Genomic DNA, 57,671 nt, shown 5'->3' with positions numbered 1-57,671 from the left:
TGTCCGTGGGCAGTACGCGCTCCGCGTCAAGACCGGCCGAGGTAAACACGGCCTGGGCCATGTCGAACTTGGACGCGACGCCGGAGTTGGTGCCGTGGTAAATGCCAGCCGGGGCATCCGCGTGCAGCAGTAACACAATCTGCGCGGCGAGATCGACGGTCCAGGTGGGCTGGCCGAGCTGGTCGTTGACGACGCTCACCGTGTCGTGGTTGGCGGCCAGGCGCAGCATGGTACGGGCGAAGTTGGGGCCATGTCGACCGTAGAGCCAGGCAGTGCGCACGATGAAGCTGCGGGCGCCGTTCTCGGCGAGCACGAATTCCTCGCCGGCAGCCTTCGTGCGGCCGTAGGCCGAGATCGGGTGGCGCGGGGTGTCCTCCGGGTACGGCGTGGTGGCCGTACCGTCGAAGACGTAGTCGGTGGAGACTTGAACGAGGCGGGCCGAGGCAGCGGACGCCGCTACCGCCAGATTTCGAGCGCCCACGCCGTTCACGAGGTAGGCCGTGTCTTCGTTCGATTCGGCGTCGTCAACCTTGGTATAGGCGGCGCAATTGATGACCACGTCGTGCCCGGCGACGGCATCGGTGACGGCCGACAGATCGGTCACGTCGAGGTCGATTCGGCCAAGTGCGGTCACGTTCTGGCCCACCAAAGCCGCCTGCAGATCGCGGCCGAGCATGCCGTTGGCTCCGGTAATCAGGAAACGGGTCATGCTATCCCAGCGCCGCTATCGCTTTGAGCGGCTCCCACCATTGGCGGTTGTCGCGGTACCACTGCACCACGTCGGCCAGGCCCTGCTCAAACGGAACCTCGGGAGAATAGCCCAGCTCGGCTTGAATCTTCGAGATGTCCACCGAGTAGCGCAGGTCGTGGCCGAGACGGTCGGCGACCCGGTCGACGTACGACCAGTCCTTGCCAGTGGAGTCCAGCAGCAGCTGGGTGAGCTCCGTGTTGGTCAGCTCGGTGCCGCCGCCGATGTTGTAGATCTCACCGGCGCGACCGCCGACGAGCACCATGGCGATCGCACGGGTGTGGTCGTCAACGTGCAGCCAATCGCGAATGTTGTTGCCCTCGCCATACAGGGGAACGTGCCGGTCATCGATCAGGTTGCTGACGAACAGCGGAATAACTTTTTCGGGAAAATGGTACGGCCCGTAGTTGTTCGAGCAGCGCGTGATCGACACATTCAGGCCGTGCGTGCGGTGGTAGCTGCGGGCGAGCAGGTCACTGCCGGCCTTTGATGCGGAGTAGGGGGAATTGGGCTCGAGCGCCCGCTCTTCGTTCCAGGACCCCTCGGCGATGGAGCCGTACACCTCGTCGGTGGAGACGTGCACAAAACGGGCCAGGTCATGGCGCAGCGCCGCGTCGAGCAGCTGCTGGGTGCCGAGCACGTTGGTCTCGACGAAAATCGAGGCGTCCCGCACCGATCGGTCGACATGGGACTCAGCGGCGAAGTGCACGACAGCGTCGAGGCCGGGGAACAACGTATCGAGTAGGGCGGCGTCACGGATATCGCCGTGTACGAAGGAGTAGCGCGGCGAATGCGCGATGGGTGCGAGGTTCTCCCGGTTGCCGGAATAGGTCAGTGCGTCAAGAACGACAACCTCAGCGCCTTCGAGGCCTGGGTAGGCGTCTTCAATGGTGCGGCGAACAAAGTTGGAGCCGATAAAGCCAGCTCCACCGGTGACGAGGATCTTCATAAGGAGGTACCGTTTCGTTGGCTGAGGGGACCCGCCGATTCTACTGGAACGTCGGTGGAAGTTCCGGCGGCAGGTTCAGTGCGTGCCGCGACGCTGCTGGAACCGAGAACGCACCCACAGGCCGACCGCAATCGCTTGTCGCAAGGGCCACAGCAGAACACCGTGGTACTTGCGGGAGAGGAACCTGTTGGCGCTCTCGTGATGCGCAGCGAGCATACGTGCCGACTCGGCCTGCGTGGAGTGGGCGCCGGTATGGGTAACGGCGGCGAGGGGCTCGTACACGCATCGATGTCCCGCCTGCTGCATTCGATAGCCCAGGTCGACATCCTCGAAATACATGAAATAGCTGTCGTCGAAACCGTTCAGCTCCACGAAGGTCGACCCGCGAATCAGCAGGCACGCCCCGGACAGCCACCCGCTGTCTCGCCGGTGTGGTTCTCCGCCGTTGCCTTGGAGATAACGGCGGGTCCAGGGATTGGAGGTCCACACGTTGGCGAACAGGGCATGCCCCACTCCGGTGCGGATTGAGGGCAGCGCGCGTGCCGATGCGTACGTGGTCCCGTCCGCGTTCAGGATTCGTGGTCCGACAGCGCCGATGGACGGATCAGACTCCCCGATGGCGCGAAGAATGTCGATGGACTCGGGCGCCAGCACGAGGTCAGGATTGCAGATGAGAACCCAGGCTGGCGTTTCATGCAGGCTGGCGACACCGGTATTGATGCCGTGGCCGTAGCCACGGTTCGTATCGCTCAGGTACTCGGCGCCGAATTCGGCGGCGATTGCACGCGCTTCGCTTCCGAGCGGCTTGTTGTCGACCACGACGACCCGAAGCGGCTGGCGGCTGGCGCCTGCCACACTGGCCAGGAACGGTCGCAGGACCTCGTCGGACCCGTGACTCACAGTGACCACGGCGATCATGGGCGTGTGGTTTCGCGGGCGGGCGCGGTGACGCGATCGCCGTTGCGTTCATGTGTCATGCGTGCTGATACCGTTCCGATCGAGAAGAAGACCTATCAATTCTACCGGGACGGCCCCTGTGTAGACTTCTGGGCGTGCAGATTCGCGAACTGAAGATCCCAGATGCCTACGAGTTGACCCCAAAGCAACACGCCGATGACCGGGGGGTTTTCCTGGAATGGTACCGCTTTGACCGGCTTGAAGAAACGATCGGCCACGCGCTTGATCTTCGCCAGGCGAACCTGTCGGTCTCGCGAAAAGGCGTGGTGCGGGGCATTCATTTCGCCAGCATTCCTCGGGGCCAGGCCAAGTATGTGACTGCCGTTCGCGGCGCCGTACTCGATTACGTCATCGATATCCGGGTCGGATCGCCCACCTTCGGCCAATGGGATTCCGTGCTGCTCGATGACGTCGACCGTCGCAGCGTGTATCTGGCCGAAGGCCTCGGGCACGCCTTCGTGTCGTTGACGGACGACGCGATCGTCACTTATCTGGTCTCCGATACGTTCAACCCGACCCGCGAACACGGCATCAACCCGTTGGACGCCGACATCGACCTCGTCTTCCCGCCCGAAGCCGGAGTGCCGCTGCTGTCTCCGAAGGACACCGACGGCCCCTCGCTGGAACACGCGGCAGCCTCGGGCCTGCTGCCGACCTGGGACGAATCGCGAGCCTTCTACGACTCGCTCACGACATCATCGATGGGGAAGGCCTGACATGCGGGGGATTATTCTGGCCGGAGGGTCGGGAACCCGACTTTGGCCGATCACCAAAGGCATCTCCAAGCAGCTCATGCCGATCTATGACAAGCCAATGGTCTATTACCCGCTATCAACGCTCATGATGGCCGGTATCCGCGAGATACTCATCATCACGACGCCAGAGTATGCCAGCCAATTCCGGGCACTGTTCGGGGACGGATCCGATCTGGGCCTGTCCATCGAGTACGCCGTGCAGGCGTCGCCTGACGGACTCGCCCAGGCATTCACGATCGGTGAGGACTTCATCGGCGACGACAGCGTCGCGCTCGTTCTGGGTGACAATATCTTCCACGGTGCCGGCCTCGGAACGGCCCTGCGGGGTAATTCGCAGATCGAGGGTGCCGTCATTTTCGCGTATCACGTCGCGGATCCGGCGGCCTACGGAGTCGTGGAGTTCGACGGTGATTTCCGGGCCGTATCGATCGAAGAGAAACCGGCGGTTCCGAAGAGCAACTATGCCGTGCCGGGACTCTACTTCTATGACAACGATGTCGTTGAGATCGCGAAAACGATCAAGCCAAGCGCCCGCGGTGAGCTCGAAATCTCAACCATCAACCAGGAATATCTCGATCGCGGCAAGCTCCGCGTGCAGGTCCTCGACCGTGGAACGGCATGGCTTGACACTGGCACCTTTGAATCCATGATGCAGGCAAGCGAATACGTGCGCGTCATCGAAGACCGTCAGGGTTTCAAGATCGGCTGCATCGAGGAAATCGCCTGGCGTGCGGGCTGGATTGATGACGACCGTTTGGCCGAGCTTGCTGAGCCGCTCCAGAAGAGTGGCTACGGGCGGTACCTCGCGGGCTTGCTGTCGGGCACGCCCGCCTGAGCTGATGGGGCAGCCGTTCCCCGCTGGATGCCGGCGAGAATGTCCGTCATGGTCGCCATGATGCCGGCGGGCAGGGTTTCCTGCTCCCGGTCGTCGAGGTCGGGCCAGACCACGGTTTTCAGGCGCAGGTCGAGCGCCTGGAACGCGGCCGACGACGACGTTCCGAGCATGACCCGCGCATTCCCCTTCGCCAGGATGCGGAAATAGCCGAGCAGGGAACTAATCGTGACCGCGTGCCCGGAGATCAGGTTCTTCGTGGCCGCCACGGTTCCCGTCGACCGGGCCACGTCGAGGGCACGCCCGGTGGAATCCACGATGAGAGCGGCACAGTCGGTAACGAAGATGTAGTCGCGCAGGGTATCCAGGGGAACATAGATCGAGGTGGGCGCCCCGGTGAACTGCGCTCGAGCGACATGAGAGATCAGGCCCTGCATCTTGTCGAGGCTCTGGCCGGGCCCGTACAGGTTGGAGATGCGCCCGGAGAGTGCAGAGATTCCCGTGCGCCGCGAGAAATCGGCGAGGACGGCCTCCGCGTCGAGTTTGAACCGGCCGTAGGGCGAGATCGGTACCGGCACCGTGTGTTCGGTGAACGGCGGATCGACCGATCCGCCGTACACGCCACCGGCCGACGACGCGAAGAACACGCAGCCTTGTGCCGAGAGCGGATGCCCGTGCGCCTCCCGCGCGATCACGTCGAGTGCCAGGCGGAACTGGTGCAGTTGGCCCTGCATGTCCGTGGCCGGGCTTGAGGTCACGACGGTCCCAGCCGTCCAGAAAACGGCCCAGTCGCCGCCCAGCCCGTCCCTGTTGCCGGAAGCAGCGCACGCGAGAAGCTCCCGCATCGACCGGGCTACCGAGGCCTCAAGGGCCGCGTCGTCCTGCCAGCACACCGGAGCAGCGTCGATGAGCGACCAGCCGGCGCTCTCCCGCAGCCGGGTCGAGGTGGCCCGCCCGAGCATTCCCCTCGCGCCGATGACCCACGCGGTCTTTGTCACGGCACGCGCGGGTGACGACGTCCGAGCGGCCCATGAGCCGGATCGGTGGTGATGAGATAGGGCGGCTTGCCCATGGCCATATTCACGTTGATACCGATGTACTCGGCGATAACGCCAAGCGAGAACAGCACGGCACCGAAGCCCAGCAGCACGATCACGATCGTCGACGCCCACCCCTGGGGGACCTCGTTGCCCGCCAGGCGCGAAACGAGAATGAAGAGCGCCACCGCCGCGCCCGCCGCGCCGACGACGACGCCCAAAATACTCACGAAGCGCAGGGCGCGCGTGCCGCTCGACAAGATCATTCGCCAAAAGTGGGAGAACAGGCGTCGGGTGGAGTATCCGGAGCGTCGGTCGCCCTCGTCACGCAGTCGAACCGGCGACGTGACGACGGTGCCGGCCACCCATCCCATGGCCACGTCGAGGTATACACCGGAACCGGAATAAGCGGCGACGCTTCGACCGATGCTGCCGAGGATCAGGCGGAAGCTCTGGTAATCCGGTGCATTCGATCCGGAGAAGAGCTTGGTGAGTAGCCATTTCGCTGTGCTGCTCGCCGAATTGCGCAGGTAACCGTGCGGCGCCGGATTTGTGGGCTTGGCGTAGACCACCGAGGCCTGCTCGCGCATGGCTGTGTCGAGGAGTCCACCGATGTCGCCGGGATCGTGCTGGCCGTCCTCGTCGAGAGTGACGATCCACTCGTTTCCGGACGACGCCATTCCGGCGAGGGTTGCCGCATGCTGGCCGTAGTTACGGCTCAACCAGACGGCGCGCACGAAACCGTACTGGGCATCCAGTTCGCGCATGACGCGGGCGGAGTCATCCGGGCCGTTGTCGCACACGAGGAGCACCTCGCGCACGACGAAGGGGTAGCCGTCGGGGGAGACGGTCACCGAGGTGAGGCATTCGATTTCGGCCATGATGGCGGCCAGCGTGGCCTCGCCCTGGTACACGGGGATGACCACGGACAGTTCGTGCGGACGCTCCACGGGTTCAGCCGTCGTGCCTGGTTCAATCTCTGGTGGTGTCACAATCAGGTTTCATGCTCGGGAGGCCGGGATTGCCCGACTTCGGATGGAGGGGGTCAGCGTGTCGACCCACTGAGGTATGCGGACAGCGCATCCTGTGTCACGGTCAGGTGCACCACTTTTGCGCTCCTGACGGGGCCGCCGACGGCATCGACGACCGCGATGTCGACCGGTGCGGTGTCCGGCGGTGCTGTGAAGGCGAGGGTGAACGTTGCCGTGTGATCCGTATATGGCTGTACCTGTCGTCCACCGCCGGGGAACGACACCGTCGTGCTTCCGCTCTCGACCTCGCTTACCACGTCGAACGTGACGGTGACCGGCACGGGCTGGGCACCGGCGTTGGCAACCACGAAGGAGGCCGGCAGGCGACGGCTCACGAGGATGGACACTTCATCCTCGTCGAAGGCAGAACCGAGCGACGGGGTGGGATAGGCGGTCACGGGGATGGTGACGAGCTCGGCGGCAGCCCCAAGCGTGGTCGACGACGTCGTGTCGGCGAGGTCGGCCCGGATGCCCTGCAGATCGACGAACGCATACTGCCCGTCGGCGCTCACCCGAGCGGCGTGTCCGGTAGAGGCCGCGAGCGCGGCTTCGACCGCAGCACCGCCGTCGGTGAAGGCCGCGCGCTGGATCATGATCCCCGCCATGTCGGCCGTTGCAGCGAGCGTCGCGAGGTCGGCGTGTGAATAGTTCGACAGCTGCCCAGGCCAGTCGGCCGTCGGCCTGCCCTTGATGCCGCCGTTCGACCAGCGCAGGTTTGTGGTCTGCAGGTAGGGCACAAGTTGGTTGGAGGCGATGAAACCGTTCCCAGCCTGAGTTTCCGGGAACGGGAGATAGGGCAGGAGCAATACCGCGGAACCCTCCGGCAAGCTTGCTTCTACCGCGCTGAACCACAGGTGGTCCGCGGCGAACTGCTTCTCGGTCGAAGCGTAGGTGGCCGAAGCGTCGCTCGGCGTCTGATCAACGAACGCCACGCCCAGCAGCCCGACGCAGAGCACGCCCACGGTCACGCGCCGGGCGCCCGGCCGCCATTCGTGCCGGGAGAACCAGCGGGCGAGCGCCTTGTCGAGCAGGAGGCCGAGTACGCCGAGGCTGAGCAATGCGAGCACGATCGACATCCGGTTCCAGCCACGCAAGCTGCTGGTGGCGAAAGAGATGAACGTAGACAGGCCCCCGATCGTGGAGAACAGGAAGCCTACGAGGATGAGCGCTGCCAGACCGGAGACGAGATCCCAGGACGGTGCGCTATTCCAGGGGCGGCGGCGAGTCACGAGAAGAAGCAACAGGATAATGACGGCACCGATGAAGCCGACGGCCGCGATCAGGCCGAAGGCTGGCAGCTCGCTCGCGAGCGGATAGCTCGAGTCATACTGTTGGCGAAAGGCGCGCAGGAACCCGATGCGGTGGTCTGACCACGGCAAGAGAAGCGCCGCGAGCTTGAGGGCGTAGCCCTCCGTTTCGGCGTGCCCGCGATCAAGCCCGCCCGGATTGGCGCCATTCTGCCAGGCGTAAATTAGGTCGGGAAGCATGTTGGCGAGCATCACCAGCACTGTGACGACGCCCGCGGTGGCTGCGGCCCAGAACGGACGCCAGGCACGGTCGCGCACCAGTACAGAGAGGCCGGTGAAGGCCAACAGCACAAGGAAGAAGATGGCATAGTACGACGACGATGTGGCGAGGATTCCGATCCACAAGAGTGTGCGGGCGGTGGGCGAGAACAGCCAAGAGAGAACCGGGTTCGGCGACGTGCCCCTGCCCCAGAGCGAAACGCCGCGCAGCAGCAGCACGAGCAGCCCCAGGCCGAGCGGAATGCCGTAGTAGGAGGCGAGCCAGAGGTGTGCCTCGCCGCGCAGGAAATGGTACGGCGCGAGCGCGAAGACCGTTGCGAGCACACCGCTCAGCGCAAGCGACACCCCGCACGTGCGGAAGAACCAGACCGCGGCGATGGCCGTGAGCACGAAACCCACGAGATAGTAGGTGTTCAGGGCGACGGCCCAGTCCTGGGTGAAGAGGCCGAGGATCTTCGCTGCTACCAGGTGCAGGTTGTCGGCGGTGGGGAAGTCGTTGTAGAACTGGCCGAAGGGGGCGCCGAGGCGTGGCTGGTATTCGTACCAGCCCTCCTCGATGACCGTCTTGAAATGCGCACTCGTGGAGACCGCATCCCCCGAATAATTGAGCGGAACCGCAAGGTTCGCCTTCCACAGCTGGAGCGACACGACGGTCAGCATGGCCGTGATCGCCGCCGTCGCCAGATAGAGCAGGAGCTCCGTGTGAGAGCTCGCCCGGCGCACCCACCGGGCGAGCGTCATCCGGTGACCCCGGTCATCCGCTGCCCGAGGAGCGCGTAGACAGCCCGGCGGCTCACGGCGTTGACCCGTGCCCGCAGATTCCCGATGCGCACGTCGCTGCGTGAGACGACGTCGGGCCTGCGCGCGAGCAAGGCACGGTGGAACGCGGTGGCTTGGGACGCCTGGTCGCGTCCGAGGCGCACGCTCCACTGCTCCGCGCTCAGGCGGAATGCGGCGAGAGCGACGGGGATGCCCACGAAGTCGCCTTCGAAGAGGACCTTCACGTAGGTCGCCTCGTCGATGAGGTACTGCTCATCGTGGGCCCAGCCGCCGACGGACTGGAGCACAGACCGGCGGATCATCACGCAGGCAGGCTCACCGAAACTGTTGAGGCCGTCGCGAACAGTGCGCCGCACGGCGAAGCCGCCGCGATGCCGGCCAGCGAGGCCGTTGATCCCGCGATTGCGGAATACGGGTTTGGCGCGGGCATCGATGATGTCCCGGCCCGACGCGACGAGCACGACGCCGTCGTCGAAAGCCCCCACCTGTCGAGCCACGATGTCGGGGTAGAGAAGGTCGTCGCCGCAAACGAGCTTGAGCAACGGGGCCGTGGCTGCGTCCGTCACCCGGTTCCAGTTGCGCGCTGCGCCGCCGCCGGCCTCTGTCTGAAGCAGAGTCACCCGCGGGTCGGCCAGAAACTGCTGCAGGCGCGCTACCGTGGCGTCGGTGGACCCATGGTCGGCCACGATGATCTCAAGGTCGGTGAAGCTCTGGGCAATGATCGATCGCATCGTCGCCTCGATGTGCTCCGCATTGTTAAATGCCGGGACGACGATCGATACTTTCGCAGTCATGTGTTCCTGTCTCTGGCAGGGGCTGCACGCACTCGGCCCCCGATGAATTATACCGGGGTGATTGCACGAGCCCGCGTGCGCCGGCGCGCAGGGGCATCCATCGCACTCGTCGCGGCCGGACACCCAGTCATGCGACGTAGGATGGTCGATCGTCGGGATGATGCCGATCGCAGACCCGCGCCGCAGGTGCAGAAGGAGCACGGATGGCCTCGTCAGCGAGTGCAGAACCGGAGCCGACCAGGTCGCCCGGGCGGGGCCTCCGCGGTGTATTGAACGATGAACGCGTACGATTCATCCTCATTGGCGGGCTCAATACGTCGATCGGCTACCTGATCTTTGTGATCCTCGAGCTGAGCTTCGGGAGCCGACTCGGCTACTTTTTCAGCCTGTACGGATCTTTTCTGCTGTCGAGCGTGTCAGCGTTCTTACTGCACCGGAGGGTCACCTTCCGGGTGAGCGGATCCGAACGTATCCTGCTCGATTTCCTGCGTTTTTTGAGTGTCTACACGTTCGCGCTCGTCATCAACTCCATCGCCCTCCCGCTTCTGGTGGAGGTCGGCGCCGTGCCGCCACTCCTCGCGCAGGCGCTCATCGTGGCAGCCACCACGCTCGTGAGCTACTTTGGGCACAAGTTCTTCTCGTTCCGTCGCCGTCCGGACCTGGTCGCCGACGACGCCTAAGGGCCTCAGTCCTGAACGGTGTTCGCCATGCGGTAGGCGGCCTCGTGCACCTCGGCGCAGGAACGCCACGTGAAAGCCCTCGCGCGTTCTTCGCCCAAGCGTCCGAGCTCGGTGCGGCGTTCCGGGTCGTCCAGAAGCGCCATCAGCGCGTTCGCGATAGATGCGTCCGTCGTCTCACTGTAGGCGACTGCGGTGCCGCCCACCTCGGGTAGTGCGAGGCGCCGCGTTGTGAGCACAGCCACGCCGCACGCCATCGCCTCGAGGACCGGCAAACCGAACCCTTCCCCGAGACTCGGGTAGACCATGACGGCACTGCCGCCCAGGAGTGCACGCAAGTGGGGCGCCGGAACATAGCCGAGCGACACGACCCGACCGGGTGCCTGGAGAGAGCTGATCTCCTCGTCTAGCCGGGTGTCCCAGCCGCGTCCGCCGGCCAGGACGAGGGGCGGCACCGGCAGCCCGGCGGTGTGACGTTGCTCCACGAGACTCCCATAGGCGCGCACGAGCGCCGGCAGGTTCTTCCGGGGCTCGAGCGTTCCCAGGAAGGCAATCCAACCGGCCTCACCAAGTTTGTATTCGCGGGCGACGTCGTTGATTTCCGTCGCGGTCGGCCGGTGAAACAGGTCGAAGTCGACGCCGTGGTGGGCGACGACGAAGCGGTCGTGGCCGCCCGTGAACCGAGCGACCTCGGTCGCCGTTGCCGCGCTCGGAACGATGAGGACGCGTGCCAGCCGCACGGAGAGACGGGTCCACAGACGGAAGAAGATCCCCTTGATCCGTGTGTGCACCTGCGGGTCGCTGAAGAACGTGGCATCGTGCAGCGTCACGACCCGGACGCGCCGGGTGAACAGGGGGAGCGTGTAATGCGGGGAGTGGATGACGCTCACTCCGCGACGGCGGGCCAGGGCTGGAAGCGCCAGCTGCTCCCAGAGCAAGCGCACCACGGGGGACTCCAGGCGTCGGGACTGCGGCAATACCGTCATGCCCGGTGCCAGCGAACGAAAGTGTTCGGCATCCCGATGCTGGCAGGCGATCTCCACCCGACCCTGCATTTGGGAGAGCAGACCGTCGACGTAACGACCCACTCCTCCTCGATTGGCCGGAACGGCTGTCGCGTCGAAAAGCACGCGGGGATCGTCGGGTGCCCGGGTGTGATTGTGGCGGAGCGGTGCAGTCACCCTAGCTGGACCGGAGTGCGAGGTCATGCTCGACCATTGCCTGCACGATCTCGTCGAAGGAGCGTGTCGGCACCCAGCCGAGCGTCGTGCGGATCTTCGTGTTGTCGCCCACCATGACGGGGGCGTCCACGGGGCGCGCGAACCGGGGGTCGAGTTCCACAAAACCTTCCCAGTCCGCGATGCCGGCTGCGGCGAAGGCAGCCGCCACAAAGTCACGAACGCTGTGTTCCACCGCCGTGGCCACGATGAAGTCGTCGGCCGTGTCGGCCTGGGCAATGCGGAGCACGGCATCCACGTAGTCGGGAGCCCAGCCCCAGTCGCGGCGGGCGTCCAGATTACCGAGGAGAAGCTTGGGTTCGTCGCCGTTCACGATGCGCGCAACGCCACTCGTGATCTTGCGGGTCACAAAGGTCTCCGGTCGACGGGGCGACTCATGGTTGTAGAGAATCGCCGACGCCGCGAAGAGGTCCCGGCCGCGATATACGCCCACAAGGTGGTGAGCGTAGGCCTTGGCCGCACCGTAGGGTGATACGGGTTTTAGAGGGGTGTTCTCGGTTTGAGGCCGTTCCGTGGCGGCTCCGAACATCTCCGAACTAGAGGCCTGTACGAAGCGTACGGGGCGACCGAGCCGCTCCTGCAGCGCCCATGCTCCGGCGAGGAGGCCGGACACTGCCAGCCCCGTTACCCGCGCGGTCAATTCTGGCTGAGTCCACGATTGGGCAACGCTGCTGATGCCGGCGAGGTTGATGATCAGGTCGGGTTCGACGGAATCGATGACCGCGCGGAGCGAATCGGTGTCGAGCAGGTCGCCGGCATGTACGGTCACCCCGGGGGTGACTTCCTGCTCGTCGGGACGCGTGCCCTCGCGCACTATCGCGTGCACGTCCCATCCGTCGCCGGTGAGGCGCTCAGCCAGGTACGACCCATCCTGGCCGGTGATGCCTGTTACAACGACGGATGCCATGCGCGGTTAGGCCAGGTTCAGCTTCTGCTCAGCGAGGTCGTTCTCGACCATCATTTGAACGAGCTGCGGGAAGCCGACCTTGGGCTCCCAGCCCAGCACGCTGCGGGCCTTGGTTGAGTCTCCGATCAGCAGATCGACCTCGGCGGGGCGCATGAAGCGGGGGTCCTGCTTGACGTACGGCGCCCAGTCGTCGATACCGACCTGGCGGAAGGCGAGGTCGAGAAATTCGCGAATTTCGTGGGTCTCGTTGGTGGAGATCACGTAGTCGTCGGGGGTGTCCTGCTGCATCATGCGCCACATGGCGTCGACGTAGTCTCCGGCGAAGCCCCAGTCGCGGCGGGCATCGATGTTGCCGAGGGTGATGTGCTCCTGCAAGCCGAGAGAGATGCGAGCGACAGCCATGCTGATTTTGCGCGTGACGAACTCGGGGCCGCGGCGCGGTGATTCGTGGTTGAACAGAATGCCCGACGAGGCGTGCATTCCGTACGACTCGCGGTAGTTGATGGTCATGTAGTGGCCATACACCTTGGCAACGCCGTAGGGCGAGCGCGGCCAGAGCAGCGTGTCCTCCTTCTGCGGAACAGTCTGAACTTTGCCGAACATCTCCGAGCTGGACGCCTGGTAAAATCTCACTTTCTGCGCGTCATCGTGCGAGTACAGTCGCACGGCTTCGAGCGCGTTCAGCACTCCCAGGCCGGTGACCTCGCTGGTCATGTGTGCGTTCTCCCACGAGTAGGCGACGAAAGAAATAGCGCCGAGGTTGTAAAACTCGTCGGGCTGGGCGGTTTCCAGCGCGCGAAGGATGCTGGACAGGTCAGTGAGGTCACCGGTGAGGATCTTCACTCCCGGGACAGTCGCTTCGACCAGTTCACGCTTGGGGTTGTTCTGGCCACGCATGAAGCCGAAGACTTCATAGCCCTTGGAGAGGAGCAATTCTGCGAGGTACAAGCCGTCCTGGCCAGTGATTCCGGTGATGAGTGCGCGGGGCATAGTCCTCTTCGTTTCCGTTGGTTGCAATTCGACCCCAAGCCTAGCTGCTGTGACCAGAGCAAGCACCGAGGGCGAGGCCATCCCCAGTATGCGGCTATCTGGTGAACACGAATGTTGCAAACGTGCCCAGCCAGATCGCTGCGAGGATGAGAAGCTGTTTATCGGCGAGTACGACATCTTCGGGTGCGCCAGCGACTCCTTTGTCGATGCTATAGGCGTAGCGAAGAACGGCCATGCTGAACGGAACGATGGATAGAGCAGGGATCACGTTCTCAAGAACGGTGTCGAGTTCAAACGCCCAGAGAGAGTATGCAACCAGTGTGAGTCCGGCAGAGACGGACCAGACGAATCTGAGATACGAAAGTGAATACTCTTCGAGTGATTTTCGTGTTGCACCGCCGGTATCTTCAAATTCGCGTTTTTCGGAGTACCGCTTTCCAGCCACCATGAACAGCGAACCGAACGAGGCCACAAGTAGGAACCATTGCGACGGCACAATTCCTACGGCCACGGCACCGGCAATGGCACGCAGTAGAAAGCCGCTCGAAACGAGGACCAGATCGACGACAGGAACGTGCTTGAACCAGACGCAGTAGGCGATCTGCAGTACTTCATAGATGAGGATGACGACTGCCAGGGCGGGAGAGACAAAGTACGCACCCAGCGGTGCGGAGACAAGCAGGACTATTCCGGCTACAAGCGCTGCCCTCGCTGACAAGGCACCGGATGCGATCGGCCGGTTCATCTTGATTGGATGCGCCCGATCTGCGGCGACATCGAGGAGGTCGTTGACCAGATAGACACCGGCAGACGCGCCGCAAAAAATGATGAAAGTGAGTGCGGTATCAAGCGCGATCATAGGTATAAAAAGAACGCCCGCCGCCAACGGCGCAGCGCCTACGAGAACGTTCTTCAACCACTGTCGGGGACGGACAGCTTGAACCAGAGCTGGCATTTGCACGGGTGGATCCTTTAGGTTTATGCGAGCACTGTTAGGGTGTTGCATTGACTTTCTTTATCTTTCCCTTAGGACTGTACAGTGCGAACTCGTGTGACCTGTGGTGCAGTCGCACGCGTTGGCATCATCGGAATGGCGGCATTGTTTTCCGGCGTGGGCAGCTACGGTTTCCTGGTCATCGTCGCCCGAAACACGAGTGTCGCTGACTACTCGGACTTCGCCGTTTTTTGGTCGATGACCGTAGTCGTGGGCCTGGGGCTGTTTTATCCGCTGGAGCAGGAGACTGCCCGGGAGGTTGCTGGAACACCCGGCTCCGTTGCTCGAGGGCTGGCCCGAACTGTTTGGAGTGCGGCGGGTGTCGTTGTTGTGCTTCTCTCCGTGCTCTCTCTTGTCTTTCTGACCCCGTATGGTCAGGAATATATCGGGTCGGCGCTGCTCATTTGCGCCTTGCTGGTGTCCTTTGCCGGGTACGCCGTGCAATTTCCGATTAGGGGGTTTCTTTCGGGGGCTGGGCGAACCACCTCGTACTCCCTGCTCGTGGCGCTCGAGGGTCTCATGCGCATTACCCTGCCAGTGGTTCTCGTGGTCGCCGGAGTGACTGGCAGCGTCGGGTTCGCATACGTTGTCGGGGTAGCTGCGAGCGTCTCAGCAGTGCCTTTTCTGTTCGGTCGCGATCGAAGGTGGCTCGCACGTGAACAACCACCGTTTGGTCTGTTTGTTGGTCGACTCGGCCGCCTCATCGCGGCTGCGGTGTCGATCCAACTTCTGCTCAATAGCGGCGTGCTCATCGCCAAGGCGCTGGGGGAGGGTGCCGACGCGGTTCTGGCCGCACAGATTTTGACTTGTATTTCCATAGCGCGCATCCCCATTTTCGGATACCAGGTGCTGCAGATCCTTTATCTTCCTCGGCTGGCGGCACAGTGGAAAAATGGCCAGATTGCGGCCGCCCGCGTGACCATTGGTTTCGCCATCCGCGCCTCTGTGGCGATCGCAATTGTGATCGTGGTCGGCATGCTCACGCTGGGGGATTTGGCGACAGCGCTCCTGTTCGGGGCGGATCTGGTACTGCCCCAAGACGGTGTACTTTTTGTGAGTGTCGGGGTTGCCGTTTTCCTGGTCGCCTTGGTGGTATCTGATGGTGCCCTCGCGGTTGGCCTGCACACTGTGGTTCTGAGATCATGGATGTTGGCGCTCGTGTTCGGTGCCGCTGCCACTGCCAGTGCCGCCCTCGCGGCTGCAGGGACCCTCGTGACGTCGACGCTACCTCTGATTGCCGGGTCAATCGTCGCTCTTCTCAGCCTGGCTCACGGACTGAAATGCAGATTTTCACAGGAGCAGAGAAAGGCCACAGGATTATTGAAGTAATTGGAATCGGTATCGGATCGATTCTGATCCTTTCGGTCCTCGGATTCGCCGTACTCGTGCACTTGCGACAAGAATTGCGCGTCGTTCTCGTGCCGGCAGTGCCCTTGATTGGCGCCGCGTACCTCGTGGTGGTACTGCACCTCACCGGGCTGTTCCTACCCGTGCGCGTCGGGATTTGGGTTGCGGTCGGCGTCGCAATCGCCGGTATGCTGCTGCAATTTTGGCGCGGCAGAATCGCATTCGTCGACTGGTTCTCGGCATTGCCGAACCTGGTGAGTGTGTCGGTGGTTGGGCTGCTCGGGGCGCTATTGGCGTGGCTGCCCTCGCTCCTTGCGGGGTCGTCGCTGCCAATGCAGGCTACTGAAAGCAATGACGCGTTCTATTATGTTTCTGTATCCCGGTGGGCCCTCGACCATGCAATCACTGCGCTCCCGGACATCGGTATAAGCCCTCTCACCGGGGCAGATTCGCCCGCCTTCGGGCCAGCCTATGAAAGTGTGCATTACTCGCTCCGGGTTGGACAGGAAGTCCTTCAAGCGGGCCTCGGCGTTCTCACGACCGTTCCCATTGTCAATGGATTCAGTCCTCTGCTCGGGGTATGGGTCTTTCTTATCTCCGGGGGCGCCTGGACGCTCGGCGCAGCGTTTGGAATCTCCCGTGTCGCCCGACTCGTGATGGGTGGAATGCTCGTGGCGTCTTTCTCGGTTCAGAGCCAGGTTCTCCAGCAAAACGCGGATTCGCTCCTGGGTATCAGCTTTCTGCCCCTCGTGGTCGGGCTCGTGTCAATGGTGGTGCGGCCGACGCCAGACCACCCCCGCCCGCCCCTGTGGCTCCCCGGGCTGGCACTTGCCGCAATTCTCGGGACCTACAGTGAGTACCTTCCTCTGCTCGGAGTGACACTTGCTTCACTCACGCTGATCGGACCGCTCGGCGGGTTGCGGTCGGCCCTGTTCCGAGCGGGAGGATTGATCGGGCTCAGCATTGCGATGGGACCACTCATTTGGTTCAAGACCGTGAGTTCACTCCTCTTCATTGGCGCCCTGACGGCAGACGGGAACGGTCAAGGTGCAACTGTCAGTGCAATCGCCCGCCAAATCACCGAGCCGTGGCGCCCGTTCCTGAGCGTCGTTTGGCCGGCCAAACTCAGTTTCCTGGCCATCGCGGTGTTGGCGGTTTTTGTAGTCGTGGGCTTGGTCGCTGCACTCGCAACCCTCTTTTTCCGGCGCACTCGGCCGTACGCGGTAGGTGGACTCGTGCTGGCCTCAGGAATCGTGCTTTTCATCGGCAGTCGTGGCAACGAATACATCACCCGCCGTGCCGCCGATATGCTCTCCCCGTTACTCATCATTGCGGTAGTACTCGGCGCCAGCGCCGTCATCCAGGCGATTGGCCGCGAACGCAGGAGGACGATTCGGCGGGCACTTACCATCGGCGTCCTGGCACTCTCCGTCGGCGGGATTGGGTCATCAAGTTATTTGACCGCACGTATGATTATTCACGAACGGAAAGACGATCGCGTGGTAAGCCCACAGGTGGCCGAAGCCGCCACCTGGGTGACCCGTGCGGATGGCCATGAGAACGGTAACGACGTTACTGCTGCCGTGGCGACCATGTATGACCAGCTTTGGCTCAGCGATGCGCTCGCGGGTGCCCCAGATGTTAGCTACGTCAATTTGCGCGGCGATCTTGGCTATCGCGGCAATTTGAAACTCACGAGTTATTGGGACGGTGAGCTCGACCCCTACGTCCTCGTCGGTCCCGGTAGCTACTTCGCAGCGGGCAACCATTCCGTCGTCGAGGAAGATGGGATTTTCAGCCTGCTGGACCTTTCATCCGGTCCCACAACCGTCGTCGTACCGTACCAGCGGGACGATCTGCCGCGGGACGGCCGGGGAAGCTGGTCCTGGACGCTGAACCCGGATGGAAGTATCTCCGGCGGCTCGGGGAGTGGACTGCAAATCCTTTCCAGCGCCGCAAGCCTGGACGAGACTTTTCTCCTTCTGACGGGCGTGGCGCCGGGCGCAACCGTGAATCTGTTCCAAGGGCAAGTCCTGATCGGCACGCAGACCGTTGAGAAAGAAGACTTCCGAATGTCCCTTGATGGTGTCCATCTAGATGCCGGAACGGCCCAGGTCGAAGTTCGCGTAGCTGCGCACGACACTTCTCCGCTCACCCTGAAAGGGATCGTCAATGGCTAATAAGCTGCAGAAATCTCACGACGTCATGATGGCGCTCAACTATTACGCCCCGTATGTGAGTGGGCTGACCGATGCGGCACGACTCGTCGCCGAGGAGCTCGTACGCCGAGGACTGAGTGTAATAGTCGTTGCAGGCCAACACGATGCGGCTCTCCCACGCTCGGAACGAATCAACGGTGTCGATGTCGTCAGAACTCCGGTGGTAGCGCGAATTGGGAAAGGATTAATCAGTCCGACGTTCGTGTCCACAGCCATTCACTTCGGCCGACGGGCCCGGATCGTGAATCTCCATCTCCCCATGATCGAAAGTGGTCCCATCGCGGCCGGGCTTCGATCAACGCCCGTTGTTGTGACCTATCAATGCGACATCAGCCTGCCCGCAGGCATCCTCAACCGGCTGCAGACGGTGGTCATGGATATTTCCAACGCGATCGCCATGCGGTGCGCGAATGCCATTTGCCCGTCCAGCGCTGACTATGCGGCGTCATCGCGGCTCCAGCGATCGATGTCCGGCATAAGGACTCAGCCCATCGCGCCGCCAACGAGGACCTATCCGGCCGCAACGCCATCCTTCCGGACGTCCGGGGGGTTGCATGTTGGATTCTTGGGGCGACTGGTGGAGGAAAAGGGGCTCGAATTTCTCGTTGACGGGTTTCGACAACTCGAGGATCCGGAAGCACGGCTCTTGATCGGCGGTGACTTCTCCAAAGTTGCGGGCGGCAGCGTTGTGGAAAAGGTCCGCACGCACATCGGTGGCGACGAACGAATCCGGTTGCTCGGTTTCCTGAGAGACGACGAGCTGCCCAATTTTTACGCCTCGTTGGACGTTTTCGCGCTGCCCTCGGTGAACTCGTTGGAAGCATTCGGTATAGTCCAGGTCGAAGCAATGAAAGCGGGGGTCGCCGCCCTCGCTTCTGACCTGCCCGGCGTTAGAACGCCGGTCCAAAGAACAGGGTTCGGTTCAATTGTTGCGCCCCGCGATTCAGTCGCCATCGAGCGGGAGTTGCGACGCCTGTCGACCAAGCCGCTCGATCGCGTTCTCGGCGCTCAACGAGCGAATGCGGAATATTCGCTTGAGCAGACGGTCGACGAGTATCAAACCCTCTTCGAATCATTGGTCTAGTTCACATTGGTGCGCGTGAAACCCCCGGTGCGTCGCTCCGATAATCCAAGGTCATAGACGAGTGAGAGCCCCCATCCTCGACGGGGATGGGGGCTCTACGGTTCTGGCCTGCGGCCGCGCCTGATTTATGGTTGTGGGTACCGGGCCCGCGCCTGTAGCAGGTATTCAAGGCTGCTGACAATGGTCGTGCGGGCTGCCTGATCGCCCTGCGCGGTGATGAGCGGCACCCAGCTGGATACTCCGCTGGCATCGACGCCACGCTTCAGGTACGTCGTGTAGATGGCGTTGAGTCTGATCGTTCCCGATTCGTAGGAATTCCAGATGGAACTCACCACGTATCCTCCGCCGCGGAGCGATGCTTGGGAGGCCCAGTAGTCCAGATCGCCCTGCGCCGCCGGGCGTCCAAGGAGCGTGGAGTAGAGCACGCCCACATAGGCGTGGTCGTTACCACCCGCCGCCATGTAATATTCCATACTCGAAGTGAAGGTCATTCGAATCTCGTCAACGCTCGTTTGACCCGATCGCATGCGACTGAGCCAGTCGTACCGGCCGTTCTCGTCTGGTTCGCGGCCCAAGACCTCACGGTATGCGGCGTCAATCCGCTGCAAATAGTACTCGTCACTGTAAAGGATCCCATTTGCCACGGAAACGGTGGGCCAGCCCCGACCGATCAGGTAGCCGTGCCAGGTGCTGACGCCGCCAGCGTCCGGCTCGCGAATCAGGATGTCGTTGTAAAGCGCGCGCACGAGTGACGTTGCGTCTTTGGAATCCAGCCCGGTCAGCGTCGAGCCGAACCAGTCTGAATACATGCGCCAGAAATTACGGTTGCCGTACGAGGAGCACGCATCACCCCAGCCATAGAGATTGGCCACGGCAGCAGTGTTCGGCTGGTACGGCGTGTAGTTGTAGAGGTTAGCCGTCGCTTGGTTTTGAATGTTGACGACCGATGACCCACACCCTGCATTCGGGTTGAATCCAACGGCGATGTTGCCAATCTTGAACCGACGATCGGGGTAATTCGTGTATTGACGGAACTGCCAGGCCGCCATGTACACCTGGTTGTAAAAGCCGTAGTACGCCGCATCGCAGCTGCTGGTATCGGGGCAGCCGTAACCCGCAGCTTTGCGGTAGGTGCCGGCCGTTGGGGAGGTGCTCGTGATCAGCGACGTTTCTTTCTGCAGAAGCACAAGCAGAACTTTCGGGCTTATTCCACAGGCTTGGGAGGCCTTGGCAATAATCGTGCTCGCGCTCTCATTGGCTGCTCCAGAGTAGGCGGTGCAGTGCCCTGGTTCTTCCGCTGCCCGATCAAAGGTATCCATGCGGAAGTCCTTCAAGCACGTATATCCGCTCTTGCAGGCCGACAACTTCGAATTCAGGAATTGCTGGATTTGATTTGAATCTAGGGCTGCGGAGTCGTGGAACACCGAGTCGCTTATGATGCGGCCGGGATCGAAATCGTTGCCGCTGAGCGCATTTGCCGGAACGACGCTGCCGACGACCATCATAAGAAGAGTAGTGAGGGCGCTCACGGAGATCAATAGCGCGGTGCGGATCGAATGGCGTTGAGTCGGGGAAGTGCTTCGGTCCGTAGGTACTTTCACGCTGTGTTCTCCGTTGCCTGTGGGACTGTTTGTCTAGCCAATAAGACCACACGGGGGTCGGTTTTGCCTACGCGACGGCCGAATTCCATCGATAGACGCTAAATTTATTGAAGGTGGGGTACAAGCTCACCTGCGCGAATACAAGAAAGAGGTCGGTGCTCGTCGTGAATGAACACGTAGTGCATTTCGTTCGGCATGGCGAGGTTGAAAACCCGACGGGTGTGCTTTATGGCCGCCTACCAGGCTTTCACCTGTCTGCTCGCGGTCAAGAAATGGCTGAGCTGGCAGCAAAGACCCTCGTTCCTAATCGGCCTTCTCGCCAGGACGCTGCGATTACCCGCATCGTTAGTTCACCGCTGGAGCGTGCGGTGGAGTCCGCGACACCGATTGCCCGGCGACTTGGACTTGCCGTTGAAATCGACGACAGATTACTGGAAGCCGAGAGCTATCTTGAGGGCGGCCAATTCGAAATGTCACTGTCAATATTGGCCAAGCCAGCAGCATGGCGTTTTCTGGTAAATCCCTTCCGCCCCAGCTGGGGAGAGCCCTTTGCCGCTGTGGCCGCTCGAATAGGAAGCCTGATAGCAGAGATTGATAAGAATTCGAAGGGCGATGTAGTGTTCGTTAGTCATCAATTGCCGATCTGGCTCGCCCACCGTCAAGCAGTGGGGCGGAGCCTTGCCCACGACCCGCGAAAACGTCGGTGTGCCCTGTCGAGCATTACAACATTGAAAATTGCAGCCACAGGCTACCGCGAGGTGTCTTACCGCTCGCCCGCCGCCGGATTATTGGGTGGGTCTGTCGACGTAGGAGCGGTGTAGAGCCAGTCCAAAATTTGCCGGCAGCGTCGGACCCGCTCTTCGTGCCGCAGCTGTGTCACGAAAGCTGCCGTACGATGTGTGAATGCCTGAAAGCGATGCGTCCGGCCTTTCCGCCGCAAATGAACCACAGCAACCATCCCTCTCGGTGCGTCTGGCTGCGGTCGAAGCGGAGCGGGACCGGCTCCAGGCGGAGCTGGACGCCCGCGAGAATGAAAGCCTGGCCTCGTGGCTCGAGGTTGTCGGTACGGAGTCCCGGGTGCTCGGGGATATGTACAACACCCTGTCCTGGCGGGTGACCAAGCCCCTGCGTTTCGTCCGAAAAATTCAGATCAAGGCCGTGGAGCTGGGCCCCAGCCGGTTCTCACAGCTGGCCGTGGCCGATCTCAAACGACGGTATCTGGGGCGGCGGCGTTGAGCACGCGGAATCCTCGCTCGTCTCCCGATCTCAGTGCGGCCCTCCTCGGCCGTCTGACCGCAGTGGCTCCGTACTTCTTCGATGCGCCGGAAGAGATCGATGCTCTCGTGTCTCGGGGAAACGGCCCGCTGCTCGCCCGACTCATCGCTGTCGCACGTGAACGAAGGGGGGACGACCTATTTTGGCTGCTCATCGCCGGAGTGACTGCGGCGTACCCCAATCCGGACCAGCTGCAGATGACTCGGCGAGCGGTGGCTCTGGCCGACGAACGTCACGCCTCCTCCGCGTTCCTCCAGGCGTGCTTCGATGCCGCTGCCCGCTTCGACGACCTCGATAAGGGCATAGCGGTGATTTCCGACAGCACCGTCATCGATGTCGACTTCTGCGCCAACCACCGGCATAACACCGGGATCCAGCGGGTGGTGCGCCAGACCATGTCGCGCTGGACGCGCAACCGGGACATGACGCTCGTTGCCTGGACCGCCGGGGGCGGTGCCATGCGCACCATGACGCCACTCGAGCGCAGCCGGGTCGTGGAATGGAACACTTACACGGAGCCCGAACCCGACCACTCACCGGTCGACCCGCCGGACTACCAGGTCATCATTCCCTTCAATTCGGAGGTGATCCTGCCCGAGGTGCCGCAGGCTGTCCTCTGTAACGCGCTCGCCGCCCTCGCGCAGTACTCGGGCAACCGGGTGGGACTCATCGGCTACGACACCATTCCGGTGGTGAGCGCCGATAGCCTCGACTCGCTCGAGACCGAACGGTTTGTGCGGTATCTCACCATCCTCAAGTACGCCAAGCGCGTCGTGGGAATCAGCGCCGCCGCCACGGAGGAGTTCGCCGGCTTCGTCGCCGCGCTTCCGGCGCAGGGCTTGTCCGGCCCCACCACGGTGGAAGTCAGCCTTCCCGTGGATTCGCCCGATGGCGACACGGGCCGGGACCAGGTCTCAGCGGATTCGCCGCTCGTGATCTGCATCGGCAGCCAGGAGCCGCGCAAGAACCATCTCGCCGTGTTGTTCGCCTCCGAGGTACTGTGGCGCGAGGGCATCGATTTTCGCCTGCGCTTCATCGGCGGTGGAAGTGTGATCTACACGCGTGACTTCGACAAGCGCGTGCGCCAGCTGCAGCGGGCGGGCCGCCAAGTCGAGGTACTCCGCGGAGTGAACGACGCCGTCCTCCTTGCTTCCTACCGGGAAGCCCGCTTTTCACTCTTCCCGTCGCTGCACGAGGGGTACGGACTCCCGGTGGCCGAGTCCATCGCGCTGGCCACGCCGGTGCTCACAAGCAACTACGGCAGTACCGCGGAGATCGCGGCCGGCGGCGGGTGCCTCGCCGTGGATCCGCGCGACGACGACGCGATCATTGACGCGATGCGCACGCTGCTCACCGACGACGAGGTCCTCGCGGCGCTGCAACGTGAGATCGGCGCCCGCACCGTGCGCAACTGGGACGATTACGCCGATGAGCTGTGGGAACAGCTCATCGAGCCATTGAGAAATGAGCGTCATGTCTGAGCCGGCCCTGGCCCGTCATCCGGGCACCCAGGAAACCGGAGTCAAGAAGCCGGGATCGAGGCGGGCGCTGACCAACCCCCTCGCATCCGAGCAGTCCACGAACGATCGACTGCGCATTCTGCTCCGCGCCGTCGACCCCGACGAGGGGGCCGTTGCGCTGGAATCAGACCTCGTGGCCCGGGTGTCTCACCACTTCCTCGTGCCGAGCGCCGATCGTGTCTGGCTGGCCCTGGCCGTGCTGCGTGCGGAATTCCCCACCCGGGATCGCGTGATCGACACCATCCGTCAGATCCGGCTTGATGGTGCTGAAGCCGCCCTACGGCGCGCCATGCGCTCACCGGTGCGTCGCGGCGTGCTCGCGGCCGGGCACGTGCGTCCGGTGCGGGTGGTCATCAATGCGACCGTGGTCGACGTGCACCACACCGCGCGCACCGGCCTGGCAACGGGAATTCAGCGCGTCGTGCGCAAGACGATCGCGCAATGGGTGCAGTCCCACGAACTCGTGCTCGTGGGCTGGGGTTCGACCTACGGCGGTCTGCGCGAGCTCTCGACCAGTGAACGCGCCAACGCCATCTACGGCAGTCACCCGCAGGCCGACCATCCCCAGTCGGGTGAAGTGACCATCCCGTGGAAATCGACGTACATCCTGCCCGAGCTTGCCATCGAGGCGGAACGCACGACGCGCATCTCGGCACTGGCCGAGTTCTCCGGCAACACGACCTATGCCATCGGGTTCGACTGCGTTCCGCTCATGTCTGCGGAGACCACCGCGATCGGGATGGGTGGGGCCTTCGCGAAGAACCTCGCCGCCATCGCCCGGTTCGATCGGGTCGCCACCATCTCCATGGCTGCAGCCATCGAGTACCGCGGCTGGCGACGGATGCTCAGCGGCGCGGGGATGACCGGCCCCGCGATCGAACCCATCCTCCTCGCGGCCGATGCCGGCACGGTCTCAGACGCCGAATTGGCGACGGCACGTGAGGCACTCGTCATCGACGACCTTCCCCTTCTGCTGTGCGTGGGCAGCCACGAACCGCGCAAGAACCACCTCGCGGTGCTGAGCGCCGCAGAGATGCTCTGGCGGGAGGGCCACCAGTTCTGCCTGTCGTTCGTAGGTGGCAATGCGTGGGGTGGGCGGCAGTTCACCGTCCAGCTGAAGCAGATGCAAGAGCTCGGCCGACCGGTGCAGAGCATCTCGGCCATTTCTGACGCGCTTCTCTGGGGCGGCTACCGGCTCGCGCGGGCGACGGTTTTCCCGTCCCTCAATGAGGGATTTGGGCTCCCGGTCGCCGAATCGCTCGCGGTCGGCACCCCGGTCGTCACCTCAGATTTTGGGAGCATGAAAGAAATTTGTGAGCAGGGAGGAGCGATCCTAGTTGATCCGAGAAACGATGTTGCACTGGCCGACGGCCTCGCGACGGTCATGTTCAATGACAACGTGAATGACTCCCTCCGTGCTGAAGCGGACCTCCGCGAGAACAAAGGCTGGGACCAGTACGCGTCCGAGCTGTGGGACTACTTCCACATAGACTCGACCGTTGGACAGGCGTCCATGAACCACTCGGAGCACAATGACTAGCAAAGCCCAAGAGCGTGCCGACAGACTGTCGACCCTCCCGTTTCAGACATCGATATCCGCCGGAGGCGGCGTCATGGGGGGGTTTTGGGGTTCGATCAAGGAGGTACTGGCGCACCGCGAGCTTCTCGACCTCCTGATCCGTCGCGAGCTCAAGGCGCGCTACAAGGACAGCAGCCTGGGCTTTCTCTGGAGTTTGATCAAACCGCTGACGATGCTCCTGATCTACTACGTAGCCATCGGACAGTTTCTCCAGGCAGCGCGCGGCATCCCCGATTTCGCCATCTTCGTATTCGCCGGTCTTACGATCTGGGGCCTGTATAGCGAGATCGTGTCGTCGGGCACCATGTCGATCATCGGCAACGCCGGACTGATTAAAAAGGTGTACCTGCCGCGGGAGATCTTCCCGCTGGCGGCCGCCGGATCGGCGATTTTCAACTTTGCTATTCAAATGATCGTGCTCATTGCTGCCACGGTCGTGCTGGGTCAATTCCCCCTGTCGTGGAACCTGCTCTACGTGCCCGTGGCCATCCTGATCGTGTTGGTCTACGGAATTGCCTTCGCGATTCTTCTATCGGCGCTCAATGTGTACCTGCGCGACATCCAATACCTCGTCGAAGTCGCCATGTTGTTGTTGTTCTGGGCGTCACCGATCGTCTATGCGTGGTCGTACGTCGTTAATTCTGCGGTGGTGGTCAGTCATTCCTGGATTGCATCTTTGTACTTGCTCAATCCCGTGTCCAGCGCGGTCCTCGCGTTTCAGAAGGGAATGTGGCTGGCCGGCTCGGAAACTCGAACAATCGGGGATGCTGTAATCGCCCCCCAGCCCTGGCCCGCCGACCTTGATCTGCGTTTGCTGATCGTGACCATCGTTGGTTTCATCCTGTTGATCGTGTGCCAGCGCGTTTTCCAGAAGCTTCAAGGCAACTTTGCGCAGGAGATCTAATGCCGCACGTATCCAGCCGACCGAGTATCACCAACGCACCCGTGGTCATCCGTACCAAGGATGTCTCGAAGCGCTTCGTCATCCGCAAGGACAAGTCGCTGAAGGAACGAATCGTGAACTTCGGCCGCTCCAAGCGCCACAAGGAAGACTTCTGGGCGCTGCGCGATGTCGGGTTCGAGATCACCGCCGGGTCGAGCGTGGGTCTGGTCGGAGCCAACGGCTCGGGTAAGAGCACCCTGCTGAAGGTGATCGGCGGCATCATCCAGCCCAATGACGGCAGTGTCGAACGTCGTGGACGTCTCGCCGCTCTCCTCGAATTGGGCGCTGGCTTTCACCCGGACTTGACCGGCCGCGAAAACGTATTCCTGAACGGGTCCATTCTCGGTCTGAGCCAGAAGCAAACGGCCGACTACTTTGATTCCATCGTCGACTTCTCCGAAATTGGAGATTTCATCGACACCCAGGTCAAGTTCTACTCCTCCGGAATGTATGTGCGGCTCGCATTTGCGATTGCCGTGCACGTCGACCCCGACATCCTCCTCGTCGATGAGGTGCTGTCGGTTGGCGACGAGCCGTTCCAGGAGAAGTGCATGGCAAAAATTCGGGAGTTTCAGGCCGAAGGTCGCACCATCGTGTTCGTGTCACACTCGGCGGCACAGGTGGAGGACCTCTGCGATCGTGTCGTTGTGCTCTCCCACGGAAAGGTCGTCTTCGACGGTGGCACGCAAGAGGGAATTGCGGCACTGCGAGACTCCTTCGGGCAGTAACGCCAGCAGCGCTGGGAGCTCGATCCACTGAACTCCTTACGCCGCGCTCGGTCGGATGACCAGCCCGCGGGGGCCGGGACGTCATTTCTCCCATGCTCGGACACCGATTCTCCATCGGATGATGTCGAGCGGGCTTCAGCGCTTCAAATACTGGGGCCCATCTGCCAGCCGGAGTGCCTTGCCTGCGATGACGTAATGTCCGCAGGTTTGGTGGCCAGCCTACTGAACAGAACAACCGTGACGACGGACCTGATGGTGAGACCACAGTCGGCAACGCCGTTAGGGTATGCCGTGAGTCAGGTTGGCGGCGTCTCGTGCCTGGCGAGCGGCGATGCATCCGCACAGAGTGTGAGTGTTCAGGTGCTGCCCGAGGCAAGCACGCAGTGGACGACCTACGCGGGAAAGACTGCCGATGTCGTTTCAGGTGCTGCATCAACCTACGGCGAGGCCTCGCACGTTACCTGCTCAGCTCCTGGTGCGGAATCAGCCTGTTGGGTGAATATTCTCGTCGGCGAGAGCTGGATCGAAGTCATCGCGCGGGGAATAGATGTGAATCCGAGTCTGAGCAATGACGCGGTAGGCGAACATGTGGCCCCGCTGATCGCTGACATTGTCGGCACGGTACGGAACGCTCCAACCCTCGACGAGTTGTGGGTTGCGCCGGCTTCGACCGGCGTACTGCCCGCTGACTGTTCGGTTTACGCCACCGCAGACGAATTTCGGTCCGCGTTCGGCACGGCTGAGGAAATTTTGATCAGCGATGGCAGCGACGGCGACGGGTGGGGCATCGACAATGCCGCCTGGACGATTGTCGGGGTTGACCGATGCATGTGGGTTCCCGAGAGCACGGGTCAGACGTGGCCGCTTTACATCACCGCGCTGCCGGGCGGGGGTGGGCTTATGACCGATCTTCTGTCTTCATGATGGCTGATGACACAGTCCAGGCCGTATCCGTTGTCGGTGCCGATCGGGCCACGTTCGGGTGCCATGTATATTCCGGGTTCTGCACTCTGGATACCGTCATCGCAGGCAATTGGGTTCAGCTCAGTGCTGAGCAAACTCTGATTGGAACCGCGGATGATGTGCAGGTGCTGCTTATCGGCATCGTTGAACGCGCAGTCCCACGCTTCTCCGCATAGCCGGTGGAAGGGCAGGGGTGGTTGCTCAGTGGACCTCGCTGGCCAGCAGGAACGCGCTCACATTGCGATTGCAAGCATCAGCGCGAGCCGGAAACTAGCTTGACGCTGCGCTGCTACGGCGCGTCGGGGTGTGGCTTGTGCGGCAGGGCGCTTCGCCAGCTCAGGCCTTGCGCGGCCTTGACCGAACAGATCACGAGCAGCAGCCAGCCGAACTCGAACAGAATGGTGCTCTCGGCCGCGCCGGTCACGAGCACGGTCACGAGTATGAGCGGCGCCCAGACGTAGACCAGCGAGCGCTTGTTCGAAGCGAGCAGCCAGGAGCGCACGAAGGCTAAGCCCACGAGCGCGAGAAAGGCGAGAAAGCCGATCAGCCCCACCTGAAAGTACACGTCGAGGTAGGCATTGAGGCCGGTGGCGTGCAGGCGCCCGGTGGTGAATTCAAGCCAGCCATAGGGGGTGACGTCCTGCGGCCAGATTCCAGCCCAGCCCCAGCCCTCGAGCGGATGCAGTTCCACCAGCCGCCACATTTCGCTCCAGAGTGAGTACCGCGCTTCAAACTCGCTGCCGGCGTTGAGGGCGTCGATGATGGGCATGCGACCGAGCCAGGCCGCGCCTGCTGCGATGAGAGCCGCGCTGAGGAGGCCGAGCTGCAGCATCCATCGGCCGTCGACGGGGGTGCGGCGCAAACGATAGAGGGCGAGCGCAGCGACGGTGACGCAGATAGCGACGACGATGATGACCGGGGAGCGGCTGAGCACCAGGCAGATGCCGGCCAGCCACATCGAGCCGACGCCGAGGCCGCGCGGAATGGACCGGGCCCGCAACTCGACGTAGAAGGTGACGACGGCGATGAGGGCGATCAGTCCGAGGACGTTGCGCGAGCCGAAGACGCCCTGAATGGGGCCAAGCTGGTCGATGTTGCCGATGACACCGAGAAAGGCGATGGGCAGGTCGAGCAGCAGCCCCGCCAGCACCTCCAGCACGATGGAGAGCCCGAGCAGCACCCGCAGCACATCGCCGGTGGCGCGCACCACCTGAAAGGTGTCGCGCACGAGGGCCACGTAGATGGCGAGGAACCCGACGGTGATCTGGTACCCGACGCCGATGATGGTCTCGGAGACGTAGCCGCTCCACACGCCGGAAAGCGCGCACCAGGCCACGAACACGATGATGGAGATGGGGAGCAGGCCATGCCACTCCACGATCGGGCGGCGGGCGATGAGCGAGAGCACGGCCAGCACGACGAGGCCGCCGAGAATGCCGATGAGACCGGGCCAGCCCATGACGCTGCGCAGCAGGTGGGTGCTGAAGGTGGTCGCCAGGATGGCGAGCGTGAGCGCGGCCGCGAATTTCGGCGACGCCAGCACGCGCCGCAGGGCATCGGGCAGGGTGGGCATCCTCTAATTTACCGCCCCGGGCCTACGGCATCGGCCGGGGCGCGTGCTGCTGGCGCTTGGTGACGACGGCCAGCACGACGAGAATCACCCAGCCGCTCTCGATCAGCAGGCGACTCTCGGCGATGCTCTGCGCGATCAGCGCGGTGAGCAGCAGCAGCGGAAGCAGGGCCGACACGGCGAACGGTTCGGTGTCGTGCACGCCGAGACGGGGCCTGTCTACGGCGAGAAACCAGGCCCGCCACAGGGTCGAGCCGACCAGCGCGGCGAACACGACCACTCCGACGATGCCGAGCTGCAACCAGACGTCGAGCCAGGCGTTGTGGGCCTGCAGGTAGGTGACGCCCTTGCGCACGGCGAGGTCGTTGAACGGTTCGACCCAAGGCACCCAATAGCTCACCCAGCCCCAGCCGAACACCGGGCGTTCGAGGGCGAGGCGGATGACGCTGGACCAAATATCGAAGCGGCCGGTGAGGTCGTCGCTGCGGCCGAGTAGCCCGAACAGCTGCGACGAGAACAGCGCGAGGGCTGCTCCCACCGCCAGAACGGATGCCGCCGCCACGACATACAACGGCCGCCGGTGCTGATCGTGCACCCGTCTGGCCCAGAGCGCGAAGATCAGGGCGGCGACGACCGCGACGAGCGACACGGTGACCGTGGCGGAGCGGGTGAGCAGCAGCATTCCCACGGCCAGCGCCAGCCAGACCACACCGGCGTCGCGCTTGACGCTGTGGGCGCACAGCTGCACGGTGAAGACGATGATGGCGAGCAGGGCGACAAATCCGAGCAGGTTGCGATTGGCGACGATGCCTTCGATGGGCCCGCCGGTCAGCACCAGCCCCCGGGACCAGTAGAACGCCTTCGGCACGTCGCTCGTGCCGTAGTCGACGAAGAACGGCAACACGGCATGCTGAATAACGACGGCCACGAACAGCTCGAACACCAGCGAGAGCGCCAGCACCCAGCGCAGCGCGCCGGCCAGGGTGCGCAGCAGCTCCGGCCAGGTGAGGGTGACGGCCAGAAACAGGGCGGCGAGGGTGGTGATGAGTTGCAGGGTGATGCCGAGAGCGGATGCCCCCGGGTAGTGCGACCACGCGATCGACAGGGTGGCCAGCAGCAAGAACGTTGTGATGGTCTTGGGAAACTTGCGCCAGTTCAGGGGCGGGGCCAGGGCCGCCTGGTAGGTATGGCCTCTTGCGATGTCGCGGTCGGTGGGGGTGTCGTCTGGTGCTGCGGCGTTTACTGCAGCGCGGTTGCGGGCGTTGGTGCGTTGGGTGCTGAGGCCGATGATGCTGCCGACGACCACGATCACGGCGATGGCGCCGAAGCCCCACCAGCCGCCGAGGTTGCGCCAGAACTGGCCGGCCAGAACGGTGAACCAGACGAAGGTCGCGAAGAGTCGAATGACGAGGCGACTCTGTACGGCGGACATGGTTTCAGATTACCGGTGTTGGTGCGCCGGGTTCCGCGCCGCTAGTCGACGTGGCCCTCGGCCGGGTGGACGAGGCGGCGGAGCTGCTCCGTGTTGCGGTAGCCGATGCCCAGGTCGCCTAGGGGAGTGGAACGAGGCGGACTGGACTGGCGACGGCGTCTTTGCTCAGGCGCACGGGGCATCCGTTTGCGAGCGCCGCGAAGACCTGTTCGGGGAGGCAAACGAGGGTGTTGTAGTTCACGGCCATCGGGACTTCTTGGGGTTGGTCTCGGAACAAGTGGATGCGCAGGGGGTTTCGGGGTGGCCGGGTGGTCAATAAGCGGCCCTCGATCAGGCTGGTCTCCACGGGCGAAGGCGCATAACTCCTGCAATTCCTTGGGGTGCTCACACGACTTGCCTGGAATTACGGGGGGTGTCTTCCCCAACAGCGAGAAATTTCAGGAGTTATGCGCGGCACCTGAACTTTCCTCATCAACTCGTCAGCGGGATAGACCTTATTCGCCCTCGCGGGGTGTCAGATCGGGCGGCTCAACGATGTTGTATTCGTGGGCCAGGGCACTCAGGGCGGCGCGGTAGCCGCACATGCCGTGCACGCCTGGGCCGGGAGAAGTCGACGAGGAGCACAGGTAGACACCGGCGAGTGGGGTACGCCACGGGTCGCCGGAGAGCACCGGGCGGCGCACGAGCTGGGTCATGCTGATCGCTCCGGCCGCGATGTCGCCGCCCACGTGATTGGGATTGTGGTTCTGCATTTGCGCGGCGGTCTGGCTGTAGGAGGCGAGGATAGTGTCGCGAAATCCTGGGGCGAAGCGTTCGATCTGCCGGGTGATCTGCTCAGTCTGGTCGTGGGTGGAGCCCGCCGGCACGTGCGTGTAGGCCCAGAGCGTGTGTTTTCCGGCGGGAGCGCGAGTGGCGTCGAGAATGCTCGGCTGCGCGGCGAGCACATAGGGGGACTCAGCGTGCCGCCCGCGGGCGACGGCGTTCTCGGCGCGGGTCTGGTCGGCGCGGGTGCCGCCCACGTGCAGGGTCGGCGCTCGCCGCAGGTCGGTCGCGGTGAAGGGAACCGGTTCGGAGAGCGCGAAATCCACCTTCGCGACCGCGTTGCCGTAACGAAAGCTCGTGAGCGATGCCGCGTAGCGAGCGGGCAATGCCCCGTCGGCGAGGTCGACGAGGGCGCGCGGCGTCACGTCAAGCAGCACGATGCGGGCCGGCGGCAGCTCTTTCAGGCTGGTGATGTCGGCATCCGTCACGATTTCACCGCCGTGCGCGAGCAGGTCGTCGGCGAGTGCCTGCACGATGGCGCCGCTTCCTCCGATTGGAATGGGCCAGCCCCGAGCGTGCGCGTGCGCGGCGAGGGTGAGCCCGGCGCCGGCGGCCGAGGGGCTCGGCAGCCGCCCGATCGAGTGGGCGAACGTTCCGGTGAGCAGCGCCGGCGCGGTCACGCCGGAGAAGCGCCAGTTCCAGGCCGGGCTGCCCTGCTCGAGGGTGCGCAGCACGAAGCGGGCCAGCGTGAGCGGATGCCGCGGTACGCGCAGCAGCGCATCCCCGGTGAGCTCGGCGATGGCGTTGATGTTCTGCACGAGCGGCCCCAGCAGCCGCAGCCAGGCCGGGCCGTCGCGCTCGAGGCCGGCGGCGGTGCGTTCGATATCGTGCCAGGCCACGCCGGCGCGGCCGCCGGGCAGCGGATGCCCGAAGGAGATCTCGGGAACTTTAAGTTCGATGCGGTCCTTGAGGCCAAACTTCTGAAAGAACTCGGAGGCGAGCGCGAGCGGATGCACGGCGCTCCCCACGTCGTGGCGGAACCCGGGCAGGGTGAGTTCGGCGGTCGCTGCCCCGCCGCCAATCTGCGGGTTGCGCTCGTAGACGCGCACCCTGAGTCCGGCGCGGGCGAGGGTGACGGCGGCGGAAAGGCCATTGGGGCCGGATCCGACGACGATCGCGTCGAGCCCCTGGTCGGTGGTCACGCGATGACCGGACCGCGCTCGTATGCTCTCATTTTGACACCGTAGCCCGGGGCGGGCGCACGCGCAGCCCGTGCGGGCGTTTTCGGGCGGTATCTCTGGGCGTGAGCATGCGCTTGCGAAGCCAACGCCGGTAAATTTACGACACGCCGCGGTACACGGACGGATGCCCCAACCGGCGTGGCGCCAATTTTACCGGTTTCAGCTACGGCCGGCCCACGGCCCACGGCACCCGGCCCACGGCACCCGGCCCACGGCACCCGGCCTACGCGACCCGGCCGGGCAGCGCCGCTCAAACGAAGGCGGCCTGGCCGGTGATGGTGCGGCCCACGATGAGGGTGTTCATCTCCTGCGTGCCCTCGTAGGAGTAGATGGCCTCGGCGTCGGCGAAGTGCCGGGCCACGTTGTACTCGAGGGTGACTCCGTTGCCGCCGAACAGCTCGCGGCACCACGCCACGCTCTCCCGCATGCGACTGGTCGTGTAAGCCTTGGTCAGCGCGGAGTGCTCGTCGCGCTGAACGCCTTCGTCGTGCAGCTGCGACACCCGCACGACCATGCCGAGGCTCGCGGTGATGTTGCCGAGGCTCTTGACCAGCAGATCCTGCACGAGCTGGTGACCGCCGATGGCCTTGCCGAACTGTTGGCGGGACGTCGCGTAGGCCACGGCCGCGTCGTAGGCGCCGATAGCATTGCCGACGGCCGCCCACGACACCTCGGCGCGCGTTGCCCGGAGCACCTTGGCGGTGTCCTTGAACGAATTGGCGTTCTGCAGGCGCAGGCTTTCGGGAACGACCACGTTGGTCAGGGTGATATCGGCGTTCTGCACGGCGCGCAGGCTGATCTTGCCCTCGATCTTGGTGGCTGAGTAGCCGGCGGTGTCGGTGGGAACGATGAAGCCCTTCACCTGGTTGTCGGCGGTGTCCTTGGCCCAGATGATGGTCACGTCGCTGAAGGTGGCGTTGCCGATCCATCGCTTGGCACCGTTCAGGGTCCAGCGCTCGCCGCTGCGGGTGGCAGTGGTGCGGAGTCCCTGCGCGGCGTCGGAGCCGGAGAGCGGCTCGGTCAGGCCGAACGCTCCCACAATCTCGCCAGAGGCGAGGCGCGGAATCCATTCGGCGCGTTGCTCGGCCGAGCCAGCGGCCGCGAGCGACCCTGCCGACAGGCCGTTCTGCACGCCGACAAACGTGGCGACGGATGCGTCCACTCGCGCGAGCTCCAGTGCCAGGAATCCGCGGAACACCGCCGAATTCTCGAACTGCCTGGTTTCGTCCCAGCCGAAGGAGTACACGCCGAGCTCCGCGAGCGGCTTGATGATCTGGGTGGGAAATTCGGCGCGGTCCCAGTATCCGTTCGCGATGGGCCGCACCTCTTTTTCGAGGTAGGCGCGCACCCGGACAATGGCCGCCTGCTCGGGCGCGGTGAGCAGGTTTTCATAGCCGAAGAAGTCGCTGCCGAGTAGCTCAAAGGTCATGGATGCTCCGTTGCAGAAAGGGCGGCCGACACGCGACCGGGACTGGCCGCTAGCCTAGGGTTCGCGGCTGGGCGCCTCAACTTGGTTGGTAGTTTGGTCTAAACAGCGCAAGAAGGAGCCAACCATGTTTGTGGGCATCACCAACACCCCGCGCAATTACGCCTGGGGATCCACGCACGCCATCGCCGACCTGCTCGGCCAGGCGCCGTCCGGTGAACCTGAGGCCGAGCTGTGGCTCGGGGCCCACGCCGGTTCGCCATCGGTGATCGAGGATGCAGCGCTCGTCGGCGGGGCCGCGAATCTCGTCGAGTGGATCAAAGCTTCGCCCGCGGTGGCGCTCGGCGCTGACAGTGCAGCCCCGCGCCTGCCCTTCCTACTGAAGATCCTGGCCGCCGGCCGCCCGTTGTCGCTGCAGGCCCACCCGACGAGCGAGCAGGCCCGCGCCGGATTCGAGCTGGAAAACGACGCCGGAATTGCCGTCGACGCCGGCAACCGCAATTACCGCGACCCGTTCCACAAGCCCGAGCTCATCTTTGCGCTCAGTGATACCTTCGAAGCGCTGTGTGGATTTCGCCCGCTCGCCGAGGTGCGCGGAATCATCGCCGAGCTGCGCCTGCTCGACCTCGCAACCGAGAACCCTCAGGCCGCCGCCATCGACTCGCTCGAGAACCATCTCGCTCAGGGGCTGCGCGGCACCGTCGACTGGTTGCTGCGCGACGGCCGCGGCGGCGACTCGGGCGAGGTGAAATGGTTGGTCGAACGGGTCGTCGAACTCGCCGAGCACGCCGAGTTCCTGGCCAGCGGGGGAGCCGTTATCGGGTACGCGCGCGAACTGGCCACGGTGCGGTTGCTTGCCACCGAGTATCCCGGCGACCCGGGAATCGTACTCGCCCTGCTGCTGAACCGGGTCTCCCTGCGACGCGGTGAGGTCATCTATCTGCCACCCGGCAATATCCACGCGTATCTGTCGGGGCTCGGCGTTGAGCTTATGGCCGCCTCCGACAACGTACTGCGCGGCGGACTGACGCCCAAGCACATCGACATCGAAGAGCTGCTCGCAGTGCTCGACTTCACGCCGGTGTCGGCACCCTACCTCGCACCGGTCGTGGACGCGCCCGGGGTCTCGCGGTATCGCCCCGGCGTGCCCGACTTCGAGCTCGTGCACATTGCAGCGGATGCCGACGCAGTGACTGCGACGCCCGTTCCGATGCGACAGATCACCCTGACCGGTCCGGCCATAGCCATCTGCACGGCGGGCGGGTTCCTGGTGGCTGGGGGCCTGTCGTCGCGGCCGCTCAAACGTGGGCAGTCCGTATACATCACTCCCGAAGAGGGCACCCTGACTTTTGCAGGAACCGGCGAGGTATTTTTGGCGACCACGGGCCGGTGACGCTTGCGTCGCCCGGCTCGGCGACAGGCTTCGCAGAACCTCACCAGCCTCCACGCCCAGCCTCCGGTCGGAGATGATGCGGGAGGGCATCCTGAGCCGATGGGAACCAGAAACAATGCCACGCACCGGTGCACTGTCAGGCAGGCGCTCCCTGGACTGGGTCAGACGCGGCCTCATGAGTGCGCGGGCGCTTCAGGTGGCCAAGATTTCTATCGCCGTGGCGATCGCCTGGTCGCTTGCTCCGCTCATGCCCGGTACCGCCAAAGATTTTCCCTACTACGCTCCGCTGGGCGCGCTGCTGAGCATGCACCCCACGCTGATGCGATCGCTCCGCAGCGCCGTCCAGATCCTGGCCGGGGTCCTCATCGGCATCGGTCTGGCCGGGATCGTGCTCATCGTGAGCGAACCCACGGTGTGGACCCTCTCGTTCGCTGTGGGCCTGGGCACCCTGATCGGTGGTATGAAATGGATGGGAGTGGGCGGCGAGTATGTGCCCATCACCGCTCTATTCGTGCTGATCATCGGCGGTCCAAACGCCGACGGCTATTCGATTGGCTACGCAACCCAAATCTGTCTGGGAATCGTCGTGGGACTAGCCGTCAATCTGCTGATCGTGCCGCCCCTCGCTATTCGTCCCGCACGGGAACGACTGTCGGGATTTCGGAAAAATCTGGCGACGCACGTCACCGAGATAGCCGAAGCCTTGGTGGAGCGTTGGCCGCCGGCGCGCGATGAATGGGCCACGCAGGGCGAGGCGCTCAATGCGGCGGCACGCCGGGTACGAACGGCCGTGCAGACGGCGGATGAGAGCCGCAAGGGCAACCCGCGCGCGTGGTTCAATCGGGCAAACCTGGATGCGGACTACGACGCCCTCCTTGCGCTGGAAAACGTCACGTTCCACATCCGAAACCTCACCGAGGTGCTGGCTGGCATGGTGTGGGGCAAACCGATCCCGCTCGAGCTGCCGCACGAGCTGCGTCCCGTTCTCAGTGCAGCCCTCCATGCGGTTGCCGAAGCGATCAGCGTCGGCGTCGACGACCCACGCCAACCTCAGTTCCTCGACCAGGCTGGCCTGGCTGTGGAGTCGGTCCTGCGCGCGATGCAGCAGGAAATAGGTGTGGGGGCGGGGTCTTTGAGCCCCACGGCCGCTATCGTGATCGACCTCCAACGAATTCTGATGGCCCTTCGACCGGGAACCGAACAGGGCTCCGCGCCAGCACCAAGACGGAACAGATAAGGCGCGCATGGCGGTTGCGCGCTGCCACTACCCTGAATTGTCGGTACTAGAGCGGTGCCGCGCGAACGAGTGGGGCATGATGGCGTGGTTGGTAACCGGCGGAGCGGGGTACATCGGCTCTCACGTGGTGCGAGCGTTCCAAGCGGAAGGACTCGACGTGGTCGTGCTCGACAACCTGTCGAGCGGTCACGAGTCCTTCGTTCCCACCAGTGTGCCCTTCGTGCGCGGCGACGTGCTCGACGGCGACCTGCTGCTGCACACCTTCCACAAACACCACGTGCATGGAGTCGTGCACGTGGCCGGCTTCAAGTACGCCGGCGTTTCGGTGCAGCGTCCGCTGCACACCTATGAACAGAACGTCACCGCCACGGCCACGCTGCTCGCTGCAATGAGCGCGGCCGCAATCGATCGCATCGTGTTCTCATCGAGCGCCGCTGTCTACGGCACCCCGCATACCGACCTGGTGACCGAGGCGACCGCGAAGAGCCCGGAATCGCCCTACGGCGAATCCAAGCTGATCGGCGAATGGCTGTTGCGTGATCAGGCCATCGCAACCGGGCTCCGGCACACCTCTCTGCGCTATTTCAACGTCGTCGGCTCTGGCGACCTCGCCCTGAGTGACACCAGCCCGCACAACCTCTTCCCCCTGGTCTTCGCCGCGCTGCTCGACGGTCGCACCCCGCGCATCAACGGCGACGACTATGCCACACCCGACGGCACCTGCGTGCGCGACTACATTCACGTGGCTGATCTTGCGCTCTCGCACGTCGCCGCGGCCCGACGCCTCGACGCCGGCAACGGCATCGAGGCGGTCTACAACCTCGGCAGCGGCGACGGCGTCTCGGTCGGCGAGATCATGGCGACCGTGCGCCGGGTCACCGGTATCGACTTCACTCCTCAGATCGGTTCGCGCCGCGCCGGCGACCCCGATCGCATCGTGGCCTCGGGCGCGCTCGCGGCTCGCGACCTGCGCTGGAGTATGCGCCACACCCTCGAGCAGATGGTGCAGAGCGCCTGGGACTCGTCGCGCGCCGCCGCCCTCTGAGGGCGACGACACGCCGTTGACGGCGCCGATCGTGCTACGTTCGCAACGTTGCCGCGCAGGTCGGGTACCGCCCGAATGCCCGACTTCGACTCCTTGGGCGCGTCGCAACCCTCCAGCCTGTATTGAGGGTTTAAGATTTGCGACTTGACGTTAGCGAATTACACCGGTGTAATTAGGCACAGCACTATTCGGTGCGGAGTGAGCGCGGGGAGACGATGTGGCCATGCTCGACTATCGTTCCGGAGTACCAGAGGATTGGTTCGTTGACCCCGTCGCCCTCGGTGTTCCGGGCGTACGGCAAGATCTCGGCGACGAGAACCTTCTAGCCTGGCAAGCCGACTCGCTGTGCGCGCAGACCGATCCCGAGGCCTTCTTTCCCGAAAAGGGCGGCTCCACCCGCGACGCCAAGAAGATTTGCTCCGGCTGCGAGGTGCGCGGCGAGTGCCTCGAATACGCGCTCAGTAACGACGAACGATTCGGCATCTGGGGCGGCCTCTCCGAGCGCGAACGCCGCAAACTACGCAAGCGCGCGTAGCCGTTCGTTCCGCTCGCATCCGCTCGCATCCGCTCGCATCCGCTCGCATCCGCTCGCATCCGCTCGCATCCGCTCGCATCCGCTCGCATCCGCTCGCATCCGCTCGCATCCGCTCGCATCCGCTCGCATCCGCTCGCATCCGCTCGCATCCGCTCGCATCCGCTCGCATCCGCTCGCATCCGCTCGCATCCGCTCGCATCCGCTCGCATCCGCTCGCATCCGCTCGCATCCGCTCGCATCCGCTCGCATCCGCTCGCATCCGCTCGCATCCGCTCGCATCCGCTCGCATCCGCTCGCATCCGCTCGCATCCGCTCGCATCCGCTCGCATCCGCTCGCATCCGCTCGCATCCGCTCGCATCCGCTCGCATCCGCTCGCATCCGCTCGCATCCGCTCGCATCCGCTCGCATCCGCTCGCATCCGCTCGCATCCGCTCGCATCCGCTCGCATCCGCTCGCATCCGCTCGCATCCGCTCGCATCCGCTCGCATCCGCTCGCATCCGCTCGCATCCGCTCGCATCCGCTCGCATCCGCTCGCATCCGCTCGCATCCGCTCGCATCCGCTCGCATCCGCTCGCATCCGCTCGCATCCGCTCGCATCCGCTCGCATCCGCTCGCATCCGCTCGCATCCGCTCGCATCCGCTCGCATCCGCTCGCATCCGCTCGCATCCGCTCGCATCCGCTCGCATCCGCTCGCATCCGCTCGCATCCGCTCGCATCCGCTCGCATCCGCTCGCATCCGCTCGCATCCGCTCGCATCCGCTCGCATCCGCTCGCATCCGCTCGCTCGCGCGGCCCAATATTTGAGGCGCGCCCTCTCGGTTCAGGGCCCCCCAGCCGTTCCGTCCTAGGCTGGAGCTGTTATGCAACCGAGAGTCACCGCCATCCTTGTCGCCCGAAACGGCGCGAAACACCTTGAGCGAACTCTCAAGGCGTTGTCGCTGCAGACCCGCAAACCCGATCGGGTCATTACCGTGGACTGCGGTTCGAGCGATGCGACCGCGCAGATGCTCGCCGAATTCGAGCCGACACAGTTCATTGCCGCCGACGCCGATCTGAACTTCGGGCAGGCAATATCCGCCGCTCTCCGCGTGTCGACGCCGCCCACGCATGACCGCGAGCTGCTCTGGCTGCTCGCCCAGGACAGCGCGCCGGAGCCGAGCGCCCTCGAGGTGCTCGTCGATGCGCTTGAGATCGCCCCCTCGGTGGCTGTCGCCGGTCCGAAGGTCATGGAATGGATCGCCAGCGAATACATCCACAACTTTGGCGAGTCGATGACGCCGCTCGGCACTACCGTCGCCCTGGTCGAAAGTGAACTGGACCAGGGACAGCACGACGGCCTGAGCGACGTGCTTGCCGTCAGCGCTGGCGGCATGCTCGTGCGCCACACCGTCTGGGAGCAGTTGGGCGGGTTCGACCCGGCCCTGCCGACGGTTGACGATTCGCTCGACTTCTGCGTGCGCGTGCGCCTGGCCGGCTATCGCGTCGCGGTCGTTCCGGCCGCCCGCGTCGCGTCGGCTGGTGACGGCGTTGCCGGGCCCAACCAGTCATCGCGGGGGCGCCTGCGCCGGCGCCGGATGCGGGCCGAACGCTCCGCACAACTACACCGGCGCCTGGTCTACGCGCCGGCCGGTGCCCTGGTCGTGCACTGGCTGTCTCTGCTGCCGCTCGCCTTCATACGCTCGATCGGTCAACTGCTGCGCAAGGAACCCGGCGCGGTCGCGGGCGAATTCTCGGCGGCGTTCGGCGCTGCCTTCAACGGAATGCGCGTCGGTAACGCCCGTCGCTCCTTCGCCCAGACCCGCACGCTCGGCTGGGACGCCATCTCTACCCTGCGGGTTCCGTCGGCCGAAGTGCGCCGGCGGCACTCGCTCAAGCGAGAGGCGAGCCTGTTCGGCCTGCACGGCGAACGCCCGGAAATTCGATTCTTCGCTGGCGGCGGGGCCTGGACCATGCTCGCCGCGGCGGTCGTGGGCATTGTCATGATGCTGCCGCTGCTGGGCGCCGACACCCTGACCGGCGGCGGACTGCTGCCGCTCTCGCCCACCCTGCCCGAATTGTGGGCGAGCGTCGGCTACGGCTGGCGTGATCTCGGGCTCGGCTTCGTCGGCGCGGCCGACCCGTTCGCCGCGGTCGTCGCTGTGCTCGGCTCGATTGCGTTCTGGTCGCCGTCGTTCGCGCTCGTGCTGGTCTACGCGCTCGCCTTCCCACTCGCCGCTGTCGGCGCGTGGATGGCCGCGACTCGCTTGACCGACCGCGGCAGCCTGCGCGCCTTGGCCGCCACCCTCTGGGTGCTGGCCCCGACCTTTCTGATCGCCTTGGCCGACGGTCGCCCGGCCGCGATTCTGGTGCATCTGCTACTGCCGTGGCTGTTCTTCGCCTGGTTCGCGGCGGCGCGCACCTGGTCGGCGTCGGCCACGGCCGCCCTGCTGTTCGCGGCGGTCCTGGCCTGCGCGCCCTCACTCGCCCCGGCCCTGCTCGTGGTCTGGGCCCTCAGCGTGGCCCTCGCCACCCGGAGGGCGATGCGCTTCATCGGCATACCGCTGCCGGCGCTCGCGCTGGCGATTCCGCTTATCGCCGACCAGGGCCTGCGCGGCACCTGGCTCAACCTCGTTGCCGACCCTGGCCTGCCCGTGCCGAGCGGGCACGCTCCCACCCTGCACCTGCTGTTCGGGCTGCCGGGTACCGACGGGTGGGCCGATGTGCTCGACCGGTTCGCCGTTGTCGGCCTCGATCCGCAGACGTTGGTGCCCATTCTGCTCGCGCCGCTGGCCGTGCTCGCCCTCCTGGCGCTGCTGCTGCCCGGCGCGCGCCTCGCGAGCGGAGCCTGGCTGGTGGCCCTGCTCGGATTCGGCACCGCCCTCGCTGCCAACCAGCTCGTACTCGCCGCGATCGGCGCTGAACCGGTGCGCGTCTGGTCGGGGTCCGGGCTTAGCCTGTACTGGCTCGGGCTGGTCGGCGCCCTGGTGATCGGCCTCCGCCCTTTGCACCGGTTCGCTCTGGCGCCCGGCGTGGTCGCCGCCCTCACCCTGGCCGTGGTGGTACTGCCGCTCGTCGCCTCGCTGCACCTCGGGACTGCCGCCGTCCGGGAGGGAACCGGGCAGACTCAACCGGCCTTCGTTGCGGCTGAAGCCCAGATCGACCCTCGGATCAGCACGCTGCAGCTCACTCCGCAAGCCGACGGCGGCCTGCTCGCCACCATCGAACGCGGCGCCGGCGCCATCCTGAACCAGCAATCCACCCTCAGCAGCACCGACCAGACGCTCAGCGCCCGCGAGAAAGCGCTCGCGGAACTCGCCGGCAACCTTGCCTCCCGCAGCGGACTCGACACCAGCGCGGATCTGACCGAGTTCGGCATCCGCTTTATCGTGTTGCAGCCGGCCGGTGACAACGTTGACGCTGCCGCCACGGCACTGCGCACCGAAACCGCCCTCGACGGTAACGCCGCACTGGCCCCGGTCGGCGACACCGAGTTCGGCCGCCTGTGGCAATTCGGCGAAACGGATGCCGCAGCCTCGACCCCCATCCCGGCTAGCGCGGGCGGCGCCTTCGGCCTCGTGACCCTCCTGATTGCCCTCATCGTGGTAGGCAGCGCGGTGCTGCTGTCCCTGCCGATCGGTGCCGGCCGCGAAGCCGTGCGCCAAGCCAATCGCGATGCCATTCGCCGGGCAGCCCGGGCCGATGCCAAGCAGAAGTCGAGGCGCGGGCGCCGGGCGAAGGACGGGGCATCGGCGTCTGACCTTGACAGCGGCCTGGACGCGCCACTCGGCACCGACCTGGAAGCCGACCTCGCGATAGACCGGGAAATTGGTGTCGGTACCGGGTTGGAGTCCGACGACGGGGTCTCTGATTCCATAGAGAGTGCGTCCGAGCCGACGACCGCGAAGGAACACAATGCCCGATAGAAGCCGAATCGCCCGCATCGGCGGGCGCGCTGGTCGCGGCGTGCTCGGCCTCACCGGCATCGCCGTCGTCGTTGTCACGCTTGGGATTGCCACCCTGGTGACGCTGCCGACCGTGGAGCGCGAACCGCGCTCGAGCGAGATCGCGCCGTCGCCGAGCGAGCAGCAGCGGGTGTGCCCTGGGCCGTTGTTGACGCTCGCCGAAGACTCGACACAGGCGCAGGCGGCGTCGAGTGTGGGGGCAGCATCCGCCGTGTATGGCGCCGTTGCGGGGGACTCCCTGGCGCAGATTCGCCCGGAGGTTACCGAGATCACCGCGGTCGACGATTCAAACAGTCGGCAGCCGCCGCTGCTCCTGACCGTTCCCGCGCAAAACGGCGCCACGGTGCCGCCGCTCGTGGCTGGCAGCCAGTCGCAGGTCGCCGCCACGGACACTCTCGGCGGTCTCGCCGTCGCCACCTGCGCCGAAGCGGCCAGCGACGCCTGGATCGTTGGCGGTTCCACCGACATTGGACGCACCAGCCTGCTGCTGCTGAGCAACCCGAGCACCGTGCTCGCCACCGTCGACGTGACCGTCTCCGGCGAGAGCGGACTCGTCGATGCGCCCGGTGCCACCGGCATTCTGGTGCAGCCGGGAGAGCAGCGGATCATTTCGCTCGCCGGCCTCGCCCCGAATGTGAAGTCGCCCGTTCTGCGGGTTCAATCGCGCGGCGGGCAGGTGGTTGCCGCACTGGAGCAGAGCAGTATCCGGGGTATCGAACCGGGCGGTGTCGAGATCATCGGCACCACCGCGACCCCCGCCACCAATCAGATCATTGCCGGCGTGCGCGTTATGACGGCCGTCACCGAGGAGACCGTGACGACGGGGGAAGGCTTCAATGCCGACACCCCGTCGATTCGGGTGTTCGTGCCGGGCGCTGTCGCGGCGACCGTACAGATCGGTGTGACGAGCGCCGATGGAACCACGGGGGGAACGTCTACCCAGGTGGACGTCGAACCCGGGATCGCCACCGAGATTCCGTTGTCACCGCTGGCCGTTGGCAGTTTCTCGGTACATCTGAGGTCCGACGAGCCGATCGTCGCGGCCGCACGAACCGCTACCGACAGTGCCGGCAAAAAGGACTTCGGCTGGTTCTCCGCGTCGGCGCCGCTGACCGGTGACTTCGCCGTCGCGGTGGCCGAGGGACCGTCGCCGACCCTGCACCTCGTCAACGGCGCGGCAGCGGATGCCACGCTCACCCTCACGCCCGACGGTGGCACCCCGGTAGACCTTCGGGTCGACGCCGGGGCCAGCGCCACGGTGCCGGTGGCGAGCGGAGTCCGCTACGTCGTGACCGGCGGGGAACAGCTCTTTGCGCTCGTGGACTATTCCGGCGACGGCGCGCTCTCCTCGTTTGCCCTGAACCCGCCCGGTCCGCTCGCCTCGGGCATCCGCGTCTACACGCACTAGTTCCTGCGGGCCCGGGCCAATCGTCTGGCCGGAGCGCGGTATCCGTTTTCGGGTGTCCCGGCGGCGGGCTGGCGCGGGAGCGCCGGTTTCGATGGCACACTGATTGTTCCACTTGTAACCTGCTGGGAGCCGCTTGTGACGATTGACTCGACTGCCGACCGCCTCGTTGACTCGACCGCTCGCGCGGAGATCGCCGTGATCGGCGGCTCGGGACTCTACGAACTCATCGACCCGTCGGGTGCGGTGACTCACGAGGTGAAGACGCCGTACGGAACGGCTACGGTCACGATCGGCCAGCGTGCCGGTCGTCGCGTCGCGTTTCTCCCACGACACGGCGGTGGACACAGCGTGGCACCGCACCTGATCAACTACCGGGCCAACATCTGGGCGCTCGCCTCGATCGGCGTGCGCGCAATCATCTCCTCATCGGCCGTCGGTGGAGTCACTCCGGAGTACACGCCGGGGCTGCTCGTGGTCACCGACCAGTTCATCGACCGCACGGCTGGCCGCACCGACACGTTCTACGATCAGCAGTCGGTGCAGCATCTCTCCGCCGCCGACCCGTTCGATCCGTTGTTGCGCGGCTACGCCATCAGTGCCCTCACCACCCTCGGCGAGACATTCGCACCGACCGGAACGGTTGTCGTCATCCAGGGTCCGCGGTTCTCCACCCGGGCGGAGTCGGTCTGGTTCCGGTCGATCGGCGCGCACATCGTCAACATGACCGCTTACCCCGAGATAGTGCTTGCCGGCGAGCTCAATATGGGCACGGTCAACCTCTCGTTCGTGACCGACGCCGACGCCGGGCTGGCGCCCGTGCTCGAGGTTGACGCGGGTGCCTCGACCAGCGAAACGGATGCTGTGACCGCGTCGGCCGTGTTCCGTCGCCTCCGCGAGGCCCAGCCTCGCATCCTGGCCGCGATCGACGGCATCCTGCGCGCTTTGCCGACCGACTTCACTCCGCGCGCGCTCATCGATCCGGCCCAGGTCGACGTCGTCCTGGCGCGTGCCGTGCACTCCGGCTCGGGGGATCGGTCGTGAGGGCCGGGGAACACCTGCTCGTCACCGGCGGCGCCGGCTTCATCGGATCGGCGGTCGTCGACGCTGCGCTCGCCCGCGGTTACACGGTGCGCGTGCTCGACTCGTTGCGCGCCGACGTGCACGGTCCCGCGCCGCAGTCCGCGACCCAGAGCAACGCACCAGCGGGTCTGGACCGGCGGGTGGAATTCGTGCACGGGGACGTGACCGACCCGGCCGTCGCCGCCCGCGCCCTCGTCGACATCGACGTGGTGTGTCATCAAGCCGCCAAGGTCGGTCTCGGAGTCGACTTCGCTGACGCCCCCGACTATGTGCACAGCAACGAGGTTGGCACCGCGGTGCTGCTGGCCGCGATGGCCAAGCGGGGCATCCGTCGTCTGGTTATGGCGTCATCCATGGTCGTCTACGGTGAGGGCAGCTACCGCGGCCCGAACGGATCCACCCGGCCGGGACCGCGCCTGGCGAACGACCTCGACGCCGGACGCTTCGACCCGCTCGACCCGGCGACCGGGCTGCCGCTCGAGCCCATGCTGGTGAGCGAAACCGATCCGCTCGACCCACGCAACGTCTACGCGAGCAGCAAGCTCGGCCAGGAGTACCTCGCCACGGCCTGGGCCCGCTCCACCGGTGGGCGCGTCGCCGCCCTGCGGTACCACAACGTCTATGGTCCGGGCATGCCGCAGAACACGCCGTACGCGGGAGTCGCCTCCCTGTTTCGCTCGGCGATCGAGCGCGGTGAGGCTCCGCGGGTCTACGAGGACGGCCGGCAGCGCCGTGACTTCGTGCACGTGCGGGATGTGGCCGCGGCGAACATCGCCGCGTTGGACTTCACCGCGCCGGAACACGTCCGGCCGGCAGCGCCCGCCGATTCCGGAATATTTCGCGCGTTCAACGTCGGCAGCGGAATCGTGCACACCATCGGAGACATGGCCTCCGCCCTGGCCGCTGCGTCGGGCGGCTTGGCTCCGGTCGTGACCGGACAGTACCGGCTCGGCGACGTGCGTCACATCACCGCATCCTCCGAGCGCTTGCGTCAGGAACTCGGCTGGTCGGCCACGGTCTCCTTCGAGGATGGCATGCGGGAGTTCGCCACGGCCCCCCTGCGAGCCGCCGTGCGCCCCTGACCGGTCACGCGCAGCAGTTCGAGCGCTGCCTTATTTCGTGCCCTGTCAACCAAGCGGATGCTGCGGCAGCAGCAGCTCGAACCGGCATCCGTTGTGCACATTGGTCACCGTCACCTGCCCGGCATGAGCCCGCACGATTCCCTCGACGATCGCGAGCCCCAACCCGGCGCCGCCGCTGCGACCGGTGCCGGTGCCCCAGGCGGACGCTGTGCGCGGCTCGCTCGCCCGCCAGCCGGCCTCGAACACCCGGGGGAGGTCCTGCTCGGGAATTCCTCCGGCCGCGTCGACGACCGAGATCACCGCCCGCCCGTCGACGTGCCGGGTGGCCGACACGACGATGGCGCTCCCGGCCGGGGAATACTGAATGGCGTTCATGACCAGGTTCCCCACCGCGCGAGCGAGCTCGCGGGCATCCGCCTGCAGGCTGAGCCCGCGTTCACCCTCGAAGCGCAGATCGAGGGATTTCGCGAGGGCGACCGGCGCGAGATCGGCGATCGTGTCGCTGATCAGGTCATACAGGGCGACCCGTTCGAAGGTGAGTTGCAACGCTCCCGAGTGGATCTTGGACAGCTCAAACAGGTCATCGACCATGCCGCTGAGCCGGTCGACCTGCCCGCGAATCTGCACGTAATACCGTTCGGGGTCGGGCGCCATGCCATCTTCGAGGGCCTCGGCCATGGCCCGAATGCCGGCGAGGGGCGTGCGCAGGTCATGGGAGATCCAGGCCACAATTTCGCGTCGCGACGTTTCGATGCGCTTTTCCCGCTCGCGGGATTCGGTCAGCCGGTCGGCCGTTGCGGCCAGTTCTCCGGCCAGCGAGGCGAATTCCGTGCTCGTATGCCGATCCGGGGATGTCACCGATTCCCCCCGACCGATGCTCACCGCCGCGGCCCGAAAATACTGGTTGTCGCGCACGAGCGAGCGTCCCAAAACGGCGGCCATGACGAGTGAAACGATTCCGGCGACCACGACAACCGAGTAGAACACGGTCAGGTCGTGCGTCGACAGGTACATGAGCGAGGCGACCGCTGCGGTTCCGCTGACGACCGAAGCGACGGTCGCAAACGCGACGACGATGAGTTGCGTCACGAGCGATCCACGCGAGAGCAGGCGCAGCGCCAGCAGCCCGAACGCGCCCACGACGAGCGCGCAGGCAAGGGCGATGCCGGCGACGGCTGCAAACGTTGGCGCGGTCACTGCGCCCGCAAGGGGGTGATGAGAATTTCCGCCCCCTGGTCGGCGGCGGTCATGCCGAACCCCCCGACGTCTCAGACACCGGTGTCACGGCGGTTGCCGCATCCTCACCGGTCCCGAGCGGCACCGGATCAAAGCGGTAGCCGACACCCCACACCGTAGTCACGAGCAGCGGATGCGCCGGGTCTGCCTCGATTTTCTCCCGCAGCCGCCGCACGTGCACGGTCACGGTGGACAGGTCGCCGAATTCCCAGCCCCAGACCGAGCGCAGCAGTTCCTCCCGGGTCAGCACCTTCGACGGCCGCCAGATCAGGTAGGCGAGCAGGTCGAACTCCCGCGCGGTGAGCACGAGTGGTTTTCCACGCAAACGAATCTCATGCGCGGCCAGGTTGAGGGAGAATTCGCCGGCATCGAGCATGCCCTCCGGAATCGACTCCGTGCCGCTTCGCCGCAGAACCGACTGCACCCGCAGCACGAGCTCCCGTGGTGAGAACGGCTTCACCAGATAGTCGTCGGCACCCACTTCAAGACCCTCGATGCGGTGCTCTTCCTCGCCGAGCGCGGTCAGCATGATCACCGGCAGCGCACCCCAGTTCACGCGGATACGCCGGCACACTTCGATGCCATCGAGAAGCGGAAGCATGCGGTCGAGCACCACGAGGTCGGGCTGCACGGCTTCGGCCTGGCGCAGGCCGGCGAGCCCATCGATGGCTTCGTCCACGACGAACCCGGCGGCGCGCAGGTACTGCCCGACCACCTCGGACACCATGGGGTCGTCCTCGATGACGAGCACGCGGCGGCCGGTGAGGGAATCCGTTCGCGGTGGCGAAAAATATTGGGAGGGAGACACCCCCTTAGACTAGGCGCGCGCATCGTTTAGGTCGATCACGGAAGCGGATGCCCTCCATCGCCCACTCACACCGGCCCCTCAGCATCTTTCCGTGGTTCGTAACCTCTTTCGCATTGGAGGCCCAGCCCTCCACCGTAGAGTCGAATTATGAAAAGCACTCGGGTTGACGTGGTGTTGCCCTGTCTGAACGAGTCGCAGGCTCTGCCGTGGATTCTTGAACGTATGCCCGCCGGTTATCGCGCGATCGTCGTCGACAACGGGTCGACCGACGGCTCCGCCGACCTCGCGCGCCATCTCGGCGCGCACGTCGTGCACGAGAGTCGACGCGGATTCGGCGCCGCCGCCCACGCCGGGCTCCTCGCCGCGACCGCCCCGATCGTCGCTTTCTGCGACGCTGACGCCTCGATGGACCCCCGCGACCTGCCGCTCGTGGTCGACCCGATCACCGCCGATGAAGCCGACCTCGTACTCGGCCGCCGCCGCCCGACCACGCGCAACGCATGGCCCGCGCATGCCCGTGTGGCAAATACCTATCTTTCCTGGCGACTGCGCCGAATAACCGGTGTGAACATCCATGACCTCGGACCCATGCGCGCGGCTCGCCGCGACAACGTCCTCGCCCTTGACCTGAACGACCGCCGCAGCGGGTATCCGCTCGAGATGTTTCTGGGAGCCGCCGCCGCTAACTGGCGCATCCGCGAAGTCGACACCGGCTACGCCCCGCGCGTAGGCCGCAGCAAGGTGACCGGAACCGTGCGCGGCACCCTCACGGCTATCCAGGACATGTCCGCACTGCTCCGCGCCGACCGTGTCGACCGGAACGTCAGCGTCGACCGGAGTGGAGCACGCTCATGACCGCCATCGTCGTCATCGCCAAGGAGTGCCTGCCCGGCAAGGTCAAGACCCGGCTGCACCCGCCGCTCTCGCTAGAACAGGCGGCCGAATTAGCCGCGGCCAGCCTCGCCGACACCCTCGCTGTCGCCGGGTCACTGCCCGCAACGCACCATATTCTGGCGTTCGACGGTGTGACGCCGCCGCCCGAAGCCTCCGCGTGGGAAATTTTGCCGCAAAGCGCTGGCGGTCTCGACGAGCGCCTCGCCGCGATCTTCGACCACCTCGACGAACCGACCCTTCTGCTCGGCATGGACACCCCCCAGGTCACCCACGAACTACTCATGCCCGTGTTCACCGATTGGACCACCGAGACGGAGGCCTGGATCGGCCCGGCAGACGACGGCGGCTTCTGGGCGCTCGCCCTGAACAACCCGACCGGCGCGCTGCTCCGCGGCATCCCGATGAGCCGCTCCGATACCGGCGCACACCAGCTGCGGCGCCTCAACGAAGCGGGCCTGAGCGTGCGCCTGTTGCCCGCGCTCACCGACATCGACACCATTTCTGATGCCCGCATCGTCGCCTCGGCCGCGCCCCACACCCGGTTTGCGCGCACTTTCGCGGGGCTGCGAACATCCGCTCAGCCGGGTGCTGCCGAACTGCGCGCCGTCGATCTTCTCTCCCGGAGCGGGGCACGCTCATGAGCGTCGTGTCGCCGCGACTCTGGGATCAGTGGGCGGAATGCGCGGACCGCGACGGAACTGTCGAGACTGCCGAGCGACTCACGGCCGATTTCATCGGCCAGCTGGCGGACCGCACGCTGACGGCCCGTGCGGCGAGCGACCGAACAACGACCGACCGCTTTCGCCGCTCGACCACGTTCGGGGCCGGTGGGTCCGAACCCTACGCCCAGGCGTTGCAGAGCGACGACAACGTGCTCTACCTGTACGGCCACCGCCTCGACGCCGATCCGGGCACCGCGGCGCGCATCTCGACCATGCACGCCGGGCGCTGGAGCGCCGGAGCCGATGCGATCGACCGATCTTTGCTCGCCGGCGTGGCCGGTCCGGTGCTCGACATCGGCTGTGGCCCGGGGCGCATGATCCAAGCCGCGATCGACGAGGGGCTCGACGCCCTCGGCGTGGACGTATCGCCGACCGCCGTGCGAATCGCGGTCGCGGCCGGACTCGCTGTTCTGCACCGCTCGGTGTTCGACGACATTCCACTCGAAGGAACCTGGGCGACCCTGCTGCTCGTCGATGGCAACATCGGTATCGGCGGCGACCCCGATGCGCTGCTCGACCGCTGCGTGTCCCTACTAGCCGTCGACGGAGTGCTTGTCGTTGAGGTGCACCGCGATCCCGAGCATGACCTCGCCTACGAGAGCACCCTGCAGGATGCCGCGGGTCACACGAGTGACGCCTTCCCGTGGGCCGAAATCGGGGTCAGCGCCCTGCGTCGACGAGCCGCGAAAGTCGGACTGGTGCAGGTCGCCGAATGGACCAAGGGCGAGCGCTCCTTCGCCCGCCTAGCGCGCGCCTAGCGCGCCCACACCACAGTCCCGGGCTCGCAGTGCCGCGCCCACAGTGCCGGGCTCGCAGTGCCGCGCCCACAGTCCCGGGTTCGCAGAGCCGCGCCCACAGTGCCGGGTTCGGAGCGACGCGCCCACAGTGCCGGGTTCGCAGCGCCCTTGCGGCCGGGCGCAGGTTTGCTCGCTGCGCCCAGATCAGCGCTCGGAGTCGTCCTGCAGCCGCACGCCGGACCCGCGCCGCTCGCGCATGACCGCCCAGGCCGATAGCCCCACGGTCAGTGCGGCGAGCACGATCCAGAAGATCCCCAGGTTGAGCCCGTAATTCAGCGGCAGCACGGTTGCATTTGCCGGTGCGAAATTCTTTGCCACGATCGTCGGCACAGCGATGAGCGACACGATCGACCCGACGACGATGCCGCCCTGCACGATCGCAATGACCGTCCCGGACACCCGGCGCCCGGCTCGCCGCAACCCAATACCGAGCGCGAACACGATCGGCGCCAGAATCGCATCGTGCAGAAGGATTGCCGCGGCAATCCACAGCGCCACCCCTGGAATCCGGGTGAGCCGCACCAAATCAAACATCACGAATGCGCCCCAGGCGAGCAGCAATACCCCGCCACCCACCAGTGCCCAGCGGATGGTGCGCATTCGTCTGCTGGTCGACGCCGTGATCCCGGCCGGCGGAGGATTGAGTCCGGTCCCGACGGTCTCGGTCACCCCGACATTCACTCCGGCGGACCCGTGTCGCGACCCGTTCGCACTCGCTGTCATGATTCGATCGCCTCGATTCGGCTCAGCCATTTGGTTTGCAACACGCCGGGACGGCCAGGCGCGATCATCCGGGCCGGATACCCGTGCTCCAGGTCGAGAGTCTCACCGTTCAGCTCGAGGGCGACGAGGGTCAATGGGTCGCGCACATACTCCCGGCCCATCTGCGTCTTGCTGAAGCTGCCGCGTTCTTCGAGGCTGATCAAACGAAACGAGGTCTCCGGATCGGCGCTCATCAAATCGGCGAGGTCGCGCAACCGCACGCCGCGCCAGAAGGCCATCTGGCTCCACCCCTCGACGCAGGCGATCGGCAGGGTCACGTCGGTCTGCGGGAGGGCGAGCAGCTCGGCCCGGGTGAAGGAACGCTCGGCGCCCGCGACCGCGACCGTCAGGGTCCACGCCGAGTTCATCGCGGCATCGGCTACCTTCGCCTGCTTGCTCGTGCGGTTCACCGGCACGCCCTGCTGGCCCACGCCTTTCTTGCGCGGCCCGAACAGGTTGACCGCGTTGAGCGGGGTGAAGGTCTGCCCAGCGGTCAGGCCGACGACTGCGGTCGTGGCGACGCCGACCGTGGTGAGAAATCCGCGACGGCTCAGCCGGCTCGCCGCGCGCGGGGTGGAGTCGATGTAATGGAGCGCCCGCCCGGTCAGGCCGCCGGGCCGGGTCGTGCCTCTCAGGCGCGCGGCCTCGTCGTTCTCGCCTCGGTCACCCGAGACCGCATCCACGAGATGGTGGTCGGCGCGATGGCCGCCGTCGATATCGTCGTCCCCGCTCGCCTTGGAGGCTTTGTTCCAGTACCGCGTGATCGTTGGAAGCTTGACCCCGATGTGAATGACCAGCAGCCCGATCAGCACCCAGCCGAGCGCGAAGTGCACCTGGCGGAACGGAAACGGCCACGGGTACCACTGATAGGTGTTGAGCAGCCCGATCGTGATCTGCACGAGCGAGGCTCCTACGAACAGGGCGATCGAGGCTCGCTCGAGAAAATTCCAGAATCCGCGCACCGGGGGATATGCGAACAGCCCGGGAAAAACAATGTGGAGTTTGGCCAGCAGTAGCGGAAAACAGGCGATCCCGGCGATGATGTGCGTGCCCTGGGTGACCTGATAGAGAAACTCGGGCCGGGTTGCGAAACGCATCCAGTCGAGTGGTTCCTGCAGAAAATGACTGTACAGGCCGGTGCCGAAACAGATCAGAAAAGCGGCGCCGAGGAGCCGCCCAATCACCGTCGCCATCCGGGGATTGCGCACCGGCGACGCCAGCGCCCTTTGGGCCTCATACATCAATCGCCGCATGATTCTATTCCACCACCTGGGAGCCCGCTTCAACCCCGCTGAATCCTTACGATGTGCGGGTGTGTCAGCCGGGAGCATCACGCCGGGCGCTACAACGCGCATGATGCGAGAGGATGAACCGTGCGCATAACGATCATCGCGGGGCTGCTTGTGCTCAGCGCTGCCCTCACCGCCTTCAGCGTATTGGCCTTCGACCTGTTTGCACCGGTTCGGGACGAGGTACAGTTCGTGCTCGTGACGGGTGCTCTCTGGCTGCTGTTCGGCCTGGCGTACTGGCTGCTGCGCCGGGTCCGAGGCAAGGCGGTGGTCGCGTTGATCCTGGCCGGCTCTACCCTGATCGGCGGCGCGGCCATGGTCGGCCCACCCAACACGAGCACGGACTCGGCTCGCTACGCCTGGGACGGCATTGTGCAAAACAACGGCATGAGCCCTTACGCTTTCACCCCAGCGGATGACCGTCTCGATTCCCTGAGACCAGACTGGCTGTTCCCGGCATCCCAAACCACGGCCGACGGCCAGGAAGCCTGCGTCGGCGAACGCATCGCCAGCGCCCACAAGACTGACTCCGGCGACCTGCTCTGCTCCGCACTGAACCGCACGGCCGTACCCACGATTTACCCGCCGGCCAGTGAGATCTTCTTCGCCGGCGTGCGTTTTCTCACCGGACCCGAACCCGCCTACTGGCCCTTGCAGCTCGCCGGCCTGGTGCTGAGTGTCGGTACGACCGTCTTGCTGCTGGTCGGCATGCAGCGACGCGGCCTCGACCCCCGCAGCGCGGCGCTCTGGGCCTGGTGCCCGCTCGTCGCCACCGAGGCCATCACCAACTCCCACGTCGACATGCTCGGCGTTATCTTCGTCGTCGCGGCGGCGTTCCTGGTGTCGTCGAAGAAGGTCTGGCGCGGGGGCGTCATGCTCGGAATCGCGATCGGCACCAAGCTCATCCCGGTTTTGGCGGCACCGGCCCTACTCAAACGGGGCGGGTGGCGCATGATCACCGCATCCATTCTGAGTTTTGCGCTGCTGTACCTGCCCTATGTGCTGGCCACCGGCATCGGGGTTCTCGGCTATCTGCCCGGTTACTTGAGCGAAGAGGGGTACCAGGATGGGTCCCGGTTCGCCCTGGTGTCTCTTGTCGCGCCCGGGGAATCGGCAGTCATCGTCGCCGCCCTGATTCTTGCCGTCGTCGCTCTTCTGGTGATCGTCAAGACCGACCAAAACCAGCCGTGGGTCGGCCAGCTCGTCATGATCGGCGCGACCCTGCTCGTACTCAGCCCGCGCTACCCCTGGTACGCGCTTTTGTTATTGCCGTTCGTTGCGCTCAGCGGGCGCTGGGAATGGCTGCTCGTGCCGATGGCGCTCACGCTGCGGCTGCTCGTGCCGAGCGTGCAACTCACCCAAACGTCGATCGCGATTTCGGTCATTGTGATCGCCCTGGTCTCGCTGCATCGCGCCGGCCCCGGTGGCCTCAAACGGATACTGCCCCGATCGCGACGAGTGCGCCCCGCCTGAATCGGTTTGTGTTCCTTGTGTGCGGGCCGCATTCGCCGCCGTCTTGGGCAGCGGAATCGACGGCTCTCCCTTGACCCGATCGACCCTGGCGCGACGGTCCGCAACGACCCGCGCAGCCCCGGTTGCGGCTCCGGGTCGAAACCGTTGTGCTGGCCTACGCCGACCGAGCGGATGCCGTCGCTCACTTCCGCTCGCGGCCGGTGTCTGCGCAGGCGGCACCAATCTGAACGCCTGCCAACTGCTCGCAGGAAGTTCGATGACGTGGGCGGGCACGCACGAATCGGGGCCCGCCGTGTGGCGGGCCCCGATTCGTGCTGTGACGATGACTCTTAGGTAGAGCCGCCTAACCAGTTACCGACTGACTACTTGGTCGCGGCGGTGATGGTCGCAATACCAACGAGCATCTGGTCAGCGACGGCGTCGGTGCTGAACGTGGAGTTCAGCAGGCCGGCGGCGACGGAGGAGATGTGAACCGTGGTACCAGTGAGGATGGCGTTGTCACCGTCCATCTTGAGGGGCTCAAGGGTACCACCGTAGAGGTTGAACAGGAGGGCCTGGGTCGCGGCGGACTCTCCGTTGACCGAGACATCACCGAAGAGCTCCGAGGTGCCTGGGTCGATGGTGAAGTTGGTGAGCTCGACGACAATGTCGCCGGCGGTCAGCGAGAAGCCGGAACCCTCGTGCTGAATGGTGCCCTGAACAAAGGGGCGGTAGCTCTCGGCCGGGTCGTAGTAGTCCACGTTTCCACCGGTGATCGGGAAGTGCAGGCTGCCCTCTTCGAGCGTGGCTGTTCCGACTGTGCCGGCGGTGAGGCCGAGGCTTGTCAGCGCAGCGCCGAAGTCGGCGTCCAGCAGCACGGCGGTGTCAACACCGGACAGGCTGGGGATAGAGGCGAGCGGCGTCGGCGTGGCTTCGGCCGAGCTGGACGAGCTTGAGCTTGAAGCGGGCGCCGGTGTCGCCGTGCTGGCGTCCGATGAGCATCCTGCGAGGCCGGCGATGAGAATTCCCGCAGCAGCGAAACCGACGGTGGTTTTGGTGAATGAACGCATGGGATGAATCCTTTTCGTTAGATCGTGCAGTTGGTGTTGGGGTCTGCATGGTGTTCGGCTCCACCCCCGAAATGGTTTGGACTTGCCCCGAACCGTTACCCTTCTGTTACTAAATACAGCAAACGTTCCGACCAGCAGGCAGGCCAAACGCCCCGAGCAAGGCCTGCGATCCCAGTCATCGCGCGGAACTCAGGACACAGTCAAGCGGATGCCCGCCCGACGGCAATCGACACTGCGGGTTTCAGTCGATCCCTCAGAAGTGGCGGAAGCGATCCGGCGCGAGATCCCAGGGGTCCTTGTCGAGCAGTTCGGCGACGCCGCGAAACACGCAGGTCTCGATCATCATGCGTTGGTGCATCTCATCGTTTTCGTGCAGGCGCGACAGGCGCTGGATCGGCAGACGGTAGAACACCACGCGATTCATCGCGGGCGTCACCATCCAGCGTTCAACACCCACGCCGGGCACGACCGACAGCGGTCCGGACGCCACCTCGAACACGGACTTGCCCAGTTCTTGGGGCCAGAGGCCGCGCAAATACTCGATCGCCGCGACGAGTGTCATGTCGAACAGGTCAGTGCGAGTGCGTAACGGCGGCAGGAATGGGCCGGTCGCTGAACTGCGGATGCCGCGGCCGTGCCGGTCACGCCCGCGCCCGCGAACGGTCGGCTCAGGAGCTGCGGAACGACGGGATCGAGACATGCTGCCATCCTACGGCGGGCCGGCAGCCGGTACCCTTGTAGCAATGACATTCCGCCCGTGTTCCCGCGTTGCCTGCCTCGAACCCTCGGTGGCCACGCTGACGTTTGACTACGCGGAGTCCTTGGCCGTGCTTGGCCCGCTCTCCGGCCGTAAAGAGCCGCACAGCTTCGACCTGTGTTCCCGACACGCGGAGCGAACGAGCGCTCCTCAGGGCTGGCAATTGATGCGCCACCGTCTGCTGACCGAAGAGCGGGACACCGCCGGCTGAAACCCGACGACTGCGCCGGAAGGAAGGCAGAGAACGGGCGCGATCGAAAAAATGTCGCGGTCATTCAGGCGGAAATGGCAAGATGTCAGCATGACTGTAGCCTTGCCCACCGCGCCTTCCACCTTCTCCTACAAGATCGCCGATCTGTCGCTCGCTGAGGCTGGGCGTCACCAGCTGCGACTGGCCGAGAACGAGATGCCCGGGCTCATGGCCCTGCGCACCGAATTCAGCGAGTCGAAGCCGCTCGCCGGAGCCCGCATCGCCGGATCCCTGCATATGACCGTACAGACCGCTGTCCTGATCGAGACCCTCGTCGCCCTCGGCGCCCAGGTGCGGTGGGCCAGCTGCAACATCTTCTCCACGCAAGACGATGCGGCCGCCGCGATCGCGGTCGGCCCCACCGGCACGGTGGACGCCCCCGCCGGTGTGCCCGTGTTCGCCTGGAAGGGTGAGACGCTCGAGGAATACTGGTGGTGCACCACGCAGATTTTCGACTGGAGCGCCGAAGCTGAAGCAGCCGGAGCCACCTGGACCGGCCCGAACATGATCCTCGACGACGGCGGTGACGCCACGATGCTCGTACACAAGGGGCGCGACTTCGAAAAGGCCGGCCTTGTTCCAGCGGATACTGCCGGTGACAGCCACGAATACGGCGTCATTCTCGCCGCCCTCCGTCGGTCGCTGGCCGAGTCGTCCGACCGCTGGACACTGGTCGCGGCCGACCTCGTGGGCGTCACCGAAGAAACCACCACCGGAGTGCATCGCCTCTACGAGCTTGCCGCGAGCAAGGAACTACTGTTCCCGGCTATCAACGTCAACGACTCGGTCACCAAGAGTAAATTCGATAACAAGTACGGCATTCGTCATTCGCTGCCCGACGGCCTCAATCGGGCCACGGATGTGCTGATCGGCGGCAAAGTCGTCTTCGTCGCCGGCTACGGTGATGTCGGCAAGGGCGCCGCCGAAGCGCTGCGCGGCCAAGGCGCCCGCGTGATCGTGAGTGAGATCGACCCGATCAACGCGCTGCAGGCCGCGATGGACGGTTACCAGGTCGCACGCCTCGACTCCGTCGTCGAACAGGTCGACATCTTCGTCAGTGGCACCGGAAACTTCAATGTCATCGGCGTCGACCACATGCTGCGCATGAAGCACCTCGCTATCGTCGCCAACGTCGGACACTTCGACAACGAGATCGACATGGCCGCGCTCGAGTCGCTGCCGGGTGCCGTCAAGGTGCAGATCAAGCCGCAGGTCGACGAATGGCTCCTGCCGAGCGGGCGCAGTGTGCTCGTGCTCTCCGAGGGGCGCCTGATGAACCTCGGCAACGCCACCGGCCACCCCTCGTTCGTGATGAGCAACTCGTTCACCAACCAGGTACTCGCGCAGATCGAGCTGTACGTCTCGCCGGAGAAGTACCCGGTCGGCGTGTACGTGCTGCCGAAGCTGCTGGATGAGAAGGTCGCGCGTCTGCACCTGGATGCGCTCGGCGTGGAACTGACCGTGCTCACCCCCGAGCAGGCCGGCTACCTCGGCATCCCCGTCGAAGGTCCGTACAAAGTGGAGCACTACCGCTACTAGCCCGGCTCCCAGGGAGGGCCCCGGGCTTCGTCCCTGGGCCCAGTGTGCAACCTGGGCGCGTTCATAACGTGGGCCCGGTTGTCGTTCAAGCGGTGGGGGTGGTTGCTGGGGGTGCGACACGCCCGGGTGGGGGGCGTTTTGACGGGTGGGCTGGGGGACCGTAATGTATCTATACGTACCCCAAAGGTGCGGAAAGCCGCAGTGCTTTTCGGCCTCACGTGGGACCGTCTTCTAGTCAGATCAATGTTGGGTTCTTGTTTCAAGTTCTCTGGTGTTGGGCTAGGATTGTAAGCCTCCACCGGGTGTGTGTTGCTGGTTGGGTCGTGTTGTCCGAGTGTTTGTGGTGCCTTTTTGGGGCCGGAAATTGCTGGGTGTGGCCGATTTGACAGGGACTGGCCGGGTGGGTAAGTTAGACAAGTTGCCCCGGAGCGACAGCCCAGTAGGGCCTGAAGTCGGGTGCGTCCGA

50 protein-coding genes and 1 pseudogene (1 of these 51 running past the window's edge) are annotated in these 57,671 nt (G+C 65.0%); 27 read left to right on the top strand and 24 right to left on the bottom strand.

The annotated features are described in order from the left end of the window. The 3 genes from rfbD to E3T50_RS06570 all read right to left on the bottom strand — a co-directional run. A protein-coding gene (gene rfbD, locus E3T50_RS06580) for a dTDP-4-dehydrorhamnose reductase (protein WP_134551137.1) crosses the window boundary here: on the bottom strand, window positions 1-709 show its 5' portion. The gene continues 140 nt to the left of window position 1, outside the view; only the first 709 of its 849 coding nucleotides appear in the window; the start codon lies at window positions 707-709; the stop codon falls past the left edge of the window. Window position 710: 1 nt separating this feature from the next. Further along, a complete protein-coding gene (gene rfbB / locus E3T50_RS06575) occupies window positions 711-1,697 on the bottom strand; it encodes a dTDP-glucose 4,6-dehydratase (protein WP_134462431.1) in 987 nt (328 codons plus the stop codon). 75 nt (window positions 1,698-1,772) lie between these two features. Continuing rightward, window positions 1,773-2,615, bottom strand: coding sequence for a glycosyltransferase family 2 protein (locus E3T50_RS06570; protein ID WP_134551136.1), 843 nt, complete (start codon window positions 2,613-2,615; stop codon window positions 1,773-1,775). 134 nt (window positions 2,616-2,749) lie between these two features. Between E3T50_RS06570 and E3T50_RS06565 the strand changes: the two genes are divergently transcribed. Together E3T50_RS06565 and rfbA are read left to right on the top strand one after the other, a co-directional pair. Further along, a complete protein-coding gene (locus E3T50_RS06565) occupies window positions 2,750-3,370 on the top strand; it encodes a dTDP-4-dehydrorhamnose 3,5-epimerase family protein (protein WP_134551135.1) in 621 nt (206 codons plus the stop codon). 1 nt (window position 3,371) lies between these two features. After that, entirely contained in the window at window positions 3,372-4,244 is an 873-nt protein-coding gene (gene rfbA / locus E3T50_RS06560; RefSeq protein ID WP_134551134.1) for a glucose-1-phosphate thymidylyltransferase RfbA, read from the top strand. Here the strand turns inward: rfbA and E3T50_RS06555 are convergent. The 4 genes from E3T50_RS06555 to E3T50_RS06540 form a co-directional block, all read right to left on the bottom strand. Further along, window positions 4,199-5,239 (bottom strand): NAD-dependent epimerase/dehydratase family protein, encoded by a 1,041-nt coding sequence (locus E3T50_RS06555; RefSeq protein WP_134462443.1) that lies wholly within the window; start codon window positions 5,237-5,239, stop codon window positions 4,199-4,201. The genes rfbA and E3T50_RS06555 overlap by 46 nt on opposite strands. Then, a complete protein-coding gene (locus E3T50_RS06550) occupies window positions 5,236-6,228 on the bottom strand; it encodes a glycosyltransferase (RefSeq protein WP_241990799.1) in 993 nt (330 codons plus the stop codon). Before E3T50_RS06550 ends, E3T50_RS06555 begins: the two co-directional genes overlap by 4 nt. Window positions 6,229-6,323: 95 nt before the next feature. Continuing rightward, window positions 6,324-8,576: a hypothetical protein gene (locus tag E3T50_RS06545; RefSeq protein ID WP_134551133.1), complete on the bottom strand. Its 2,253-nt coding sequence runs from the start codon at window positions 8,574-8,576 to the stop codon at window positions 6,324-6,326. Continuing rightward, window positions 8,573-9,409 (bottom strand): glycosyltransferase family 2 protein, encoded by an 837-nt coding sequence (locus E3T50_RS06540; RefSeq protein WP_134551132.1) that lies wholly within the window; start codon window positions 9,407-9,409, stop codon window positions 8,573-8,575. Before E3T50_RS06540 ends, E3T50_RS06545 begins: the two co-directional genes overlap by 4 nt. Window positions 9,410-9,612: 203 nt before the next feature. On the opposite strand from E3T50_RS06540, the gene E3T50_RS06535 reads away from it, so the two are divergent. Next, the gene (locus E3T50_RS06535; RefSeq protein ID WP_134551131.1) at window positions 9,613-10,089 is read left to right on the top strand and encodes a GtrA family protein; all 477 of its coding nucleotides are present in this window, start codon (window positions 9,613-9,615) and stop codon (window positions 10,087-10,089) included. Between the two features lie 5 nt (window positions 10,090-10,094). Here the strand turns inward: E3T50_RS06535 and E3T50_RS06530 are convergent, their stop codons facing one another. The 4 genes from E3T50_RS06530 to E3T50_RS06515 all read right to left on the bottom strand — a co-directional run bounded on the left by E3T50_RS06530 (window position 10,095) and on the right by E3T50_RS06515 (window position 14,182). After that, entirely contained in the window at window positions 10,095-11,216 is a 1,122-nt protein-coding gene (locus E3T50_RS06530; protein ID WP_166784224.1) for a glycosyltransferase family 4 protein, read from the bottom strand. Window positions 11,217-11,268: 52 nt separating this feature from the next. Continuing rightward, complete coding sequence (locus E3T50_RS06525) at window positions 11,269-12,231, bottom strand: GDP-mannose 4,6-dehydratase (RefSeq protein WP_134551129.1); 963 nt, start codon at window positions 12,229-12,231, stop codon at window positions 11,269-11,271. A gap of 6 nt (window positions 12,232-12,237) precedes the next feature. Next, on the bottom strand, window positions 12,238-13,221 hold the full coding sequence (locus E3T50_RS06520; protein WP_134462459.1) for a GDP-mannose 4,6-dehydratase: 984 nt from the start codon (window positions 13,219-13,221) through the stop codon (window positions 12,238-12,240). A 94-nt stretch (window positions 13,222-13,315) separates the two neighbouring features. After that, entirely contained in the window at window positions 13,316-14,182 is an 867-nt protein-coding gene (locus E3T50_RS06515; RefSeq protein WP_255454273.1) for a decaprenyl-phosphate phosphoribosyltransferase, read from the bottom strand. Between the two features lie 129 nt (window positions 14,183-14,311). On the opposite strand from E3T50_RS06515, the gene E3T50_RS06510 reads away from it, so the two are divergent. From E3T50_RS06510 to E3T50_RS06500, 3 genes are read left to right on the top strand one after another with little or no spacing between them, the layout of a single operon-like run. After that, the gene (locus tag E3T50_RS06510; RefSeq protein ID WP_134551127.1) at window positions 14,312-15,544 is read left to right on the top strand and encodes a polysaccharide biosynthesis protein; all 1,233 of its coding nucleotides are present in this window, start codon (window positions 14,312-14,314) and stop codon (window positions 15,542-15,544) included. Beyond that, window positions 15,496-17,742 (top strand): hypothetical protein, encoded by a 2,247-nt coding sequence (locus E3T50_RS06505; RefSeq protein WP_134551126.1) that lies wholly within the window; start codon window positions 15,496-15,498, stop codon window positions 17,740-17,742. Before E3T50_RS06510 ends, E3T50_RS06505 begins: the two co-directional genes overlap by 49 nt. Next, window positions 17,735-18,865 carry a glycosyltransferase family 4 protein gene (locus E3T50_RS06500; RefSeq protein WP_134551125.1) on the top strand — a complete coding sequence of 377 codons (1,131 nt, stop codon included), beginning with the start codon at window positions 17,735-17,737 and terminating at the stop codon, window positions 18,863-18,865. Before E3T50_RS06505 ends, E3T50_RS06500 begins: the two co-directional genes overlap by 8 nt. Window positions 18,866-18,990: 125 nt before the next feature. Here E3T50_RS06500 and E3T50_RS06495 read toward each other — a convergent pair whose 3' ends face one another. After that, window positions 18,991-20,184 (bottom strand): DUF4214 domain-containing protein, encoded by a 1,194-nt coding sequence (locus E3T50_RS06495; protein ID WP_166784223.1) that lies wholly within the window; start codon window positions 20,182-20,184, stop codon window positions 18,991-18,993. 437 nt (window positions 20,185-20,621) lie between these two features. Here E3T50_RS06495 and E3T50_RS06490 point away from each other — a divergent pair, with 437 nt between their 5' ends. The 7 genes and pseudogenes from E3T50_RS06490 (at window position 20,622) to E3T50_RS06460 (ending at window position 27,435) form a co-directional block, all read left to right on the top strand. Beyond that, window positions 20,622-21,287 carry a histidine phosphatase family protein gene (locus E3T50_RS06490; protein ID WP_134551123.1) on the top strand — a complete coding sequence of 222 codons (666 nt, stop codon included), beginning with the start codon at window positions 20,622-20,624 and terminating at the stop codon, window positions 21,285-21,287. Between the two features lie 82 nt (window positions 21,288-21,369). After that, entirely contained in the window at window positions 21,370-21,702 is a 333-nt protein-coding gene (locus E3T50_RS06485; protein ID WP_134551122.1) for a hypothetical protein, read from the top strand. After that, complete coding sequence (locus E3T50_RS06480) at window positions 21,699-23,222, top strand: glycosyltransferase (protein ID WP_134551121.1); 1,524 nt, start codon at window positions 21,699-21,701, stop codon at window positions 23,220-23,222. Before E3T50_RS06485 ends, E3T50_RS06480 begins: the two co-directional genes overlap by 4 nt. Beyond that, window positions 23,215-24,801: a glycosyltransferase gene (locus E3T50_RS06475; RefSeq protein WP_166784222.1), complete on the top strand. Its 1,587-nt coding sequence runs from the start codon at window positions 23,215-23,217 to the stop codon at window positions 24,799-24,801. The genes E3T50_RS06480 and E3T50_RS06475 overlap by 8 nt, the downstream gene beginning before the upstream one ends. A 73-nt stretch (window positions 24,802-24,874) precedes the next feature. Then, window positions 24,875-25,744 carry an ABC transporter permease gene (locus E3T50_RS06470; RefSeq protein ID WP_241990798.1) on the top strand — a complete coding sequence of 290 codons (870 nt, stop codon included), beginning with the start codon at window positions 24,875-24,877 and terminating at the stop codon, window positions 25,742-25,744. Next, a pseudogene (locus E3T50_RS06465) lies at window positions 25,744-26,496 on the top strand (ABC transporter ATP-binding protein); the annotation flags it as partial. The gene E3T50_RS06470 and the pseudogene E3T50_RS06465, both read left to right, overlap by 1 nt. Window positions 26,497-26,748: 252 nt before the next feature. Then, window positions 26,749-27,435 carry a hypothetical protein gene (locus tag E3T50_RS06460; RefSeq protein WP_134551118.1) on the top strand — a complete coding sequence of 229 codons (687 nt, stop codon included), beginning with the start codon at window positions 26,749-26,751 and terminating at the stop codon, window positions 27,433-27,435. Window positions 27,436-27,763: 328 nt separating this feature from the next. On the opposite strand, the gene E3T50_RS06455 is transcribed toward E3T50_RS06460, so the two are convergent. The 5 genes from E3T50_RS06455 to E3T50_RS06440 all read right to left on the bottom strand — a co-directional run bounded on the left by E3T50_RS06455 (window position 27,764) and on the right by E3T50_RS06440 (window position 33,908). Continuing rightward, window positions 27,764-29,047, bottom strand: coding sequence for an O-antigen ligase family protein (locus E3T50_RS06455; RefSeq protein ID WP_134551117.1), 1,284 nt, complete (start codon window positions 29,045-29,047; stop codon window positions 27,764-27,766). A gap of 22 nt (window positions 29,048-29,069) precedes the next feature. Next, window positions 29,070-30,476, bottom strand: a complete 1,407-nt coding sequence (locus tag E3T50_RS06450; protein ID WP_134551116.1) for an O-antigen ligase family protein — start codon at window positions 30,474-30,476, stop codon at window positions 29,070-29,072. 118 nt (window positions 30,477-30,594) lie between these two features. Next, entirely contained in the window at window positions 30,595-30,723 is a 129-nt protein-coding gene (locus E3T50_RS16740) for a hypothetical protein (protein WP_255454272.1), read from the bottom strand. 247 nt (window positions 30,724-30,970) lie between these two features. Continuing rightward, on the bottom strand, window positions 30,971-32,440 hold the full coding sequence (locus E3T50_RS06445) for a phytoene desaturase family protein (protein ID WP_134551115.1): 1,470 nt from the start codon (window positions 32,438-32,440) through the stop codon (window positions 30,971-30,973). Window positions 32,441-32,729: 289 nt separating this feature from the next. After that, complete coding sequence (locus E3T50_RS06440; protein ID WP_134551114.1) at window positions 32,730-33,908, bottom strand: acyl-CoA dehydrogenase family protein; 1,179 nt, start codon at window positions 33,906-33,908, stop codon at window positions 32,730-32,732. A gap of 124 nt (window positions 33,909-34,032) precedes the next feature. On the opposite strand from E3T50_RS06440, the gene manA reads away from it, so the two are divergent. From manA to E3T50_RS06420, 4 genes are all read left to right on the top strand, one after another. Beyond that, window positions 34,033-35,298, top strand: coding sequence for a mannose-6-phosphate isomerase, class I (gene manA / locus E3T50_RS06435; RefSeq protein ID WP_134462504.1), 1,266 nt, complete (start codon window positions 34,033-34,035; stop codon window positions 35,296-35,298). Between the two features lie 196 nt (window positions 35,299-35,494). Then, entirely contained in the window at window positions 35,495-36,535 is a 1,041-nt protein-coding gene (locus E3T50_RS06430) for an FUSC family protein (protein ID WP_166784221.1), read from the top strand. Between the two features lie 79 nt (window positions 36,536-36,614). Next, window positions 36,615-37,580, top strand: a complete 966-nt coding sequence (gene galE, locus E3T50_RS06425; protein ID WP_134551393.1) for a UDP-glucose 4-epimerase GalE — start codon at window positions 36,615-36,617, stop codon at window positions 37,578-37,580. 223 nt (window positions 37,581-37,803) lie between these two features. After that, window positions 37,804-38,115 carry a WhiB family transcriptional regulator gene (locus tag E3T50_RS06420; RefSeq protein WP_134462510.1) on the top strand — a complete coding sequence of 104 codons (312 nt, stop codon included), beginning with the start codon at window positions 37,804-37,806 and terminating at the stop codon, window positions 38,113-38,115. Here E3T50_RS06420 and E3T50_RS06415 read toward each other — a convergent pair. Next, window positions 38,098-38,874 carry a pentapeptide repeat-containing protein gene (locus E3T50_RS06415; protein ID WP_134551112.1) on the bottom strand — a complete coding sequence of 259 codons (777 nt, stop codon included), beginning with the start codon at window positions 38,872-38,874 and terminating at the stop codon, window positions 38,098-38,100. The genes E3T50_RS06420 and E3T50_RS06415 overlap by 18 nt on opposite strands. 104 nt (window positions 38,875-38,978) lie before the next feature. On the opposite strand from E3T50_RS06415, the gene E3T50_RS06410 reads away from it, so the two are divergent. From E3T50_RS06410 to E3T50_RS06395, 4 genes are all read left to right on the top strand, one after another. Beyond that, window positions 38,979-42,020, top strand: a complete 3,042-nt coding sequence (locus E3T50_RS06410; protein ID WP_134551111.1) for a glycosyltransferase family 2 protein — start codon at window positions 38,979-38,981, stop codon at window positions 42,018-42,020. Continuing rightward, complete coding sequence (locus E3T50_RS06405; RefSeq protein ID WP_134551110.1) at window positions 42,010-43,467, top strand: DUF5719 family protein; 1,458 nt, start codon at window positions 42,010-42,012, stop codon at window positions 43,465-43,467. The genes E3T50_RS06410 and E3T50_RS06405 overlap by 11 nt, the downstream gene beginning before the upstream one ends. A gap of 135 nt (window positions 43,468-43,602) precedes the next feature. Beyond that, window positions 43,603-44,508 (top strand): MTAP family purine nucleoside phosphorylase, encoded by a 906-nt coding sequence (locus tag E3T50_RS06400; RefSeq protein WP_241990797.1) that lies wholly within the window; start codon window positions 43,603-43,605, stop codon window positions 44,506-44,508. Then, complete coding sequence (locus E3T50_RS06395) at window positions 44,505-45,629, top strand: NAD-dependent epimerase/dehydratase family protein (RefSeq protein ID WP_198417959.1); 1,125 nt, start codon at window positions 44,505-44,507, stop codon at window positions 45,627-45,629. The genes E3T50_RS06400 and E3T50_RS06395 overlap by 4 nt, the downstream gene beginning before the upstream one ends. A 45-nt stretch (window positions 45,630-45,674) precedes the next feature. Here the strand turns inward: E3T50_RS06395 and E3T50_RS06390 are convergent, their stop codons facing one another. Then, window positions 45,675-46,826, bottom strand: a complete 1,152-nt coding sequence (locus E3T50_RS06390) for a sensor histidine kinase (protein WP_134551109.1) — start codon at window positions 46,824-46,826, stop codon at window positions 45,675-45,677. 49 nt (window positions 46,827-46,875) lie between these two features. Beyond that, window positions 46,876-47,673 carry a response regulator transcription factor gene (locus tag E3T50_RS06385; protein WP_241990796.1) on the bottom strand — a complete coding sequence of 266 codons (798 nt, stop codon included), beginning with the start codon at window positions 47,671-47,673 and terminating at the stop codon, window positions 46,876-46,878. Window positions 47,674-47,820: 147 nt separating this feature from the next. Between E3T50_RS06385 and E3T50_RS06380 the strand changes: the two genes are divergently transcribed. From E3T50_RS06380 to E3T50_RS06370, 3 genes are read left to right on the top strand one after another with little or no spacing between them, the layout of a single operon-like run. Then, window positions 47,821-48,528 carry a glycosyltransferase family 2 protein gene (locus E3T50_RS06380; protein ID WP_134551108.1) on the top strand — a complete coding sequence of 236 codons (708 nt, stop codon included), beginning with the start codon at window positions 47,821-47,823 and terminating at the stop codon, window positions 48,526-48,528. Then, window positions 48,525-49,208: a TIGR04282 family arsenosugar biosynthesis glycosyltransferase gene (locus tag E3T50_RS06375; protein ID WP_134551107.1), complete on the top strand. Its 684-nt coding sequence runs from the start codon at window positions 48,525-48,527 to the stop codon at window positions 49,206-49,208. Before E3T50_RS06380 ends, E3T50_RS06375 begins: the two co-directional genes overlap by 4 nt. After that, the gene (locus E3T50_RS06370; protein ID WP_134551106.1) at window positions 49,205-50,047 is read left to right on the top strand and encodes a class I SAM-dependent methyltransferase; all 843 of its coding nucleotides are present in this window, start codon (window positions 49,205-49,207) and stop codon (window positions 50,045-50,047) included. Before E3T50_RS06375 ends, E3T50_RS06370 begins: the two co-directional genes overlap by 4 nt. Before the next feature lie 183 nt (window positions 50,048-50,230). Here E3T50_RS06370 and E3T50_RS06365 read toward each other — a convergent pair whose 3' ends face one another. Together E3T50_RS06365 and E3T50_RS06360 are read right to left on the bottom strand one after the other, a co-directional pair. Beyond that, on the bottom strand, window positions 50,231-50,755 hold the full coding sequence (locus E3T50_RS06365; protein ID WP_134551105.1) for a hypothetical protein: 525 nt from the start codon (window positions 50,753-50,755) through the stop codon (window positions 50,231-50,233). A gap of 50 nt (window positions 50,756-50,805) precedes the next feature. Next, the gene (locus E3T50_RS06360) at window positions 50,806-52,089 is read right to left on the bottom strand and encodes a molybdopterin-dependent oxidoreductase (protein ID WP_241990795.1); all 1,284 of its coding nucleotides are present in this window, start codon (window positions 52,087-52,089) and stop codon (window positions 50,806-50,808) included. A gap of 132 nt (window positions 52,090-52,221) precedes the next feature. On the opposite strand from E3T50_RS06360, the gene E3T50_RS06355 reads away from it, so the two are divergent. Then, complete coding sequence (locus E3T50_RS06355; RefSeq protein ID WP_134551103.1) at window positions 52,222-53,610, top strand: glycosyltransferase family 87 protein; 1,389 nt, start codon at window positions 52,222-52,224, stop codon at window positions 53,608-53,610. Window positions 53,611-53,972: 362 nt separating this feature from the next. Here the strand turns inward: E3T50_RS06355 and E3T50_RS06350 are convergent, their stop codons facing one another. Together E3T50_RS06350 and E3T50_RS06345 are read right to left on the bottom strand one after the other, a co-directional pair. After that, entirely contained in the window at window positions 53,973-54,659 is a 687-nt protein-coding gene (locus E3T50_RS06350) for a hypothetical protein (RefSeq protein ID WP_134462532.1), read from the bottom strand. Window positions 54,660-54,912: 253 nt separating this feature from the next. After that, window positions 54,913-55,221, bottom strand: a complete 309-nt coding sequence (locus E3T50_RS06345) for a hypothetical protein (RefSeq protein WP_338145344.1) — start codon at window positions 55,219-55,221, stop codon at window positions 54,913-54,915. 181 nt (window positions 55,222-55,402) lie between these two features. Here E3T50_RS06345 and E3T50_RS06340 point away from each other — a divergent pair, with 181 nt between their 5' ends. After that, the gene (locus E3T50_RS06340) at window positions 55,403-55,627 is read left to right on the top strand and encodes a DUF3499 family protein (RefSeq protein ID WP_134462536.1); all 225 of its coding nucleotides are present in this window, start codon (window positions 55,403-55,405) and stop codon (window positions 55,625-55,627) included. Window positions 55,628-55,717: 90 nt separating this feature from the next. Beyond that, window positions 55,718-57,205, top strand: a complete 1,488-nt coding sequence (gene ahcY, locus E3T50_RS06335) for an adenosylhomocysteinase (protein ID WP_134551101.1) — start codon at window positions 55,718-55,720, stop codon at window positions 57,203-57,205. Window positions 57,206-57,671: the final 466 nt, after the last annotated feature.

It is taken from the genome of Cryobacterium gelidum, assembly GCF_004403985.1.
In the GTDB taxonomy this organism is placed as follows: Bacteria; Actinomycetota; Actinomycetes; order Actinomycetales; family Microbacteriaceae; genus Cryobacterium; species Cryobacterium gelidum.
Note: the sequence above shows the minus strand (reverse complement) of the source record. Positions and strands in the feature narration are given on the sequence as shown.

Coding starts and splice junctions, on each gene's coding strand:
- rfbB (WP_134462431.1), bottom strand. CDS start 1,697: ATGAAGATCCTCGTCACCGGTGGAGCTGGCTTTATCGGCTCCAACTTT.
- E3T50_RS06570 (WP_134551136.1), bottom strand. CDS start 2,615: ATGATCGCCGTGGTCACTGTGAGTCACGGGTCCGACGAGGTCCTGCGA.
- rfbA (WP_134551134.1), top strand. CDS start 3,372: ATGCGGGGGATTATTCTGGCCGGAGGGTCGGGAACCCGACTTTGGCCG.
- E3T50_RS06545 (WP_134551133.1), bottom strand. CDS start 8,576: ATGACGCTCGCCCGGTGGGTGCGCCGGGCGAGCTCTCACACGGAGCTC.
- E3T50_RS06540 (WP_134551132.1), bottom strand. CDS start 9,409: ATGACTGCGAAAGTATCGATCGTCGTCCCGGCATTTAACAATGCGGAG.
- E3T50_RS06535 (WP_134551131.1), top strand. CDS start 9,613: ATGGCCTCGTCAGCGAGTGCAGAACCGGAGCCGACCAGGTCGCCCGGG.
- E3T50_RS06525 (WP_134551129.1), bottom strand. CDS start 12,231: ATGGCATCCGTCGTTGTAACAGGCATCACCGGCCAGGATGGGTCGTAC.
- E3T50_RS06520 (WP_134462459.1), bottom strand. CDS start 13,221: ATGCCCCGCGCACTCATCACCGGAATCACTGGCCAGGACGGCTTGTAC.
- E3T50_RS06510 (WP_134551127.1), top strand. CDS start 14,312: ATGGCGGCATTGTTTTCCGGCGTGGGCAGCTACGGTTTCCTGGTCATC.
- E3T50_RS06505 (WP_134551126.1), top strand. CDS start 15,496: ATGCAGATTTTCACAGGAGCAGAGAAAGGCCACAGGATTATTGAAGTA.
- E3T50_RS06500 (WP_134551125.1), top strand. CDS start 17,735: ATGGCTAATAAGCTGCAGAAATCTCACGACGTCATGATGGCGCTCAAC.
- E3T50_RS06495 (WP_166784223.1), bottom strand. CDS start 20,184: ATGGATACCTTTGATCGGGCAGCGGAAGAACCAGGGCACTGCACCGCC.
- E3T50_RS06485 (WP_134551122.1), top strand. CDS start 21,370: ATGCCTGAAAGCGATGCGTCCGGCCTTTCCGCCGCAAATGAACCACAG.
- E3T50_RS06475 (WP_166784222.1), top strand. CDS start 23,215: ATGTCTGAGCCGGCCCTGGCCCGTCATCCGGGCACCCAGGAAACCGGA.
- E3T50_RS06470 (WP_241990798.1), top strand. CDS start 24,875: ATGGGGGGGTTTTGGGGTTCGATCAAGGAGGTACTGGCGCACCGCGAG.
- E3T50_RS06455 (WP_134551117.1), bottom strand. CDS start 29,047: ATGCCCACCCTGCCCGATGCCCTGCGGCGCGTGCTGGCGTCGCCGAAA.
- E3T50_RS06450 (WP_134551116.1), bottom strand. CDS start 30,476: ATGTCCGCCGTACAGAGTCGCCTCGTCATTCGACTCTTCGCGACCTTC.
- E3T50_RS16740 (WP_255454272.1), bottom strand. CDS start 30,723: ATGGCCGTGAACTACAACACCCTCGTTTGCCTCCCCGAACAGGTCTTC.
- E3T50_RS06440 (WP_134551114.1), bottom strand. CDS start 33,908: ATGACCTTTGAGCTACTCGGCAGCGACTTCTTCGGCTATGAAAACCTG.
- manA (WP_134462504.1), top strand. CDS start 34,033: ATGTTTGTGGGCATCACCAACACCCCGCGCAATTACGCCTGGGGATCC.
- galE (WP_134551393.1), top strand. CDS start 36,615: ATGGCGTGGTTGGTAACCGGCGGAGCGGGGTACATCGGCTCTCACGTG.
- E3T50_RS06420 (WP_134462510.1), top strand. CDS start 37,804: ATGCTCGACTATCGTTCCGGAGTACCAGAGGATTGGTTCGTTGACCCC.
- E3T50_RS06415 (WP_134551112.1), bottom strand. CDS start 38,874: ATGCGAGCGGATGCGAGCGGATGCGAGCGGATGCGAGCGGATGCGAGC.
- E3T50_RS06410 (WP_134551111.1), top strand. CDS start 38,979: ATGCAACCGAGAGTCACCGCCATCCTTGTCGCCCGAAACGGCGCGAAA.
- E3T50_RS06405 (WP_134551110.1), top strand. CDS start 42,010: ATGCCCGATAGAAGCCGAATCGCCCGCATCGGCGGGCGCGCTGGTCGC.
- E3T50_RS06380 (WP_134551108.1), top strand. CDS start 47,821: ATGAAAAGCACTCGGGTTGACGTGGTGTTGCCCTGTCTGAACGAGTCG.
- E3T50_RS06375 (WP_134551107.1), top strand. CDS start 48,525: ATGACCGCCATCGTCGTCATCGCCAAGGAGTGCCTGCCCGGCAAGGTC.
- E3T50_RS06370 (WP_134551106.1), top strand. CDS start 49,205: ATGAGCGTCGTGTCGCCGCGACTCTGGGATCAGTGGGCGGAATGCGCG.
- E3T50_RS06360 (WP_241990795.1), bottom strand. CDS start 52,089: ATGTATGAGGCCCAAAGGGCGCTGGCGTCGCCGGTGCGCAATCCCCGG.
- E3T50_RS06350 (WP_134462532.1), bottom strand. CDS start 54,659: ATGCGTTCATTCACCAAAACCACCGTCGGTTTCGCTGCTGCGGGAATT.
- E3T50_RS06345 (WP_338145344.1), bottom strand. CDS start 55,221: ATGACACTCGTCGCGGCGATCGAGTATTTGCGCGGCCTCTGGCCCCAA.
- E3T50_RS06340 (WP_134462536.1), top strand. CDS start 55,403: ATGACATTCCGCCCGTGTTCCCGCGTTGCCTGCCTCGAACCCTCGGTG.
- ahcY (WP_134551101.1), top strand. CDS start 55,718: ATGACTGTAGCCTTGCCCACCGCGCCTTCCACCTTCTCCTACAAGATC.